The organism is Xylanibacter muris (assembly GCF_013166605.1).
GTDB classification, from domain to species: domain Bacteria; phylum Bacteroidota; class Bacteroidia; order Bacteroidales; family Bacteroidaceae; genus Prevotella; species Prevotella muris.
Genome location: NZ_JABKKF010000009.1, coordinates 1 through 57,671 on the forward strand (window position 1 = coordinate 1; position 57,671 = coordinate 57,671).

Sequence of the window (57,671 nt, forward strand, 5' to 3'; positions counted from 1 at the left end):
CAAAAATCAAGGCTTTCAGGGCTGCTTTAAGAGGGGTGACAGACATTAAGTTCTTTCTTTTCAGACTTACAAGGCTATATGCTTAATCCCCATGGTTTGGCGGGTGAGCCCTCCTTTCTTCTATATGTGTGTCAGAAATGGGAGGCAGGATTAACAGATAAAAAAACGGTCGGAAACAAAATGTTTCCGACCGTTCAGTGGGCCATCTAGGGCTTGAACCTAGGACCTCCAGATTATGAGTCTGTTGCTCTAACCAACTGAGCTAAAAGCCCTGAACATCAACGTTTGATTGATTTCGTGTGCAAAGGTATGGAATATTTGTGAAATATCCAAATATTTTTTGTAAAAAAGAACAAATAAATCCAATATTAGGCTTTGCGTTACGTGTTTTCTATAACTTTAGTGTAACTTTGCAATAAATAGGCATACATTATTTATATGGTATTGGACCAAACATATATGCCTGTTAAGACAGAGTGGTTAACAATAAAGTATATAAATGGGGAAAAAGGGAGATTATAACGGACTTTCTGCAGATCAGGTGGAGGAAAGTCGCGGGAGGTATGGTGAAAACATGCTTACTGCGCAGAAAAAGGCATCCATGTGGAAGCTTTATATCGATAAGTATAATGATCCTATAATTAAGATTCTTCTTGTTGCCGCTGTAATATCTCTGGTTCTTGCCTTTATAGAGAAAGATTTTATCGAGACCATAGGAATCTTTCTTGCCGTATTCTTTGCCACTACGGTAGGCTTTTATTTTGAGCGTGACGCAGCAAAGAAATTCGATGTACTTACAGCTCTTGGCGAGGAATCTCCGGTGAAGGTGATTCGCGAGGGTAGGGTGTGTGAGATTCCGCGCAGGGATGTCGTCGTGGGAGACGTGGTGTTGCTCGCCATAGGCGATGAGGTGCCGGCCGACGGAATACTGTTCAAGGCAATAGACCTTCAGATAGACGAAAGTGCGCTTACCGGTGAGCCTGTGACCTCTAAATCTGTGGATGCGGCTGAAGCCGGTACCGCATATCCGCCGAATGTGGTGCTGCGTTCAACATTGGTGATGAACGGCAGCGGGCGTATGGAGGTTACGGCCGTGGGCGATGCGACTGAGATAGGAAAGGTTGCGAGGCACTCGACTGAGATAACGGCAGTCAAGACACCGCTGAATATGCAGCTCGACCGGCTTGCCGGACTTATAAGCAAGGTTGGCTCTGGCGTGGCAGTGGCCGCGTTTGCCGGTTTCCTTATTCATGATATAATGACAAAACCGGTATGGGAGACGGATAATTATCTGCTTATGGCAGAAATTGTTCTTAAATATTTCATGATGGCTGTTACACTCATTGTTATGGCAGTGCCGGAAGGACTTCCTATGGCCGTCACCCTGGCTCTTGCCCTGAATATGAGGCGTATGCTGAAGAGTAACAATCTTGTAAGGAAGCTGCATGCCTGTGAGACTATGGGTGCGGTGACTGTGATATGTACCGATAAGACGGGAACGCTCACTCAAAATAAAATGCAGGTAAGCGAGATGAGCGTGGAAGGCGACAAAGACTTGCTCATAAAGGCAATCGCAATAAATACCACCGCTGATATAAGCGGTTCAAAAAACATAGGAAATCCTACTGAGGCCGCCATTCTTGTATGGACGGCAGGAGAGGGAGCAGACTATGAGCGCATACGAAGGGAATGCGTCATGGAGCGTCAGCTGCCGTTTTCCACCGAGCATAAGTTCATGGCTTCAATTGCCAGGGTTGACGGCACGAGATATTTGTTTGTAAAGGGAGCTCCGGAGATTGTTATGGGATTCTGTGACATGTCAAAGGAAGAGCGCGTATTGATAAACCGCCGGCTTTACGGCTATCAGAGCAAGGCTATGCGTACTCTGTGTTTCGCCTGCAGGAGATTGACCGATGACGGTATGTATGATATAAGACATCCTGAGAATCTTACATATCAGGGAATTGCAGCCATAACGGACCCTTTGCGTGAAGAAGTGCCGGAGGCTGTCATGCAGTGTCGCAGGGCAGGAATAGACGTGAAGGTGGTTACGGGAGACACTTCTGCCACAGCCGTTGAGATTTCAAGGCATATAGGTGTATGGTCCGACCGTCTTCCGGACGGGGCACAGATAACAGGCATGGATTTCGCGTCGCTTTCCGATGAAGAGGCTTATCAGCGTGCGCCGGTGATAAGGGTTATGAGCCGTGCGCGTCCGGCGGACAAGCAAAGGCTTGTGACGATGTTGCAGAGACGGGGAGAGGTGGTGGCTGTCACCGGTGACGGCACTAATGACGCTCCGGCATTGAACCATGCCCATGTGGGGCTTTCGCTCGGTTCGGGCACAAGCGTTGCAAAGAACGCGAGTGACATGACATTGTTGGACGATTCGTTTGCAAGTATTGTAAAGGCAGTGCAGTGGGGCCGTTCCCTTTATGTGAATATACAAAGATTCATTTTTTTCCAGCTTGTTGTGAATGTCACGGCTCTGCTGCTTGTTCTTGGCGGAGCGTTTATAGGCACGGAACTTCCGCTTACAATCACCCAGATGTTGTGGGTTAACCTGATAATGGATACTTTTGCCGCCATGGCTTTAGCGTCATTGCCGCCGGAAACGGAGGTAATGAAGGAAAAGCCGAGGAGGCAGACTGATTTTATCATTAACCGCAATATGGGGTGGGCTATAGGCTGTGTAGGCCTTTGTCTGTTTGGAATAATGATAGTGATGCTTTATTATTTTGAGCATAATATAAAAGGAATATCAGTTCGCGAGCTTACCGTTTTCTTCACTGTATTTGTGATGCTTCAATGGTGGAATCTGTTTAACGCAAAGTCGTTAGGCTCCAACCGTTCTGCATTTTGCGGCTTCACTTCTGACCGCGGCTTGTTTGCCGTGTTGGTGATGATACTTGCCGGCCAGTGGCTCATAGTGACGTTTGGCGGCAAGATGTTCCGCACGGAACCGTTGGACATGGAAACATGGATGTGGATAATATTGCTGACGTCTCCGGTAATGGTTATCGGTGAACTGATGAGATTTGTGTCACGTATGGTTAATAAGAAAAAAATATATAATGCCTGATGTAAGGGCATGGATATGAGTTTGGTTCTATGAAGACAATAATGTTTGCCGATGATATTGCGGATTTACAGCCTTGTGTCGCTACAATCGGCTTCTTTGACGGAGTCCATCGCGGTCACCGTTTCTTGCTCGGGCATGTGTCGGAAATGGCTCATGAGAAAGGTATTGAATCTACTGTCATAACGTTTGACAGGCATCCGCGTGAGATCTTGAACAGCGATTTTCAACCACGATTGCTGAGTACACTTGAAGAAAAGGTCTTTCTTTTGTCAAAAACCGGCATGGATAATTGTGTGGTGCTTCCGTTTTCAGAAAAGATGGCTGGTTTGTCCGCACGTGACTTTATAAGCGATATTCTTTCCGCACGTATAAATGTCAGAACGCTTATAGTCGGTTATGACAACCGTTTCGGCCACAACCGTTCCGAGGGGTTTGAAGATTATGTGCGTTACGGGCGGGAAACGGATGTAGAGGTGCGGCAGTGGAAACCGTATGTAATGGAGGAGGTGAGTATCAGTTCTTCTGTTGTGCGTTCGTTCCTCATGGAAGGTGAGGTGGAAATGGCGGAGCGATGTCTCGGGTATCCGTATACTATTGTAGGAAGAGTGATACATGGAGAACATGTGGGCACGGAACTCGGTTTTCCTACAGCCAATATCGTGGTGTTGGAACCACGTAAGCTTATACCGTCTCCCGGTGTGTATGCCGTGAGGGTCAGGCTTGATAGTGGAGAATACAGGAACGGGATGATGAATATCGGCATGCGGCCTACGTTTGATGGCAACCGTATGACGCTTGAGGTGCATTTGTTTCGTTTTTGCGGTGATATTTATGGAGAGTGTATGGCAGTGTCGTTTGTCCGGCGTCTCAGGTCGGAGAAGAAGTTCAGAAGTCCGGCAGAGCTTATAGGCCAGTTGCGTAAGGACAAGGAGATGGCGGAAGCCTGTTTCGGGGAATAGTCGGTTATGAATAAGAGTAGTTTTATGAAAACAAATATATATCAGGATATGAAGAATGTTATAGTATATTTGCTTGTGTTTGTAGGTATACAGCTTTGTGTTACTTCCGGCATACAGAAAATATGGCAGCTCATTGCCGGTAATGGTGATATAACGGCGAATATGCTTATTGTTTCGATGAGTGCGGCTGCGGCAATCACACTTGTTGTGTTTATCTTTGCCGGGTGGTGCAAGATAGACAGGAGCTATATGCGCTCTTCTCCATGGGGAGTGTTGTTTTGGTGTTTCATAGCTGCGGCAGGAGCTGTCATTCCTTCCGCGTGGCTACAGGAGCAACTTCCTGAGTTGCCTAATGTAATGCTTCCAGAGTTTACTATGATCATGAGAAGCCCATGGGGATACCTGGCTGTAGGCCTTTTGGCTCCTGTCGTTGAGGAGATTGTTTTCCGTGGAGCGGTGCTTAAGTCTTTATTGAAGGCTTTTCGCGGCCATTGGGCCGCAATAGCGGTTTCTTCTGTTCTGTTTGCCATTGTCCATGGCAATCCGGCCCAAATGCCGCATGCGTTTATTGTAGGCTTGCTTTTAGGATGGATGTATTGGCGTACAGGCAGCATTGTGCCCGGAGTGGCATATCACTGGGTAAATAACACTATAGCATATATATTATGCAATATAATGCCGGATCCGGATATTCCGCTCATTGTTTTGTTCAATGGAAGCAATACGAGAGTAATCCTTGCCGTAGTGTTCAGCCTGTGTCTTCTGCTTCCTGCATTATTCCAGCTTAATATGAGACTGAAAAGGATATAGGAGTATGATTGATATATAAAGAGAGCCGCTTCTGATTAATCTCCAGGAGCGGCTCTCAACGTTAGTATGTTATGAAAAATTTGAGAGAAATGAAACTTCACAGTTTCGTTTTTTTGTTTTACTAAACATGATTTATTATAGAAATAGCATAGAAATTATCTTTTGTCATGGCTTTAACCCACGTTCTCCGAAAGCTTTTATGAGACCGTCCATAAACTCATTGTCTATATTACCGGTCAGATTAACGATGGTAAGCCGGTCTGTTTTCTTGTCTTCATGCAGCATCACAAGCTCGATGATGCTTCCCTTTTTGTTCTTTCTTGTATAGAAAGTGCCGTGGGCATGCTCGCTGTTATAGCTTTGCGAATGTCCGAATCTTTGTCTGTTTCTTTTCAATAGGCTCTCTGCTGTTCTGTAACAGTCGTTGCAGTGGTTATCAGCGGTGATGATTCTTGCGCTTTTGAGCTTGCTTATGACCTGTATTATATGCCCGGTCTCTTCCTTTTTGTTCTGTTCCGTTCTTTTGGCAATCTGTTCCATCATCTTTGGACTGACGGTTATACAGGTCACAAAGGTGCTGTCTTTATATTTCTGCATGAACTTTGATGCAAAGTCAAGGCTGCGTTGTGCTGACAGTCCAAGCGCTATTGTTGCGGCAATTATAAGACAGATACCTTTTTTCATTTATTGATATTAGAAATGTCTTCGGTTATGTTTTGTGTTGCTGTGGTGTCCGATACGTTTGCCATGCTGAATCCTTCCGATACAAGTTCAAGTGCATTATGTACTTTGTCGTACGCGGTGGCAGGATCCTTATAGGTGTCTTTGTAGTCGGAATAGTTTATTTCCTCGTCATTCTGCTCATGTGACGTTGAGAGTTGTGCGGCATTGCCTAATGTCACTATGATGGCCACAACGGCCGCAGCTTTGAATAAGGGCATGAATCGGTTCCGTAGTGTTATTGTACGGGCCTTTACAGGCGTTTCTTTTTCAATGATAGCCATTATTTTTGCATCAAAGTCATCGCCAAGCGGCTTTTCCGTTTTGGCTTTTTGCTCGTAAACAAACAAATCGCGATATCTGAGAAACATGGCAGGAACCTCTTTCTGGCTGAAAAAAGTACGCAGGATTTCTTCTTCCTCGACGGAAGTCTCACACTGCCAATATCGCTCCAAAAGCTGTTCAATATACTTATAGTCCATAATTCTCTGTTTCTATAAACTTTTTCTTTATTGTCTGTCTGGCTCTGAACAGGTTTACTTTTACCTGGTCTTCGCTAATCTCAAGAATTTGAGCTATTTCCTTATAACTCTTCCCCTCGAAATCACGCAGTTGCATGACGCTCCGCTGTTTTTCAGGCAGTTGTCCTATGAGTGTTCTCACAAGTTGCAATCTGTCCTGTTGGACGGTCTGTTCCTCGGGGTTGGATGAATATGAGTTGTCTGCGGGAAAACTGTTGTCGGCATTATTGTCGAGCGACAGATTCTGATTTTCTGTCTTTCTTATCTTGTCGAGCGACAGGTTGCGGCATATTGTAAGACAAAACGCTTCTATTGATTCTATCGTTTCCCAACTGTCGCGCCTGTTCCACACTTTTATCATGGTTTCCTGCACAACATCCTCAGCCTCCGCATCATTGAGAGTTATGCGGAGAGCAAGTTGATAAAGCTCATTCTTCAATGGCAGAATGTCGTTACGGAAATTGTATTTCTTCATCCTCTCTAACCAAATGACGGATATGAAGCGTAAAAGTTACAGGCAAATCCCGTTATTTTGTGATTTTATCATATTTAACATGGCAATGACAATAAAAAATAGGTGTCATTGCCATGTTGAATATTACAAGTATGGCCTTTGTAAGAAGGCGAACGATGTTTTTTTAACGGATTACGGTTCCGTGTTTGCCGTCAATGGCCTTGGCAAGTGTTATTATAACCTCCTTTACACCGCAGTCTATCGCGCTCAGTGCATTTTCTATCTTTGGTATCATTCCTCCGGCCACGGTTCCGTCTTCCACAAACTTATGGAAGTCTTCACGTGTGATTACCGGAATCACGCTGTCTTCGTCATCCGGATTGTACAGAACGCCCTTTTTCTCGAAACAGTAAATAAGGGTTACATCGTAATGCCGGGCAAGGGCTTTTGCCGTTTCCGCGGCTATTGTATCAGCGTTGGTATTTAGAATATTGCCGTTTCCGTCATGTGTGAGGGGAGCTATGACAGGTATGATGCCGGTCTCGACAAGCATGCTTAGTGTTTTCCCGTCGGTGTTTTCCACATCACCTACAAATCCATAGTCTATACCGTCTTTTAGCGGCCGCTTACGGGAGCGGATTATTCCCATGTCTGCTCCGGTCAGTCCCAAGGCATTCATTCCGCATGCCTGGAGGCGTGCCACGACGGTTTTGTTTATAAGGCCTCCATAAACCATCGTTACAACATCAAGCATATCTTTGCCGGTTATTCTGCGTCCGTTGACCATGTTTGTCTCGATGCCGAGCTTTTCCGCGAGCTTTGTCGCTTTGCGTCCGCCTCCGTGTATCAGAACCTTACGGCCTTCTATGGCACTGAAATCTTTCAGGAGGTCTGTCAGTTGCGCGTCATCCTCGACAACGGCTCCACCCACTTTTACAACAGTAATACTGTTCATTGTTTTTTTGTTAGGGATTATTTTATTCAAGATAAGTATATCCGTAAAGTCCCGAACGGTAGTTGGCAAGAAACTCTTTTCCCTCTTCAAGAGATATTTTTCCTTCCTTTACACTTTTCGTTACCCATATTTCAAGTTGTCTTACAAGCTTTTTAGGGTCATATTGCACGTAGTCGAGCACCTCTGCCACGGTTTCACCGTCTATCACCTGGTCTATGTGATACTTGTTGTCCTTCATGCTGATATGTACGGCAGTCGTGTCGCCGAACAGGTTGTGCATGTCACCGAGAATCTCCTGATAGGCTCCCACAAGAAATACTCCGAGATAATAGGGCTCGTGTTTGTGCAGGGGATGCACCGGAAGGATATGTGAGTTAAGGCGGTTGGTAACGAAATTTGTTATTTTTCCGTCGCTGTCGCATGTAATATCCTGTATTGTCGCACTGCGTGTGGGACGTTCGTTGAGGCGCTGTATCGGCACAATTGGGAATATCTGGTCTATTGCCCATGAGTCGGGGAGGGACTGGAACAACGAAAAGTTGCAGAAGTACTTGTCTGCAAGTAGCTTGTCGAGATTCATCAGTTCCTCCGGTGTGTGTTTGAGATGTTTTGCCAGAATGTTTATCTCCTGGCATACGCTCCAATACATCTTTTCTATTTCGGCCCTGTTCTTCAGGTCGAGCAGTCCGTGGCTGAATGATTCCAGAGCCAGCTGCCGTATGTCTTCCGCATCGTGCCAGTCTTCAAGCATTGTACGCGGATTGAGGTTGTCCCAGATGTCATACAGGTCTTTCACAAGGTGATGGCTGTCATTGTCCGGTTCAAATTCTTCCGGCATTTTGGGTAGTGACGCTGTTTCAAGCACGTCGATTACGAGTATTGAGTGATGGGCTGTCAGCGAGCGTCCGCTTTCTGTGATGATGTTCGGATGGGGAAGCCCGTTCTTGTCGGCTGCGTCAACGAATGTATAGATACAGTCGTTAACATACTCCTGTATAGAATAGTTAACGGAACTTTCGCTGTTGGGCGAGCGTGTGCCGTCATAGTCTACTCCCAATCCTCCTCCGCAGTCAACAAAGTCGACATTGTATCCCATTTTGTGGAGCTGGATGTAAAACATTGATGCCTCTCTTAGGGCTGTCTGTATGCGGCGTATTTTCGTTATCTGGCTTCCTATATGGAAATGTATCAGTCTGAGGCAGTCTTTCATGCCTTTTTTCTCGAGAAGTTCGAGGGCGTCCAATAGTTCTGCGCTTGTAAGTCCGAACTTGCTTGCATCCCCTCCGCTGTCTTCCCATTTGCCGCTTCCAGAGGATGCAAGTTTTATACGTATGCCGAGATTCGGTCTTACGTTAAGTTTTTTTGCCTCTTTTGCTATTATTTCAAGTTCGTTAAGCTTTTCTATGACGATAAATATCCTTTTGCCCATTTTCTGTGCGAGCAAGGCAAGTTCTATATAGCTCTGGTCTTTATATCCGTTGCATATTATCAGAGAGTCGCTTTGACACTGGACGGCTATAACGGCATGAAGCTCAGGCTTTGATCCGGCTTCAAGTCCCAGATTGAATTTCTTTCCGTGGCTAATGACCTCTTCCACCACGGGTTGCATCTGGTTTACTTTTATGGGATAGATTATGAAGTTCTCGCCTTTGAATTTATATTCTTCAGCCGCTTTTTTAAAGCAACTTGTAGTTTTTTCAATCCTGTTGTCCAGAATGTCCGGGAAACGCAGCAGGACAGGTGATGTGATATCACGTAAGGCAAGGTCGTCCATTACCTCCCTTAGGTCTACCTGGGCATCGTTTTTACATGGAGTTACATAAACGTTGCCTTTATCGTTGACACCGAAATAAGAAGTGCCCCAGCCGGAGATGTTGTAGAGTTCCTTGGAATCTTCAATAGTCCATTTTTTCATTTCAATAATTGTTAAGCTAAATACCGTAAATAGTTATTCGTATTAAATGTCTAATAGTTCTCTCAGTTTTTTTACCGTTATTTTAATTTTCTCATAATCATCCATGAGGTTCACGTCAAGCGAATATTTTGCTTTTGAGTAGAACGTTTCTCTTTTGCCGAGCTGCTCGGTGATGAATGTTATGAGTTCCTCTTCTGTCTTTCCCTTCAATAGGGGTCTTTCTGTCTTTCCCATTTTCAGGTGTTTGTGCAGTACTTCCGGCGACGCTTTCAAGTAAACGACCTTTCCTTGGCCGTTCATATATTCCATGTTGTCGTAGAAGCATGGGGTGCCTCCTCCGCAGCTGATTATCACGTCCTCAAATTCAGCTACTTCATGCAGCATATTGTGCTCAATCTTTCTGAACCCTTCTTCTCCGCGTTCTGCGAATATCTGCGATACCTTCTTTCTCATGCGGCTTTCTATATACCAGTCGAGGTCATAGAATGTAAGTCCGGTTTCTTTGGCAAGTGCCTTGCCCACTGTGGTTTTTCCGGCTCCCATATAGCCGATGATGATTATTCTTGTCATTTATTGATGTTGCCTGTTTCGGGAGAGATTCCGTGTTTCTATAAAAACGTTTATAGCTGCAGAGGTATGGTTGTCTTCCCATACTTCTGCAGCCGTTATTCTTGCAATTGTTTCCTGATAATATGGAATGTCCGTATGTCCAATGGCTTATTGTTTGTTTTCTTTTTTTGCCATACCGGTGTTCACTATCTCCATACATTCACTGTAGGAGAGCTTGTCCGCTCTGTCGTGCATGTCTTTCGGCAGACGGTAGTTTTTCCCGTTATATGCCAGATAGGGGCCGTATCTTCCTTTTAGCACTTCCAGGTCTGCGTCTTCACTGAATATCTTTATGTGTTTTGCCTTATCCTGGTTTCTTTTCTCTTTTATCAGCTCTATTGCCGTATCGAGATTCACTGTGAGAGGATCTTCGCTTTTAGGCAGTGATACATATTTCTTGTTATGTAGTACGTAAGGCCCGAAGCGTCCCGCACCGATAATTACTTTCTCGCCTTCAAACTCTCCGATCTCTCTTGGCAGCTTGAACAGTTCCAATGCCTCGTCAAGAGTTATTGTCTCCATGCCTTTGTCGGCCGGCAGTTGTGCGAATTTCGGCTTCTCCTTGTCATCGGCCGCACCTATCTGTATCACGGGCCCGAAACGTCCGATTTTCACATATACCGGCTTGCCTGTCGCCGGGTCTGTTCCGAGTTCTCTTTCACCGACCTTATGTTCCGAGCGCGAATTCATGGTCTCTTCTACGGTGGGCTCGAAGTCGCGGTAAAAGTCTTTCATCATGTCTGTCCATGTTTCGTTACCCTCGGCAATCTCGTCAAACTTCCGTTCCACTTTGGCAGTGAAGTTGTAGTCCATGATATTCGGGAAGAATTTCATAAGGAAATCATTGACTACGATACCAATGTCGGTCGGCAGAAGCTTGCCTTTCTCATTGCCGGCCGTTTCCTTACGTGTCTTTTGGGTTATTACCAGTCCTTTCAGGCTGTCGGTCCTGTATTGCCGTTCTTCACCTTTTTTGTCGCCTTTGTGAACATATTCACGTTGTTGTATGGTACTTATGGTAGGCGCGTATGTAGAAGGACGTCCGATGCCGAGTTCCTCGAGTTTGTGTACGAGGCTTGCCTCGGTATATCTTGACGGTCCCTGGCTGAATCTCTCTGTTGCCAGGATTTCACGTCTTTGCAGCTTTTGTCCTTTCTCCATCTGCGGCAGGATGTTGGTGTTGTCATTTTCCTGCTCGTCATCGTCATACGATTCGCGGTATACTTTCAGGAAGCCGTCAAACTTCACCACCTCTCCGTTTGCAATGAACACTTCATCGGTCCCGCTGACATTTATATTTACTGTTGTCTTTTCTATTTCCGCGTCAGCCATCTGGCATGCTACAGTACGCTTCCATATAAGGTCATAAAGACGTCTTTCCTGTGCGGTGCCTTCAATGGTTGAGGCCGTCATGTCTGTGGGGCGTATCGCTTCATGAGCCTCCTGCGCTCCTTTTGACGAAGTATGGTATTTTCTTGTTTTGCTGTATTTGTCTCCCCATAGTCTGCTGATTTCGTTTTTACTGTCGTTGACGCATAATGACGATAGGTTTACGCTGTCGGTACGCATATATGTGATCCGTCCGTTTTCATACAGATGTTGTGCCACCATCATTGTCTGCGATACCGTGAAGCCGAGTTTTCTTGCGGCTTCCTGCTGCAGCGTCGATGTTGTGAATGGTGGAGCGGGAGTGCGCTTCAGCGGTTTTTGCGTTACGCTGTTTATTATGAATTCCGCGTTCTTGCATTTTTCAAGGAATACCGTCACTTCCTCATGGGTTTTAAACCTCGTACCGAGTTCTGCACGTACCTCACTTGCGGAGCCGTCGGTGTTTATAATCGCGAATATTCCGTTAACGCGGTAATATACTTCCTGTTTGAATGCCTGTATCTCCCTTTCACGTTCGACAATAAGTCTTACAGCGACGCTTTGCACGCGTCCGGCAGACAGTGCCGGTTTCACTTTACGCCACAATACCGGTGAGAGCTTGAATCCTACCAGTCGGTCAAGTACGCGTCTTGCCTGCTGTGCGTTTACGAGATTCATATCCAGACGCCTCGGATTCTGGATTGCATTAAGAATCGCCGGTTTTGTGATTTCATGGAAGACTATACGGTTTGTTTTTTCCTCATCAAGTCCGAGTACCTCGCATAAATGCCATGAAATGGCTTCTCCCTCGCGGTCCTCATCGGATGCGAGCCATACTTTCTTTGCTTTTTTTGCATTTGTTTTCAACTCTTTTACAAGTTTTTCCTTCTCTTCCGGAATCTCGTAATCGGGTTGCAGGGTATCGGTGTTTATGCTTAGTTCCTTCTTCTTCAGGTCTCTGATATGACCATAGCTTGACATGACCTTATAATCGTTACCGAGAAATTTCTCAATGGTCTTGGCCTTAGCAGGAGATTCGACTATAACCAGATTCTTTTGCATATTATGATTTATAATCTTTTTATTCAGGCTGCAAAAATACGCAAAAAAGTTATCTTACACCTTATATATATTCTTTTTTTTTGTTTTTTTAGAAGAATACATTTCTGCTTGCAATGAATTTCCTTATGGCGCGACTTACGGATTCAAGTCCGAACTGTTCCGGCCGAAGTTCCGTTATTGACACCCATTTGCATGCTTTCGCGTCGTCCCCGGGATGTAATACAGATTCGTCCTTCACCCTGCATCTGAAGAAAATGTCGAGGGTATTGATATCCATATCGGAATAATGATACAGGTTCGGCAGGCTGTACAGGTAGCTTACGCTTTCGATTTCAAGTCCTGTCTCTTCCTTTACTTCACGTTTTATGGCCTCTTCCGCCGTTTCGTTTATATCGGCAAAGCCTCCTGGAAGGTCTAATGTGCCTTTTGCCGGATTCTTTGCACGTTCCTCAACCAGCAGCTCGTTTTTCTCGTTAAGAATGAAGGCCGCTACCGCCGCGCTCGGATTGCCGAATAATTCAAATCCGCAGTTTTCACACTTTTTGCTTTTCTCACTGTTGTTTTCAAAATGTCTGTCTCCGCATACAGGACAATACTCGAATTTTTTTAGTGGATGCATAAGCTCATAGGTTTTTAAGGGTTATTAATGTGAGAAATCATAATGTCTTCATCAGCTTACGGAAGAACAGAATCATTAAAAATCGTTTAACCTTGCTGTGTAGTCTTTTGATTTTGATGCAATATTACAAAAAAATATTTATCTTTGCAAGCAATTGCCTGATAAAAAGTAAAGAAAAAGATAAAAAAGAATGTAATGAAGAAATCTGCTGTTTTATTTGTACTTTGTCTTGTTGCCGTGTTTTCTTATGCGGCGGGTAGTAACGTTATGGAGATGAGCCTGTGGCCTTACGGTCCTCCCCATGGTAAAGGCAAATCCGGTGATACTGCAAAAGTATGGGTTTATCTGCCTAATGCCCTTAAGGCTACCGGCCGTTGTGTCGTGATATGTCCCGGAGGGGCCTATCAGGTTCTTGCATCCGGACATGAGGGTCATGATTGGGTTCCTTTTTTCAATAATATGGGTATTGCCGTTGTGGTATTGAAATACAGGATGCCGAAAGGTGACCCGCGTATTCCTGTCGAGGATGCCGAGGAGGCCATGCGTCTTGTGCGCCGTAATGCGAGGAAATGGAATATAGATCCGGCCAAGGTCGGAATAATGGGCTCGTCGGCCGGCGGTCATCTTGCATCTACTGTTGCCACGCGTTCAAAAGGTGATGCCGCTCCGAATTTCCAGATATTGTTTTATCCGGTGATTACAATGGATCCGAGTTTTACCCATAAAGGTTCGCATGACAATTTCCTTGGCGCGTCGCCAAAGAAAAAGAGAGAGCAGGAATACAGCAGCGATATCCAGGTTACGCGTGTGACTCCGCGTGCTTTTATCGCGTTGAGTGACGACGATCATGTCGTGCTTCCCGTGAATGGAGTGAATTATTATCTGGAGTGCTACCGGCATGATGTCCCGGCTTCATTATACGTATATCCTGCCGGCGGTCACGGATGGGGTTTCATGCCTTCGTTCCGCTATCATATAGAAATGCTTCTCGACCTTAAGGCTTGGCTCAATAGCTTTTAGGGTTGTTCCGACAATATGAAAAACTCCGCCTTCCATGATAAATGAAGGCGGAGTTTTTTGTTCTTAGTCCACACGTTATCAGAAGTCCATGTGGTCGAGAGAGTCATTGAAATCCTTCGGCTCGCGGTTCTCGTCATTGAAACTGTTTGTTTCCTGATTCGGCCGGCGCTCGCCTCGGTCGTGACGCGGTCTGCGGTCGTTATGTTCCTGACGCTGACGGCGCTCGCCTCGATCGGGGCGTTCACGACGTGCGGGACGCTCTACATAGTCGGCAGGCTTTTCAACAAGCACGCGGTGTGAGAGTTTGTATTTTCCGGTCTTCGGGTCGATTTCCATCAGTTTCACGCTGATTTTGTCTCCTTCCTTTATTCCCGCATCCTCTACTGTCTCAAGGCGTTTCCAGTCTATCTCGCTGATGTGAAGCAGTCCGTCTTTGCCGGGCATGATCTCTACGAAGCATCCGTATGGCATTATCGAGCGTACTGTGCCTTCGTATATCTCGCCGACCTCAGGTATGGCCACGATAGCCTTAATCTTTGCAATGGCACTGTCGATGCTTTCCTTGTTGGGGCCGCTGACTTGCACCTTGCCTACACCGTCTGTCTCCTCGATGGTGATTGTAGAGCCGGTGTCCTCCTGCATCTGCTGGATTATCTTGCCGCCGGGGCCGATTACTGCACCGATGAATTCCTTGGGTATCTGTATCTGTACTATACGCGGAACCTGCGGTTTCAGGTCCTCACGCGGTTCTGCGATTGTTTCGGTGAGTTTGCCGAGGATATGCTCGCGTCCCTGTTTTGCCTGCATGAGGGCTTTTTCGAGAATCTCGAAGCTCAGTCCGTCGCACTTTATGTCCATCTGTGTGGCTGTAAGACCGTCTTTCGTACCTGTGGTCTTGAAATCCATGTCACCGAGATGGTCTTCGTCACCGAGAATGTCGCTCAGCACGGCATACTTATCCTCACCGGGGTTCTTGATAAGTCCCATTGCTATACCGGATACGGGTTTCGCGATTGGAACACCGGCATCCATAAGTGCGAGTGTGCCTGCGCATACCGTCGCCATAGACGAGGAACCGTTAGACTCCAATATTTGTGACACAAGACGTACGGTGTACGGGTAGTCCTCGGGAATCATTCCTTTCAGTGCGCGCCATGCCAGATGGCCGTGGCCGATTTCACGGCGTCCCACGCCTCTCGAGGCCTTGGCCTCGCCTGTGCAGAACGGCGGGAAGTTGTAGTGCAGCAGGAAGCGCATGTAGCTCTTGTCCAGCACATCGTCTACCATTTTCTCGTCGAGCTTTGTGCCGAGCGTACATGTTGTTATCGACTGTGTCTCGCCTCGTGTGAAGATAGAGCTTCCGTGGGGCATTGGCAACGGGCTTACCTCACACCATATCGGGCGTATCTCGTCAGTCTTGCGGCCGTCGAGGCGTATGCCTTCATCGAGTATGCAGCGGCGCATTGCGTCACGCATCACATCGTGATAGTAACGGTCCATCATTGCGGCCTTTTCCTCGAGTTCATCTTCAGACATGTCTGCATGAGCTTCTGTGTAAGCTTGCTTGAAGTCTTCCAATATCTTGTCGAAAGCTTCCTGACGGGCATGCTTCTCGAGAGCCTGTTTCGTCACATCGTATGCTTTCTGGTAGAGTTCGTCGTTCATCCTGGTGCGCAGCTCCTCGTCGTTCACCTCGTGGTCGTATTCGCGCTTGACATCCTTGCCGAGTTCCTTCGACAGCTCGTTCTGCAGCTCGCACATGGGCTTGATGGCGTCCATTGCCACTTTCAGCGCACCGATCATATCCTGTTCCGACACTTCTTTCATCTCGCCTTCCACCATCATGATGTTTTCTGCCGAGGCACCTACCATGATGTCCATGTCGGCGTCTTTCATCTGCTCGAAGGTCGGATCGATAACGTATTCACCGTTTACACGGGCCACACGTACTTCGCTGATAGGACATTCGAATGGGATATCTGAACAAGCCAGGGCTGCTGACGCCGCGAATCCTGCAAGTGCGTCAGGCTGGTCTATGCCATCGGCTGATAGAAGCATCACGTTTACATAAACTTCTGCGTGATAGTTTGAGGGGAAAAGCGGACGGAGCACTCTGTCTACGAGACGTGAGGTGAGTATTTCGTTGTCGCTTGCCTTGCCTTCGCGTTTTGTGAATCCGCCGGGGAAACGTCCGGCAGCGGCATACTGTTCTCTGTAGTCTACCTGCAAAGGCATAAAATCTGTTCCGGGAACTGCATCTTTTGCGGCACAAACGGTGGCCAGAAGTACGGTGTTGCCCATACGGAGCACACAAGAACCGTCGCACTGTTTTGCCACTTTCCCGGTCTCAATGCTGATGGTTCTTCCGTCAGGCAATGAAACTGTTTTCGTAATTACGTTCATCTAAAAATTAAAACTTGTTTTCTTTTTACATCTAAAATGTCTTCTAAAGGCACAAAGATAGTGAAAAACAATGATATAAACTATTTATGTCGGTTATTTATCGGGTAATTTCTTTTTTTTTAACCCAAAGTCATCCGGCATGTCTTGTGCACTATTTGTCTTTTGTAAGAAGTTTGCGGTATCTGTCCGGATCGGTAAGCAGTTTTTCCGCTTCTTTTATCTGTTCGTCATGATTCAGGCTTGCCTCGATGCTTCCGCTCTGATAGTAGTATGCCGATATTATATCCTGCTCTATCATCCTGCATATTACTTCCTTATTTCGTTCAAGGTCTTTTGATATGTCATGCTTCAGTTTTGATTTCAATGCCTCGAACTCATCTTTCGCACCTTCGTAATATCCTTCAAACTTCAGCAGCTTTTCCAGTTCTCCGAGCTGTTTCTCGCTCACGGGATCGTATGTGAATCCGCTTTTTATCACTCTTTGTCTGAATTCCTCGAAGTCGGCGTCCGTAAGCTTGAATGCGGATGGAGATGCGATTGTGGGGTGTTTCGTAATGTAGTCCACCACATAGTCGAACATCACTTCCGTGGAGTCGATGTTGCCGAGATATATCGCTATGTTCGGCATGGTGTCCGGCTTTATCTCTATGTCCGGCTTTATTCCGCCTCCGTCTCTGACCTCACGCCCGTTTTTTGTGTAGAACACATGGGTGAGGCTGTCGGCAATGTGTTCTTTATATCCTCCCTGGCTGTGTTTGTAGTTTATGGCCTGTATACACCGGCCGCTCGGGATATAGTATTTGCTTGTGGTTATTTTCATGTTGCTGTTGTATGGGAGCTCCATGGGCAGCTGTACGAGTCCTTTCCCATACGTGCGCGTACCTAATATTATACCTCTGTCGAGGTCTTGCAGCGAGCCTGCCGCAATCTCGCTTGCCGAGGCCGTCTCGTCGTTCACGAGCACGACAATGGGCATCACCGTGTCTATGGGTTCATGTCGTGTGGTGTAGTTCTTGTTGGCCTGTTTCAGCTTGCCTTTTGTTTCCACTAATGTCACATTCTTCGGTATCCACATGTTTATAATGTCTATTGCTTCCGACAGCGAGCCGCCTCCGTTGCCCCTGAGGTCGAGTATCAGGCTTCGTGCGCCCTGTTTCCTCAGGTCTATGTATGCGTTGCGCATATTACGTGCGCTTCCTTCTACAAACTTGTTGAAGCATATATATCCGATATTGTTGTCACGCATGCCGTAGTATGGTATCTCCGGCATTTTTATGTTTTTACGTGTTATCTTGAAGGTCATAACCTTGCCGGTCGACGGGCGTTCCGCTTTCAGTACGAAAGTCGTGCCGGGCTCGCCTCTCAGGTGTTCGCTGACATAACTTACGTTCTTGTCTGTCATTGTGGTGTCGTCGATGCTAAGTATTATGTCGCCCTTTTTGAGCCCCGCTTCTGCTGCCGGCATTCCGGCGTATGGCTCGTTTATTACCACGCGCTTCAGTTTTTGATGATATTTCACAACGGATCCTATTCCTGCATATTTTCCTGTAAGGAACATTTTCAGATCTTTTGTCTTTTCTTCGGGATAATATTCCGTATAAGGGTCGAGTGACCTCAGCATTGCCTTTATTCCGTTGCCTATGACCTCTCCCGGGTTTATTGTGTCAACATACATCAGGTCGAGTGTCCTGTACATATTATTAAATATATCCAGATTCTTTGCCACCTCAAAATTATGGTCTGATTTCTTCTGGGCGTCTGCGGCCAGTATGCAGGCTGTGGCAAGAACTGTAAGGAGTGTTGTTTTTCTTTTCATTATATGATATATTTATAACTGCTGTTTATGGATGCAAAATTACACCTTTAAACGGTAAAAACACCATCCGACAGACAGAATTTGTGTAAAAATAAAGATTTTGCGATTTTTTTTGCTGAAATATTTGGAGGATTAGAAAAAAGTTGATACCTTTGCATCGCAATTAAGAAATATCGCAATTGCAAACATAAAATGCTTCAATAGCTCAGTTGGTTAGAGCACCTGACTGTTAATCAGGGGGTCGTTGGTTCAAGCCCATCTTGAAGCGCACAGAGGAGTAACGTAAGTTACTCCTTTTTTGTTGCTCTGTTTTTGCATTGTTCCATATTACGGCTCACCAGCCAAACCGGAGGTGCGTCCCTACATATTGGATGATTGTAATGAAATCCAATGTTTTCGGTAAATCGGATTAGATGTGTTTAAGGACAATACGTCAAAGTCTCTTCTTTTGTAATAAAAATTCAGAAAACGATTTTGTCTTGTTTTGAGGATTTTTATAAAACCTGTAACATATTGAGATACAAGGCGTTATCATCTGTTGGGAAGTATGCCAAAAATGAATGGCCTGTTCATGCTTGATGAACAGGCCATTCACGGTCGATGAACATGCCATTCATTGAGCATGAATAGCATGTTCATCGGAAGAGAATTTTATATCTATTGGAAATGTAAACATATTTTGAAATTTCCCGGCAATCCGGTCTTTTTGTATAAATTAACAGTCTGGAATGTCTCTCATTTCTCATTTTGTTTATCGGAACATTGTACTTCATTACAATCATCCAACATGTAGGGACGTGCCTTTGGCAGGTGTCAGGCGGCAAACGACCACACACGAATTCATTATATACACCATACACATCGCAAAGCGATGTCCCTATTCGTGGTTGGGCTATACGCTAATGTTTCTCTACACACCCCCTTGTTAGGAGAGGCTTCCCCTTTTGGGGAGGTCAGGAGGGGCTTTTCTTCTTGATTTTCAATCCCGTTTGCGGTTTATTTTATGATGACCTTATGGGTCTCCGTTGTTCCGTCCGGCATGTGTCTTCTGATGATGTTCATTCCTTTCTGCGGATTCGGCAGGCGTGTGCCGCCCGGTGAGTAGTATTCGGCAGGCATATCGTCACTTCTGTCCGTTATGTTTTCAATACCGTCGGCCGCGTTCTCCATACATGCAATGACCTCGGCGGGTGACAGTGCGTGGTTGTATACCCTGAAATCATCTATGTATGCGCATAGCATGGGGTCTGATGTGTATTGGCTGCGTCCTATATAGTTGAGCACCGGCTTGAAATCCGCCGGGCGTATTGTCATGTCAGTGCTTTCAGCCTCCTTCTTTCCGTTGACATAGAGCGCCACGCTTTCTTTTCCTATAACCACGGCTATATGGGTCCAGCTGTTGAGTTCCGGACGGTTGCAGTCGAGAGTCTGTTCGCTGCCTCCGTTCTTCATTGCAAGGCGCATCACGCTGCCGTTATTCGGAGTAAGGAACATATACTGGTCTTCACCATTGCCGAAGTCGAAAATTCTCTGCCATTTGTTTCCGCCGCGCCATTTCACCCATGTCGAGATTGTCATCTCGCCCATGTTGCCCAACTGGTAGGGAAGCTGCACATAGTCTTTTCCACCGTCGAGGTTCAGACAGTAGTCGCCTGTTTTCCCTTCCGCGAACGCGGGGGCTTTGAAATGTGAGCAGTTAAACCTGTTTACAGTGCTGTCGTACATGTTGTTTTCGAAATCAAGGCGTGCTATCATTGTCTTTGTCCCGTCAGTGGTTCCGGCCGTTTCTTCTGAGGCTTCGGAAATGTTGTCTGACTGGTCTATTGCCTTTATCTTATAAAGGTATTGGATGCCTTGCTCCACGGTGTTGTCTATGAATGACGTTCCTTGTATCTTCCGTCCTATGGTGTTCCATTCCGGGGCGTCTGCGTCTCTATTCTCTGCACGCAGCACCATGTATCCCGCCACGTCTTTTTCCGTGTTGGCGTTCCAGCGCAGTTCCACTGATGCCGGGTGCCCGTAAGCCTCGGGTGTGGCCGGTCGTGCCGGAGCGTCGGTCTCACATGCGGCCCATACAGGCAGTATGCGCCATTTCTGTCCTTCCTTTCCGTTTTTCGCGGCCTGTCGTACAACGGCGGATTCAATTTTGCTGTTGTTCACCATTTCCAGACACAGGTTACTGTGGCGGCTTACGATATAGTAGTCTCCTCCTCCGGCATATTCAAAATACCATTGTTCGTTGGAACCGATGTCTCCACCATATAGGATGATGTCCGTGCCGCTTGTCAGCGACCAGTTCTTGACATCGAGCTGTTTCCCGTCGCGGGCACATGATATTGTAAAGTAGCTGAAGTCGCCTCCGATGCGTGAGCTTACCGGTTTTATGTCCCATTGCTGGTAGTCTTTCTGGCTGTACTGGTTTTGGCAGATTGCGGCACCGTCGTTAGTGGCCCCCTTGAGCACGGAGATTACTTTCATGCTGTTCTTGTTCATGATGATGTACCGTCCGTTTATCGGTGCCGGCTGCACGTCTTCGCCCCATGTGATGTTTACCACTCTTTCTGCGTTTGTCTGCCCCTTTTGGTAGCCCGTTCCTCCGGGCAGCTCCATGATGTACTCGCGCTGCGGTCCGTAGCCGTCGAAATACACGTCGCGGTCTTTTGATACGAACCTGTAGCTTGAGTTGTTTGCCTGGCGTTCGGATGTGCCGCCGAAGGCCTGCACCTTTCCTTCCGGAGAGCGGTATACGGATGCTGCGGTCCAGTGCGGGCGGTCTTCGCTGTAAGCCAGGCGCCGGCCGAAGCTGGCTTTGCAGAATTCGCCGCGTGCCAGTCCGTCGAAGCCCCACCATATTCCTGACTGCATGCCGTATTCCACGCCCACCATGGCTTCCATCACATTATGCAGTTCGTCTGCAGTGGCGTATTTGCCTGCATTGCGCACCTGGGTGAAGAAATCGGCATAGTGGTTGAAGTCGCCTGCAAGCTGATGGGTGTTTCCCTCATCTATATAGTCGCCCATATAGTTGAACCATGTCAGCGCCTCGTCGCAGTTCAGCGTATTGCCTCCCGACACGCGGATGTTGTTGAAGAAAGGGCTTTCTTTCAACAGTCTGGCCACATTCCTGAAGTCGTCTTTTGAACCTTGTCCCCATGGTGTATAGTCGGGTTCGTTGAAAGGCGATACGGTGATGACACGATATCCGCGTCTTTGGACATAGTCTGCCGTAGCCCTGATGAGTTTTGCCCATTCTTCGGCTTTGCCCACATAGTTGTCGCGGTTCAGCACCTCGTGGTCGCAGTTCAGCACCACGTCTCTCACTCCCGATAATCCGATGAGGCGCAGGCGTTCGTTCAATGCTTTTGTTTGTGCCTCCGATAATGTGCCGTCGTTGGAAATAAGGTCGCTGGGTTGGAACGAGCCACGTGCGATACTTAGGTTCTCCTTGCCTATGAAGGCAATGCCTCTGAGCATATTGCCTTCATCCGGCCATGCTGTGTCGAGTCCCCATTGTATGGGCAGTCTTAAGCCTTCGTCATCTGTTGAGAATGACAGTGTGCGGTCGGTCACGATGTTGGCCTCCAGGCAATATCCTGTAGCGGGACCGGCGTCTGTAGTCTGGGCGAATGTGCCTGTTGTAGGAAAGCAGGTCAGCATCAGTAGGATGCGTTTGAAATGTTTGTTTCTCATTGCAAATATTGTAAATGTTCTGTAATTCTGAATTCATGAGCCATTGTCAACGGTATAGTCTTGTCGCGTTTTGATCCCGATTTCAGGGGGTATTGCTTCGCAATGTGTAAGATGTGTTATAAATAAGCTGCTGGCCGAATGCGCGGAGGCAAAATTCATTTTGATAATGATGGGGCGAAGCGTTTATTGAAAACACGGTTTAAGATATTTTATGCAAAGATAATGCAATGAAATGTTATAGCCAAGCATTTAATATATATTTGTAGTTTACAATGTGTTGAGTATCACGTTATTGATGTATGTGTGGCATTTGTAGGAGCAGGCATCCGTCATTTTATATCCATTCTTTTGTGTGTATCCTTGTCTTTGGCTTACTTGTCGGTGTGTCATTAGAACGGATATATATATATAATAATGTGTGGTTGAATGCCTGATAAAATGTGTCTTTCGTTTTTCCTCCGTCTCTTATGCAGAGACGGAGATACGATGAAAAATGTTATATAACAGTGTTTTTTGTCTTATAATTAGTTTTTTTGCAAAACAATTGATAATTTATTGTGTGAAAAGTTTTATAATTTAATATAAATAGTTATATTTGCAGCCTAATTCTCCGTCTCTGCATAAGAGACAGAGAGAGAACGGCATGTAAAGTTTGCCATGTCGTATTAGGTGTGATATTGCTCCGTCTCTGCATAAGAGACGTTTTAGAAATTGATAGATATTTAATTGTTTTTGATATTTTTATGAACTAAAGACGATCGGAAATTGAGATATGAAGTTACGAAATTTCTTAATTATTTTATTAGGGTTTTTAGTGCTCTGTCCGGCAATGAAATCCCAAAATGTAGTTGTAAAGACCAATTTGGCTTACGATGCTCTTGCCATTATGAATGCAGGGGTTGAGGTCGGACTGGCTCCAAAGTGGACCCTTGACCTTTCCGGCAACTATATGGGTTGGACGATGTCCCACTCGCGCAAGTGGAAGCACATAATGGTCCAGCCGGAGGCACGCTATTGGTTTTGCGACCGTTTTACGGGTCATTTTGTCGGTATGCATGCCCTTGGAGGAAAGTATAACTTCGGTGGCCTGAAGAACGGCATGTCATTCCTTGGCACGGATTTCTCGAAGCTCTCCGACAGACGCTATCAGGGATGGTTCGGAGGATTAGGGGTGGTATATGGGTATTCATGGATACTGAATAAGTATTGGAATATAGAGGCTGAGATAGGAATGGGGTGGACATATACGCGTTTTGACGTGTACCCGTGCGCCGACTGCGGCACGAAGCTTGAGGAAGACAAGTCGCACAACTATTTCGGCCCCACCAAGGCTGCAGTGAATCTTGTCTATAGTTTTTAACCCCACAAAAGTGAATTGATTATGAAAATGAGAAATATAAGCATCAGGATATTTTCACTGCTGATGGTGCTGGCTGCCTCCGCCACAGCCGGTGCGTGGGGCATGAGCTTCGGAGCGTCCGCCGTTTCAGGCAATGCCGCCGACTCCCTGGCCGGGAATATAAAGGTGTCGAACGTGTCGAAATTGCGTTCGGGAGGAAAGATGTTCATATCAATGGATATGGACTTGTCGCGGGTCAAGGTGAAGAGCAACATGGAGGAGATGGTTACTCCCGTGATAAGCAACGGCATCGACAGCGTGCTGCTACAGTCTGTGGTCGTGGCGGGGCGCAACCGCTACTATCATTTTCTCCGCAAGAACCACAGTCTGCCGGACAGTGCCTCGATGCTCTACCGGGATAATGCGGAGGTGAAGAACATAAGATATAACGTGACGGTGCCGTATGAGCCGTGGATGGCAACGGCCTCGCTCGATGCCAGATGGGAGCGTGGAGGATGCTGCGCCGAGCCGGAAAGGGGAAGGATTAGTATTTGTAATCTTGAACCAAGGAAGTTTGTCCCTAACCTGATATATGTCACACCGAAGGCACAGGAGGTGAAGGAAGACTCCGCCGAGCGCACTGCACATATTATATTTATAGTAGACAAGACGAATATAGACTATACCCGTCCGCAGAATCTCGTTGAACTGGAGAGAATACGCCGCACGATAGACTCGCTGAAGAGCGACAAGGACTATACCGTCACATCGCTCACGGTGAAGGGATATGCATCGCCCGAGAGCCCCTACAGCCACAACACCTATCTGGCCAACGGACGTACGGAGACCCTCAAGAGATATATCGTTGAGCACTGCGGATTCCCTTACGGAATGGTGAGGACGGAGGCCGAGCCTGAAGACTGGGCCGGACTGGAAAAATACGTTGAAGGCTCGTTCCTCGAGAACCGCGACGGCATACTCGCCCTCATACGTGCCGGCATGGATCCCGACAGAAAGGAAGCTCTCATAAAGAAAGCCTATCCGGACGACTACCGCTTCCTGCTTAAGAACGTGTATCCGGGGCTGCGCCGTTCGGAATACAAGGTGAGATACCGCATCAGGAAGTTCACCGACATAGAGGAAATCAAACGCCTGCTGAAAACGGAGCCGCGCAAGCTCAGCCTTAATGAGATGTATCTGGCAGCGCAGGACATGCGTCCCGGCAGCGAGGAGTTCATAAACACGTTCAGAGTCGCTGTGGCTATGTATCCTGGTGACCCTGTGGCAAATATCAATGCGGCAAACGCTGCCATGGCGGCCAGAGACATGAAAGCCGCCGGGCGGTATCTTGAAAAGGCCGGCAACTCTCCCGAGGCGCTGTACGCCAAGGGCATGCATGCGGCAATGACAGACCGCTACGACGAGGCTATAGTCCTGTTCAGGGAGGCAGCCAATGCCGGTATGGCCGGAGCGGAGGAGGCACTCAAACAGGTGGAGGAGTTGAAGGAATACAACAAGGACTTCAATGAATAGGCCGGATGTCCGGTATTTGCCATGCCGGTGCCTGAGGGAGTTCTGCAACATCCTCAGGACGGAAGGGAATATGTAGCCATAAGATGGATATGCATGACCCTGCCCCCCATGCTTTCTATGTTGTCAGCCAACGGAAAAGGCAGTTCCGGCTGGACGGGCAATGTGACAGCCATGTCTTCCTTCATGACAAATGTACCGGGACGTAATATAAATATAAAAAATGATTATAATTCAAATATTCACTAATTAAATTTTAAAGAAAATGAAAAAACATCTGAAAAAACTTTTGGCGGGATGTCTGGTCATGGGCCTTTTCTCCTGCTCAAGTGATGATGATCTGTCTCTTGGCAACGGCGGTGGTGCCGCCGGTGGCGAGGGGGATGTGTACGCCACGCTTACCCTGAAGCTTCCCACAGGCACACGTGCTGGCGAAGGACTGGATGGCAGCAATGCCGGTGACGAGTATGGTAAGGACTATGAGAACAGCGTCGGATCCATCCTTGTCGTTCTGGCAGAGAAAACTGAAGACGGCAAATACAAGTATCTGACAAGCAGCCTCAGCGACGGACAGCTGAATGGCGGAACCGGTGTGAGTCCTGTAAATCCAAAGTATACTCTTGTATTCCAGAATGCCACTCTTGCGGCAAAGGCCGGATCGAAGGTAAGCGTGTTCGCATACGCCAACCCGACAAGTTCGTTGCGCGGGGCTATAGATGCTCTTGAGGATCCTGAAGTGGAGGACAAAAGCTTTACAGACCTTGTGGCCGATTTCGATGCTGAGATCTGGGCCAATAACCGTTTCCTGATGACAAGCGTAGAAACTGTCTCCGCAGATATCCCCGATGCTACAGCGCTTGCTTCGGAATATAACAAGCCGGAGAAAGCGTTCGACCTCGGTACAGTACCTGTAGTGCGTGCAGCCGCACGTTTCGACTACAAGCAGGTTAAAGGAAACAAGTATGAGATTAAGACAAAAGTGCTTGGTGAGAATAACTTAGAGGAAGATGTTATTGTAGGTGAGGTAGAGCTTACCCACATGGCACTTTTCAACCTTGCCACAAAGTATTATTATCTGCCGCGTACTTCCGCAAACGGCCTTAACGCGAATATCACACTATGCCCCGGCAAGGGCGGTATGGACTATCAGTGGGTTGTAGGTCCAATGGCTGACAAATTCCAGAATTATGTCTCTACCAATAATAATACCGAAACCGGTATTGGCAGCTATTTCCAATATGCATTGAGGGGCGGTGACCGCGAATGGACAGAGTTCTCAAAGCTCACCATTGACGACAATCACTCGACAACTTGGGATAACGAAAAGGCCCCAGCCAATGAAGGCTATAAGATCTGGCGCTATGCGACGGAGAATACCATTCCCGCTGATAAACAGGGCGGTTATTCCGCCCAGAAGAAAGGTATCACGACCGGTGTTGTATTCAAGGGTAAGATAAATCTCGTTGCAGGTTCTCTGTTGGCTAAAAATGTAAATGACAACGAGGATATCTATATGTTCAACGGTGTGATGTATGGCGGTATCAAAGCAGTTTACAAGGCAGTGAAGGCCGCTCCCGTATCAACTCTTGCCGAAGCTTTCAACAACTGTTTCACTGCAGAGGAAACTACAACCGGTGAGGGCGATGACGCTGTTACAACTGTTACGATAACACCTAAGACAGGCGAAGGTTCGGATGTTAAAGAGAACGGCTTCACCGTATACAAGTATGATACTGTTGCAGGCTGCTATCCTGTCTACTACCACTACTACAACCGTCATGACGACAACGGCAACAATGACGTGATGGGTGAGATGGAGTTCGGCGTTGTACGCAACAATGTATACAAGCTCTCTGTAACTAACATCAACCAGTTCGGCTCACCGACAGACGATGACAATCCTGATGATCCGGACGAGGAGGCCGAGACATACTTCCAGGTTTCCGTAGAGGTTCTCCCGTGGGTTGTACGCATAAACAACATCGAGTTTTAATTGCCTTGGGCTTGGAAAAAGACAACTGATTTAAGAATAAAACATGAAAGGTAGAAAACATAATATGATTTCACGGTTCGTAAGCGCGGTGATTGCCGCCGTGCTTACGGCAGCCTTCACATCCTCGTGCGACAACATCTTCGAGGATTTGGAGCCGTGTCCTCACGGAGTGTCGTTACGGTTTGTGTATGAATACAACATGGAGTATGCGAACTCATTTCCGAAAAAGGTGGACTGCCTCACGCTCATCATCTACGACAATGAGGGCAACTATATCGGCACACGCACCGTTACGGGCCCCGAGCTTCGGGACGAGTCATACAGGATGACCCTCGACCTTGAGCCGGGCACCTACCGGTTCGTAGCCTACGGCGGCATGGAATGCCGCGAAAGCTCGTTCTCGTTCATAGAAGGCACCCGTGCCGGCGAGGAGGACGTGGCTCTTGGCAATCTTCTCGTTAAGCTGAACGAGGAGTGCCTTTATGTTCCTGGCAAGAAGAAGCTTCACGACATGTACTGGGGCACTCTTACCCTTGAGACCTCCGACCTCTATTCCGAGGGCACCGTGGAGATGATGAAGAATACGAACAACATACGCATCGTGCTGCAGCAGGAAGAGGGCGGCCCCCTCGACCCTTCAGACTTCGAGTTCGAGATAACCGACGACAACACCGTGCTGAAGGCCATTGACGATGATATCGTTCCTGCCGGTTCGGTGACATACACCCCTTGGACGACAGGTCAGTCGCAGACAGGCGTCATAGTAAACGGTGACGGTGTGGAGCCCACGCCTGTTGTAGTGGCATACGCTGAGATCATGACCTCGCGCCTTATGACCGGGATTGAGGATAAGGAAGGTCCTAAGCTCACCATACGCAACAGCAGCAAGGCTCCGGAGAACGCCGGTGAGGAGGTGCTCAGCATCCCTCTTAACAAATATCTGCTGCTGACCCGCAGCGACCACTACCGTGACATGCGCGACCAGGAGTACCTCGACCGCGAGAGCGACTGGACACTGTTCTTCTTCCTGCGCAACGGCACATGGATGGATGCTCATATCGTGGTAAACGATTGGGTGGTTAGAATCAACGATGCTGAGTTCTGACGCGACATAAACAATTGAATTGAATCAAATTAAAAGATAAGGTATAACCGTCATAGAGAAATTTCCTCATGAGAAAAGGCAGTAATATAATCAGCTTTCTTGTTGCATGCATGTCCTTGCTTGCCCTTGCGGCATGTGAGGATGAGCCGCTGATTATGTCCGGTGCCGGTGACGGGAATACCAAGGTAAACCTGTGCATAAGCGTCAATACGGCCGACGTACACTGGCCGGTGACCCGTTCGGAGGCTGTCTATCCCGAAGACCCGGTGAATGCCAATGAGAAGATGCATACTCTGCGCATCATAGTGGTGCGTCCCGACGGCACTGTCGAGGCAAACCATCCTGTGATGCTCGCCTCTCCGAACACATATTACGGATATGAGAAGATAGAGGTGGAGCCTAATGAAAGGAAAAAGGTATACCTCTTTGTCAACGAACAGACGAAGAGAGAAAACACGGACGGGCGGCTTATGGGCCGTATGCTCGGTGAGATACGTGTCGGGACGCAGTTCCCGAAAGAAGAGATGGAAAGCATTATGCTCACGCTCGGCGACGGTGAGCAGATTGCCGGTCCTCTGCCGATGACGGAGTGTCATGAGGTGGAGGTGAAAGACGAGGATGTGGCGACAACTCTCTTCGTGACAAGAGCCGCTGTGAAGGTTTCGTTCCATATAACGAACAACAGCCCGGCGGAATATAATATAACAGGACTGAAGATCCATAAGATGGCCGACAGGATGTATTACCTGCCGAGAAACGCTGTGTATGAAGACAGGGTGTCTGACGATGGGGTGAGCTTTAAGGACATCCGGTCATTCGACACTCCTGACAACGTGACATACGCCACATACGACATATATAGAAAGGCGGGACTGGACGGAAATACCGGGCAGGACGCCAATAAACTGAATGCCGGAGGAGGCAGGGTCGACATCGCTCCGGTGTATCTGCTTGAGGGGAAATATACGGATGCTGACAGCGACGGGAAAAACTATTCGCTGACACTGAGCCTCGACGGAACGGATTTCCACGGATATCTTCCCAACCTGCCGCAGCTTCCGAGAAACACTCATGCGGACATATATATAACAATAGACAACGACAGGCAGATAACAATCATGCCGTTGCGTAATGTGAGTCTGGAGATGGATTTCGGATTCGATGATTTGTTTCCCAAAGACCATAAGTAAGCGCCTCCTGACCTTCCCAAAGTAGAGGAGGGGAAGTGTATGGCACAGATGCAATATTATCATATATTTTCTGAGCAATGAAATCATATCTGTTAAGATTATTGCCTTTTATGGCGGTTTTGTATTCTTTGGCCGGATGCACCGACGACCTCATGATCAATGAGGGCGGTTTTGACGGCAGGCCGGCACAGGTGGAATGTACTATAGACTTTAATCCCCTTCAGGCCTCCACGCTTGGCCGTACCCGTTCCGCTGCCGATGCCAACAAGTATATGCGCAACATATTTGTGGTTGTATATAAAGGTTCCGAACCGGAGGAGGGTGCGGACCTTCCTTTATATGTATATGATTATGACGACTTGAAGGAAACCCTGCGTAGGGAAGAACAGAGCGGGATGCCCGGTGACGCCACAGACAACGGCAACCTGCAGTCGGGCAATCCCGCCGAATCTGTCACCCACCGTTACAGTATGAGGTTTCCTGATTTCTTTGATGCCGGCACATACCGCATCTATGCCGCTCTGAACATCGACAATGACGATGTCGGCGGACAGGACGTGAAGGAATATCTCAAGACCCTCGGAGCCAAGGAACTGCGTCGTCTCACCATGACGTGGCAACCGATGAAGCTCGACAGCGAGGCGGAGACAGGCGAGCAGAAGCCGAGTGAGAAAGATTATGGGAACGCGAAAGACGGCTTCGAGAATGACGGTAGGGGAATCAACGATCAGATGTTCGGCTACTTTACCGCAGACAACGACCGTATGAGCCGTCCGCTCACTGCCGGACAGTATGCCGTGGACAATCCCTCACAGGTTAAGGGCGGAGAGTACACCGCCCCGGAGGTCAGCATCGGTGGCGGTGGCACAGTGAAGCTGCATGCATGGGTGCGCCGTCTGGCGTCTAAGGTGACGCTGGTGTTCAATTCCTCCGGGCTTCATGAGCGTGTCTTCGTATATGTGCATAAGGCAACCATCAAGGACATTCCACGCACATGCCAGTTAGGTGTGGAGAACAGCGTGAAGGTGAAGTCGGCCTCAGCCACAGACCGTAATCTTCTGCTCCGTCCCGAGGGTGAGTCATTCTATTATTATACCGGAACGGCGGAGGGGGCAGAGGATAATGTCAATGATACCCACACTCATAGCCGGGATTTGTATCCTGACGACTATACAAAATGGATGCGTCTGTCAAAAGGCTCGTCCCAGCACGGTGCCGTAGGCAAGGATGCCAATGGCAACGAGGTAACGCACGGTGAGGATATGGCAGGCCTGTATTTCTATGAGAACCTGCAGGGAAAATATAATGTTGACCAGGCGGTCATCGACGGTAAGGATAAGCCTGACGGTCCCAAGCCTGACGGCACCGAGTATTATAAGGGACAGTTGGGCAACCAAATAAATGACGACCAGTCCGAAGGCAAGCCCGGTTTCAAGGATAATGTGTTCGGAGGTACATACATAGAGGTGGAGGGGTTCTATGTATCCCAGAACCCTGCCAACCAGTCTTCCGGTTCGATCAAGTTCCGATGCATGTTGGGACAGAACATGACGTCCGACTACAACTGTTTCCGCAGCTGCCACTATAAGCTGACGCTCAATTTCAAGGGATACGGCAATCAGGCCGACTGGCACATTGAGTATATGGAGGAGGATCCGGGAGTGTTCCCTCCCTTACACTATAACGTGTCCTATCTCTATGGAATGGAATCGGAATATCCTATACGTATCACGGGAAATGTCGACAAGGTGGTGGTTCAGATTGTGGAGAACAACTGGGCTCCGTTCGATTCTACAAATGTAGATTCGATACCAAAGCAGGAGCCTGAGATAGTAGGTGACCCTTCAGGAATCTTGCCGTTTAGGTGGGCAAGAGATATCTATGTGAATGAGATAGAGAAGAATAAAAATAAAGTTGATTACTATTATGGGCTGCATGACCAAAAATGGTATACTGGTGGAAAAGACAATGGGCCCAAAGATATGTTTAAGTTACGTGATTTTAGCTATTACGAATACACATATAATGAAAATTCATTGCAGAAGAATGGCAAGGTGACACCAATATGGGCAGGATTCCTCGCGCTGAAGGCTCCTACCGGTTATACGGACAGGAATACAGTCTTGCCCGTGGGAATATTTGATACGCCTGATAAAGACTGGTATCTGAATGATGGAACGGGTAGTGACAAAGGTTCTGTTGAGGCTATGCGTGACTATTATTTGGGAGTGGTAGGAAAACAGGCAGGCCATGCAGGTACGACTATAAATAGCATTCCCCAGCATGAGGCAGTATATGATGTGACTCTTACCGATGAACAGAAAGAAAAGACGGTTGGCAATGACCGTAACTCGTATCGTGTGGTAAGAAACGGTGACGGCACCAAGACATTGTATATCCCAGTCTTTACTCGTCCGAAGTCCATTATCTATATATCCGGCTTTTCCGGCAACAACCCGTATGAGACTTATAAGCGTAAGGCCGTGCTACGTGTTTCAGGACATTATATACTTTCCGATGGATCTGATGATTGGAAAGAAACTTATTCTCCTGTGTTTCAGGTTCGACGTATTACGAATCCCAAGGCGGTGTGGCGCAGTTATGATAATAAAGATGACTTTCATGTTACACTGTACCGTCTGGAGACGGCCATATCAACCAATTTCGTTCCTTTGATATCCAACGGGGAATGGCGTGCTTTCCTGGCAGCAGGAGGGGATAATGGTTATTTTACTTTGGATGACGGAAAAGATACCGTAAGGGGTTCGACAGGTGATCCTATAAAGTTTAAAATAGGTTTTAAGGGTTGTGGCAAGACGGAATCAAAATGTGCGCTTGTGAGGGTTGAATATGACGGCTATACGTGCTTTCATCCCATCTACCTGCGTCAGGGGGTAAATGCGGCTCTTGCTATAGATGATGGTAAAGATGCAGCATTGTGGAGCAGCTACTCTGTGTATAAATTCAATACAACTGCAACCACTGTGCCATATCCCGATGGAACAGTTGAGGCAGAGCTTACTCAATCTCCTCTTGCCTTGGGGACGATGTTCAAGCGTGGAAACTTGAAGCAGGGCATTCTTATTTCAAATAATAAAACGTGGGGACCTTCGGAGGCAACGAACGGCATAACTACCATTTATAACGCGGAATTGGAACTTTCTGACGGCACCAAGACTACTGCATGGAAAGATATAAAGGGATATGCGAGGACCAATGCGGAAAACGGTGTGACGACATCCATGGTGGATTCCTGGAAATGGCCGGACATAAAGGCGACTGTAGTAGGTGAGTCACGTGAGTATTCGCTTCCCACTTATGCACAGTACGAAAAATTGCGATCGCATCGTGTGGCCTTGGGAGTCTGCTATTATGATGGAGCCACGGAGCCTGCCACTAATACGGCCGATGCTTTCATGTACTTGGACCCGGAAAATGTCTCACGTAGTAGCAATGTGGGTATGCGTGGAGCAATCATTTACAACAGTAATAACTTCAACCAGGTGTTCTTCCCCGTTGGTGCGTATGGAATGGGCCGTCGTACGGTTCAGGGAACATTGGTAAATAATTCAGGCAAGGAACCTGATATTCCTGGTGTGTTGCGTTATGGGGCACAGCCGAAAGAACTGTCGTATGACAACGGACATCATAATCAGTACCGTCCCATTACGTATAATATTGCATCGAATCCCGGTGCTTTGTATTGGCTTAAAGACAACAGTGGTTCCAATGTGGGTTGGGATATAAATTATTTCGACTTTACGTTCGGTCCTTACGATGCCTTGATATATAAATGGAATGACAATACGCCTAAAGACGGTGATGCCGTTCCAATCAAGCTTGTGAGGAAAAAATAACGGGAAACATTTAAAGTCGGATTGATATGGTATGTCTATATGAGGCTTGCTGAAATCATACTTATATTTTCCTCAATGTTCCTGCAGCCTGTTGCTGCAAGATGCGGAGAGGCTTTGGGAGAGTCAGCCACGGCAGTGTCCGGCACTGCCGTGGCTGACTCTTCCTTTTCCGTTGATGAGCTTCCCCTTCCTTCCGTCCCTTCTTCCCTTACCGTCCCTTCCGCGCGTGCCGCCTATATTGTGGAGCATTTCTGGGACGGCCTTGACTTCCGCGACACCCTTCGCAGCCGCAGCCGTGTGTTCATGGAAAGGAGTTTCTCCACCTACGCGTCTCTCTTTCCCCATGCCCGTGCGGAGGCGTTGCCTCCGGCTATATCCGGGCTTATGATGCGTGCCTCAGCTGACAAGGCTGCTTACAGGCTGCTGTGCGTTGTGGCGGAGAAATATCTTTATGAGAAAGGCTCTCCCGTATACAATGAGGAATGCTTCATGATGTTTCTTGAAGAGATGTCGAATCTTCCCGCAGGCGGGGAGGCGGTGATGTCACGCGCCTCATTCCTCCTTGAGGCTGCCAGGAAGAACCGCAGGGGGACCGTTGCCGCCGATTTCGCATATACTACCCGCAACGGAGGCCGCCATACCTTTCACGCCACGCCTGGCGACACCCTTCTCCTCATGTTCTATGATCCCGACTGCCGTCATTGCATGGAAACAGTGGGCAGGCTTGACGGCAGTGTCGTCTTCTGCAATGCCGTTGCCACCGGCCGTCTGACTGTGCTTGCCGTATGTGTTGACACCTCTGACAGCCGGTGGCGGAGCACCGTTGACTCGATGCCCGACGGGTGGATTGTGGCAAATGATGCCTCCGGCATACCGTCGACGGGGCTTTACGATCTTCCTTCCATGCCTGTGATGTATCTTATTGGAAAGGAAAAGAGAGTGATAGCAAAAGAGATCTCGGCAAAGGAGATAATCGAGTTCCTGGAGTGATTGACAAAATTCCGTGATTCTCGTTTCATAGTACTTTCATGACGATACCTGTTCCACGTGCCAGGCGGGAAAACATCCTCCGATAAAATAAAGGAAAGCCTTATCCCCGAGTAGGGACATCGCTTTGCGATGTGTACAGTGTTCATAATGAAATAGTTTTGTGGTTGTTTGTCGCCTGACACGTGCCAAAGGCACGTCCCTACACGTTGTATGAAATCTCTCCTGACATCCACAAAGAAAGATGAAGTCCCTCCAACTCCCCAAAGGGGAGAGAAAGGGAGTGTGTATGGAAACATCAGCGTATAGCCCAACCCCGAGTTGGATGGAATATATAATGTGCTTGATAATACTTATATGACAATAACCATTTCACTAACCCAAGGCGACCCTTATTGGAAGATGATATTGGAGTTCTTGTTTCCGGTGATTCACATAAAAAGACATGCAATTGTGATAAAAGTTTTAATTTAGTTGTTTTTTGTTTCATTGTTGCTGATATGTAATGAAACCATGTATCTTTGCAATAGGATAAGTTACACCCCAGCAATATAAAGCAAGTTTTATTGCGTCAGGTTTGTATTATCTTGTATACATTTTATTTATTACTAAAATATTGATTATGAAAGACTTGAAAGGAACAAAAACAGAGAAGAACCTGCTTGAGGCATTCGCAGGTGAGTCAATGGCACGTAACAAATATACTTATTTTGCCTCAAAGGCAAAGAAAGAGGGCTTTGTGCAGATAGCCAACCTGTTTGAAGAGACTGCGGCCAATGAGAAGGAGCATGCCGAGCTGTGGTATAAATATCTGCATGGCGGTAAGGTAGGTAATACCGAGCAGAATCTTGAGGATGCGGCCAACGGTGAGAACTATGAGTGGACCGACATGTATGAGCGTATGGCAAGAGAGGCCCGTGAGGAGGGTTTTGACGAGATAGCGGAAAAGTTTGAGGGCGTGGCTTCCGTTGAGAAGCAGCATGAGGCACGTTATCTCCGTCTGCTTAAGAACGTACGCGACAAGAAAGTGTTCTCTAAGGACGGTGAGGCAGTATGGCAGTGTACCAATTGCGGACACATCGTCATCGGCAAGTCGGCTCCTGAGGTATGCCCTGTGTGCGACCATGCAAAGGCATATTTCCAGATTAAGCCGGAGAACTATTAATAAGGGGCCCTTTGACTCCCTAAAGTGGAAGGAAGAGACTCTTTTGGGGAGTCGGAGTGACTTAAGTAACGAAGAGTGAATAATATGCTCTTCGTTTTTTTGTTTCTCACTTTTTTGTTGTAATTTTGCATTCCGGAATACAATAATTTATCATATAAGACTATGGCAAAGAAAGCTTTACTGATGATTCTCGATGGATGGGGCATCGGAAAACACGGTGCGGGTGACGTTATTTTCAGAACTCCCACACCTTATCTTGATTATCTTACAGCCGTAAGCGCGCATTCAGAGCTTCAGGCTTCAGGTGAGAATGTAGGTCTGCCCGACGGACAGATGGGTAACTCCGAGGTGGGACACCTTAATATCGGTGCAGGGCGCGTGGTGTATCAGGACCTTGTTAAAATAAACCGAGCATGCAAGGACGGCTCTATCATGCAGAATCCCGGTATAGTGGCTGCATATTCATACGCACGTGACAACGGCAAGAAGCTTCACCTGATGGGACTCACATCAAACGGTGGCGTGCATTCTTCACTCGATCATCTCTACAAGCTTGTTGAGATTGGCCGTGAGTATGGTCTTACAAAGACGTTCGTACACTGTTTCATGGACGGACGCGATACCGATCCGAAAAGCGGTATTGGGTTCATCAAGGAGCTTACTGAGGTTTGTGCGGCCAACGGTGCGGCCATTGCCGGTATCGTGGGACGGTTCTATGCCATGGACCGTGACAAACGATGGAACCGTGTGAAGGAGGCTTACGATCTCATGGTGGAAGGCAAGGGCAAGCAGGCCTCCGATATGGTGAAAGCCATGGAGGAGAGCTATGCGGAAGGTGTCACCGACGAGTTTATCAAGCCTATTGTAAACAGTAATGTTGACGGACGCATAGAGGAAGGCGATGTTGTCATCTTCTTTAACTTCCGCAACGACCGTGCCAAGGAACTTACACAGGTGCTTACACAGCAGGATATGCCTGAGGATGGCATGCACACTATAAAGAACCTTCAGTATTACTGTATGACTCCGTATGACGCTTCGTTCACAGGTGTGGACGTGCTGTTCCCGAAAGAGAATGTGATGAATACTCTTGGCGAGTATCTGAGCAAGCAGGGCAAGGCACAGCTCCATACGGCGGAGACTGAGAAATACGCTCATGTGACGTTCTTCTTCAACGGTGGCCGTGAGACTCCGTATGATGGTGAGGACCGTATACTTGTGCCGTCTCCAAAGGTTGCCACATACGACCTTAAGCCTGAGATGAGCGCATACGAGGTGAAGGACAAGCTGGTTGAGGCTATAGGCACACAGAAGTATGACTTTATAGTGGTGAACTTCGCCAATGGCGACATGGTAGGACATACCGGTGTTTACAATGCGATAGCGAAGGCCGTGCATGCCGTTGACAATTGCGTGAAGGATGTTATCGAGGCGGCAAAAGCCAATGACTACGAGGCGATAATAATCGCCGACCATGGAAATGCCGACAATGCGGTGAATGAGGACGGCTCACCGAATACAGCCCATTCGCTTAATCCAGTGCCTTTCATTTATGTAACAGACAACAACAGTGCGACGGTGAAAGACGGCCGCCTGGCAGACGTGGCTCCTTCAATCCTGCATATAATGGGTCTGGAGCAGCCGGAGGACATGACGGGCGAGAACCTTATCTGCGACAATAAGTAAACATGTATGCGGTGTCCGGCCGCAATAGGAAAAGCGGGCCTGCATCCGCAATATGTGGTGCAGGCCCGCTTTATTTGTGGCTCAATGGTATAGGTTGGAATTATATATTGTTATGAATATAGTATATGCTGTCATTCTGTTTCTGCTGATACTTCCGGTGCCGGCCGTTTACGGCAGCGGAAATACCTTATGGTGGCAGGGCGGCTGGATATCACATCCCTCGGCCCGTGACGGAGAGCAGATACTGTTCAGCAGGATGTATACGGGATTGGAAGAGGTGTCCCGGGCCACGGTGTCCGTGGCGGCAAACGGCCGTTATCAGTTGTTTGTAAACGGATATAATGTCACTACCGCCGTGATGGAATACGGTGATGATGTGGTGTCGCAGGCCTGTGGCGGTCCGAATGCCGTCGGGGTAGTGGTCTACGAGGTTGGCCGTTTTCTTGATGCCGATACCAACGTCGTTGCCTTGTGGTGTTCGCCCGACAATACCGGCCGGTGCTTTGCCTCCGTTGTTTTTTGCGGTTATGACGGCTTCAGGCCTCTGTTCTCGTATTCGTCAGACAGTTTGTGGATGTGCGGGATATCCGGAGCGGCAACATCGTTTGCCGGTGATTATGATATGAGTGGCACGGTATATGAAAGCGAGCGTCATGACAGTCGGCTGTATAACCCGGGTTGGAGCGGCTATGAATACGAAACATGGCGTTGGATGGGAGCGGAGACATCGGATATCGCTTCCGTCAGGGAATGTGTGCCGGCCTTCAGGTATGTGCCACGGCCTGTGATGGGAACCTGCAGAGCCGTTGAGCATATACACGACGGGGTGTTTTCTCGTGAAGGAAGAAACTCTTTCCTGTTCAGTTTCGATGAATATTTCAGTGGTTGGGTGCGTGTGACCCTCAGGAATATGCACCGTGGTGACACCGTTTCGGTTAACGGTCTCGGATATATATGCAGCGGAGAGACCGACGAGCAGCTCTGCCGCCGTTTCACTGAATCCGGCCAGCGTGTTGCCTTCGTTGAGGGCGAACGGTTGACAAAGGCCAACATAACCAATGTCGAAGGTATATGTGTCGGCAGCCGTAACGCCTCGGCATGGGGGTATTAGGCCTGCCGGCGGTCATTTCCTCATGTGTTCAAGCAGGAATTTCTCTGCCACCGGAAGAAACAGGTCGTGTCCGCGTGCGTTCAGATGCGCGGTGTCTTTTCCGTCTTTACCCTGAAAGAATCTTGTTCGGAACTGCACGTTGTCGGCTTTTATATTACTCTTTCGCGCGGCATCGAACACAGGAAAGCCATATCCGGCGCATACCTTTTTCATTATGTCTGTTACCTTCTCCCTGTCGCTGCCTTCGAAACCGCTGCATTTCCATGGGGTGAAGAATATTATTCCCGCTTCAGGATATTTCGTCCTGAGTCCGCGGCATAGGGTATCAAGACGTTCGCTGAACAGTTTCGTGCCGATGGAGTCGAGCCTTGAGGCATCGTTGTGTCCGGCTATCACTATCACATAGTCCAGCGAGTCTTTCATTGTCTTATATCTCTTGTACATGCCCTCTCCCCATTGTTTGAGGTCTATGGATATACAGTTGCCGTTTCGTCCGTAGTTGAAATACTCCATACCGTGTTTTACGGCAAATTTGTAATGCCATGTGTTTTCAATCTTGTCGCGGTGGTTGCGTACGTAGCTGTCGCCGATAACTCCGATCTGCTTGCCGCTAAGGCCTGTGGTCTGTGCCGTGGCGGCCGCAGTCAGGCCTGTAAGGCATGCCAATAGCAGTCTTTTAATTCCGTTTATTCTCATTGTTGTTGTATTGTTTGTCTGTAAAGATAGTGCAAACCGGACAAAATGCAAGCGTTTCATACACAAAAAATGAACGAACATGAGAAATTCACTTCATTTCTTTATACTTCACGGTCATTTTTTTTCCTGGTTCTATTTTCAGACGGTACTGTCCGTCGCCTTCGTGTACCGGTGTTCCGTATGAGGATTTAGGGCGTGTTCTTGACTTGAAAGACAGAGTCCCGCCTCCGCATCCCTCGGCATATATGGTAATCATCTGCCTGGTCATTTCAATATGGATGTTTCCATTCGGTGCGGGCACATCACCACGCATCCATTTAAGATCTCCAAGGCACGGTGCGGCCTCCCACGCTTCATACCCCGGCTTTGTAGGTTTGATGCCGAGATAATACTTTCCAAGGAGATAGACAGGCGACGCTCCCCATGCATGACACAAGCTTTTGCCGTAAGGATGCCCGTACATGGCAAGCCGTTGCGGATATTTTTCTTTCGGGTCGTAAGTTTCCCAGAATGATGTCGCGCCCTCGCTTAGCATTCCTCCCCAGTAGCCGCGCATTTCTTTTAGTACATGCGTATGTTTTCCAAGCGCGCAAAGCGATTCCAGCTCATAGAAGCGCATATAAGGTGTGGTTATAGGCATGATGGAATCGTTCGTCAGCACGTTGTTGAGTATGTTGTTCTTCCGCTTTTCGTCAACGAGGTCGTGGAGTACGGCAAACATATTTGCATATTTTGTCACATAATTGTTTTGTATGCCTTTTTCCACGTTGTGTATGAATGCCTTTCTGCTGTCGTTCCAAAACATCGGTATGAGTTGTGCTTTCAGCTTTTCCGCGCGTTTATGGTATTCGGTGCTGTCGGATTTGTTGCCCGCTACTCCTGCGCAGAGGCTCATTGCCTCCAGGCTTCGCAGGTAGACAATCTGTTCGAATGACAGTTGTCCGCCTTTGGGCATCTTCTCCGGTGACCAGTCTATAAACACCCAATCCTCTTTTTTGCCTTGAACCATTCCGCGGCTGTCGAGCCGTCCTTCGACAAAGTGCATAAGCGACTGCATGCGCGGATATATACGTTGCACGAATTCCCTGTCACCGGTATACATATAGTAGTCGTATACAGAGTTGAACCAGTAGAATGTGTAGTCGAGGATGGTATTTATATGCTGTTTTACAGGGTCTTTGCCGCGTAACGCCCAGATGGTGCGTCGCACTACGGGTGCGTCCATGAACACATAATAGTTCATGAGATAGCTCTGTATCGCGTCCCCGCTCCACATCCACCTGTCACGTTTGATGCCTTCAATCATCACCTCACGGTCGGTAAGGTGGAGAGTGTATGCGCTGACATCCCAAATGCGGTTTATCAGTGTGTCGTTGCAGGTGAATGAGCCACGGTACTTTTTCCCGAGGTCTTTCATCTCCGACATCAGTGTGACACCGGAGAGGCTGACATTGCCGGTGCATTCAATGAGGGCATAGCGCATGGCCCTGCTGTGCGGCAGGCGGTAGTCACGGTCTGCAGTGCGGTGTGTTACTGTCATTGTCATCATGTCGGTTATGCTGTCTGCTGTAAAGACAATCTTATCCCTGAGATAGGCTCTGCGTTTGTTGTGTGCCTCATCGGGACTTTCACCGTAGAAAACGTTCACATGGCCGTTGCCTTTCACCCCGTTGAGCATCAGATATCCCATAGACTCCCTTGCGAAGTCAACGAAAATCTCTCGGCCGTGTGTTTCTTTTTTAGCCGGAGCGACGGCTGTCACCGGCAGTCTGTATCCGGACGGGCGTCTGTCTATCCGGTCGAACATCGGCTTGCCGTCTATGCCGAGCCATGTGTCGGAGCGTTCGGCTGTGGCATAGTCGCTTACCGTCCACGTATCGTCGCTCTTTATCGTGGGTCCGTTGACCCATATAGCCGGAGGCGATACGATGTTGTTGACGGCAATCTTTATTGTGTGTTTTCCTTTCGGAATACCGACTTTCCCAGGCATTCCGAACTGATACCGTTTGTCTATCTTCACGCTGTACCGTCCTTCCGCGGCAATCTCCACCTCCTCAGCTTCCGCCAGTTCCACAGTCTTGGAAAACTCCACGGTCTGGCAATGTCCGTCAGTGCGCCAGAATACGGGGAAGAACCCTCCGTCTTCGGTCCGCAGGTTGTTGATGCGGTTGCCTGTCCATATATCCATGTCTCCCGGATACCATATCCATGTCTGTGCCATGACAGCATTGGAAAAGGCCATGAAAGCCATAAATGCAATCTTTTTCATAATAAGTCGTTTTGTCATTTTATGATTCTGATACCTTTCGGTGCCTTTATCTTTGATTTCACATTTCCGTTTACGTCTTTCTCATGGCGTATGCTTACTGTGCCGAGCGGGGTGGGGAATGTGCCTTCGGCCCATTTGAGGTCGCCGAGATGTGGCGTTATGCGCAGAGTCCTGCATCCCGCCTCCTCCACGCCTACTCCGAGCACGTGTTGCGTGAGCCATGCCGTAGGGCCGGATGCCCATCCGTGGCACAGGCTGTGGCGGTAGCTTAGATAGCAGTAGTCACCGTAGTCACGGTGTATGTCGCGTTTTCCTTCCGCGGCGAACTCGTCTATGCGTGCCGCGTCTTTTGTCCATTCGAGATTGAAGTCTTCCCAAAATGTTGTGGCTCCGAGGTCGAGCATAGCTCCCCAGTACCGTCGTATGATGTCCATTGCCTCCTGGTATTCTCCGGCCATTGCCATAGCCTGTAGCATGTAATAGCCGTAGAAAGTGGAGAAGTTTTTGGCTCCGCCAACGGAAATAACCTCGTCGCATGCCTTTTCCGGTGCCATTATTCCGGCGATGGACATCAGCGCGGCCGCCTGTTTCAGGTTGTTGTGATGTCTGATCTGTTTAGCCAGGCGTTCGGTCACAGTGCGGCATTTTTCCGCCCGCGCGTCATCTTTCAACTTCTTGCACAGTTTCTCCGCATCCGTCATTGCCCATGCGATAAGTGCCCGGTAGCCGGCCTCCACTCCTTTTTCGTTTGGCGACGACGGCCAGTCGAGAAACCTTCTTAGCTGGCTTTTGGTGTCTTTTTCCAGATGTTCAGTCCCGTCTTCGTCCACTAAAGGATATATCTTGTCTATCAGGCCTGTGATATATCCTCGGTGTTTTTCAAGAAAATCCTTGTCGCCTCCGCGCATATACCAGTCATGCTGTATGATGAGATACCAGAGAGAGTATGAGCTTATGCCGTTGATCCACTGAGGCAACGGATACAGGCGGCAGGCATAGTCGAGAGTCTTTGGCACCACTTTGTTCTGTCCGAACACGCTCATTATCGTGGAGACCTCGGGATGCATGTCGCCAAGCCACACGGCACGGTCGCGCTTTATGCCGTCCCATAGGTATTCCTGCATGTTGAGGTGTACGGTGTATGCGCCTGTGTTCCATATCTCGTTCAGGCGGCTGTCGCTGCATCTGAACGAGCCTGTATATGGAATGTCGCGGTAGCGTAGGATGGCTGAAGCCTCCTTAAGCTGTATCGTGCGGTTGGGGCTCAGGAAGTCTATCCTGACAAACCGGAAGCCGGTGTTTCCTGTCTCGAGCATTCCGTATCGCGGTATGACAGTCACGAAGTCGCGAATGGCATGGTCGTTTGACGAGAATCCCATACGGTTTTTTCCTCCGTCGTTGTCACTGCAAACCTCGCCTGCGGACTCGCCGAAGCGTATACGTATCTGTGCAGGATTGCCGGAATTGCAGTGTCCCAACACCAGCTTCAGTCCTCCGTGGAGCTCACGTCCGTAATCGAGAATGATCGACACCGTGTCTTTCCCGGTCTGTATTGCGCAGTATGGCTCACGTGCCATGTCGGGCTGTCCGGTTCTTAGTGTTGTAAGCACTCCGGTGTTTTTAATCTTAAGGCTGTCGCTTACCCACATCACCCGTTTAGGTGCGATGTATGCCTGTGTCATCACCTCGGCGCGTACGTCTGCGCTGTCGGCCTGCAGTGTCGGAGGCAGGTTCTTCTGTGCCATTGAGGCCTGCATGCAGGAGAATGTGATGAAGAGAATGTATGTTATGTAATGTTTCATAAAGTGTCGCATTGTCATGATATATTAGTTATTGTTTGTCAAACAGTATGTACGTGCTCTCGCCTTCGGCACGTGTCATACGCATTGTCATGGATGTGTGGAAAAACGCTGTACACATCGCAAAGCGATGTCCCTACTTGGGCAGTGTTCGGCATATCCACCTGATGCTTCCACATTCTATCCTTTTTCCTCCCCTTCGGGGAGGTCAGGAGGGGCTTGGATGTCGCTTGTCTTTTGCAAAGATATGATTTTTGTTGGTTATGTTTCGTTTCGTGGCGTTGTTATATGATGTCATAAATGTTGTTATAGCCTTTGAAAGGCCGTTTTTCAACATTTGTGTCCTTTTTCGTCAACATTCGTGTCCTTTTCTCTGTTGTATCCGGTTTGTCTTTCCGCTCAGCAAAACATTTGCTATATGGGATGTAAACGAGGAAAGGCGGTTACAGTGCTATTATGTTTCCGTAATATCCGCATCATTCAATGTCTGGTTTAAATAAAGAACCGGTATATTTGCTTTAGTGATGGAATTTGCTTAATTTTGCACTTATTGTAACAGTTAATCTACATTTCACGGTGAGAAAGGTCGTCAGTCTTATATATATTGTTTTCTGTATCTCCACACTTCCTGTTTTCGCACAGGAGCCGTTTCTTTTGCTTAATATCCATGACGGGCTTGCCGAAAGCCGTGTGCGGTGTATGGCCGAGCTGCCTGACGGGCGCATGGCCGTGGCCACTACTGCCACGGTGGATATTTTCGACGGCACCGCATTCCGTTCGTTTGCTGTCAGTCCGCAAAAGGCATACGCCCTTGACGACTATCATGCCTACAGGCGTATGGCCGTTGACGATGCGGGCCGCCTGTGGCTCCACAATAAGGGTTCTCTGCATGTCATAATGCCTGATGGCGGAGGTGCGGTGAATGTCGACAGTGTGTTTGCCGCCATGGGTTGGCATGGCGGAAGGATAACCGCTTTTTTTATAGACAACGGTCATGGTGTGCGTGCCGGGGCCACGCGGTATTGGGCCGCGACGGCTGACGGAGCCCTTTATTTCCGTGAAGGCGGACAATTCCGCCGTGTGGCCAATCTGAAGGCATTGAAGTGCGGTGTTCCGGAAAAGATCATTTCCGTGTCGAACCGTATATTCCTTTGTTTCTCAACCGGCCGTGTGTGTGAGTTGAACAGAGACGGGGATGGGGCTCGTATGGTGTTCAGTGGTATGGCTGTGGCCGATAGTCTTTCGTCACAGCTGCGTCACGGCATCAGCGCGAGAATAATAAACGGAAGCCTTTGGCTTGCCTTGAACCACAAGGATGAGCATCATGCTTTTCTGACGCGTCTCGACCTGGCGAACCACGAATGGCTGCCTGTGATAGGATTGAGGACACGTACCTCGCACATGGAAATGGCGGCCGACAGTATGGTATATATAGTTGGAAACAGAGGAATATACATAATAACTCCCGATGGCCGCAAGAAGGATAAGATACGCGGGCTGCCTGTAGAAGACGGCAACAGGACGTTTTCCGTGAGTGACGACATGAGCAGTATTGTGTTTGACCGTTACGGAGGGATATGGGTAGGCGCAACGGAAAGCGGTCTGCTCTACCGCAACCACAGGCGCGGCATGCTGATACATACGGATTCAGTGGCATATCCCCACCGTTCAAAAGAAAAGTATTGTTCGCAGCGTGCCAAGGAGTATGCCGAAAGAATAGCCCCCGGACTTACCAACTGCACTGCTGAGACTCCTGACGGCCTCCTGTATATAGGCACCCGCACGGGGCTGGTCGTTGTCGATGCCTTGGGCAATGTGGCGGCACGTATGGGTGAGTGCGACGGTTTCAAGCCTGCCAATATACAGTCATTGCTTGTCGTAAACGATGATGTGTGGGTTGCCACTCCTATGTGCATAAGTTGTGTGACACCTGTAGGGGCAGGAGGTTTTGAACTCAGGCACTACGGGCGTCTTGACGGCCTGTGTCTTGGAGGTCGTGAGCTTCTGGCAGGAAAAATGTTCCGCGAAGATTCTACAGGCATTGTGCGTGCGGGTTTTGGCGGCGGCATGTGCTCGTTCTGTCCAGACAGTCTGAAGAAGTCTTTGCGTTATGTATACCGTCATGAAAAGGATGATACTGTCCGCCGCGAATCTTATGCGGCATTCTTTTTTGCGGGCATGGCAATCCTGCTCGTTGCCGTCTTGCTGTTTGTCTGTGCGCGTTATAGAAAGGGCCGGAGGGCGGCTTCTCACGATGATTTTCCGGAAAGAACCGGTGCCTCTGATGTTGAGGCCGTGACAGGAAAGCCATTTACTGTGCCTACGGAAGGGAAAGTTCGGGAGATACTGGATACCGGCAACGGTTACGATGACGTCAATGCCGATGAACTGTTTCTCGTCAGGCTCCGTGAAACGGTGGAGGCTCATCTTTCCGACGAGTGTTTTTCCGTGCAGAGCCTTGCCTCCGAGATGGCAATGGACCGTACAGGTTTGTTCAGGCGTGTTCAGGCGCTTACCGGACAGTCGCCATCAGCATATATACGCACAATCCGCATGAATGTGGCCGCACGGCTGTTGGGAGAAAGCAATATGTCCGTTGCAGACATTGCATCCCGCACAGGATTCTCTTCCGCAAAATATTTCTCACGCATTTTCAAGGATACATATGGAATGCTGCCGAAAGACTACAGGCGGGATAAGACAGGAAAATAATCTACGTACATGCTGATATAATAGGTGTTATTTTCGGAAAACCGATACCTGTAAACCGTAAGGATATTTTTCGTTTTTGATAAAAATACTACAACTCTAAAAAGGATGGCAAATGTTAAAAGTGTACATAGGCTACATACACTGTGTATTCAGCCTACGTACACTGTGTATGTAGGCTACATACACTTTATGAATGGCAAACACGCTTTTTAAGCCAATGCCGAAATCTTTATTCTTTTTAATTACTAAAATGAATTCTTCAATAGGGGCATGGATGAAGCCCCTCCTAACCTCCCCAAAGGGGAGGGAAAAGGGATAGAATGTGGAAGCATCGGATGTGTATGCCGAACACCTCAACATGTTTGGACATCGCTTTGCGATATAAGAATTCCCTTCCGGATGCTGATACTTTTTATTGATTTTCATTGCAGGTATAAAAAATCTCCGTATATTTGCAACATATCAGGTCTGCCTGTCGTCTTAAGAGCAGAAAATAAACCAAGAAACAGTTATAGGTATGAAAACAAAAAGAATCGCAGGTAGTATGATAATGGCCTTTGCCGGCCTTACATTGTGTGTGTCGACAATTATGGCGCAGAAGAATTCGCGGCGCATTGCCAGGAATGTTCCAGATACGGTTGTAATCACTAAGACAGACACCGTATTTGTCACCGCTCCCGCGGCCAATCAGCTGCCTGAGGGGAAAAATGCGGACATAGCCTACATCACCAACTCCTATCAGCTGGAGGCCTACAAGCAGAAACTTGCATTTGAGAAAGAGGAAGCCCGGCAGAAAGCCGCAGAACGTATGGCCCAGAGAGACATGGACAGAGAGTATGACAGGCAAAGAAATGCATTCAATATGATTTCGAAATATTCCTCGCTGGTGGCAATATGGCTCGTTCCGCTTGCTGTGATATTCCTGTATGTATATCATCAGCGCCGCCGTCGCGAGCAGGTAGAAATGGTTTTCGATATGCTGCGTTCAGGCATTGAGGTCTCTCCGGAGATACTTGCCGCCCTTGGCATAGGTAGCGGTACTGTATGGCAGCAGATGGCGAACGGCATGAATGCCATGATGAACGGTGCCGGCATTACGGATATCAGCACAGCCTCATATTGCCTGAAGCGTGTTGTTTGGGGCATACTGATTATTGTAGTGTCTTTTTTTCTGGCCTGCATCTTTAATAACGGAGCGGTGTTTTACATCGGAGCTGTAATTGCGTCTGTTATGTTTGCCCAGGCTTTCATACGTCACCGCCTGCAGCGTACATTCATTCAGGGACAGCGTAAGAACAGTGCCGTTAAAGACATGACAGGAGGAAATCCGGATGCAGATGTTTGACACCCTTGAAGAACAGGCGTGGATAGCACGTTGGCGTCTTTGGGGTGATGAGCGGGCATTTGCCAGGCTGGTGGACAGATATAAGGACGGTGTGCTGCGGTTCTTTCTCATGCAGACCGGGGGACGGCAGGATGTCAGTGACGACCTTGCACAGCAGACTTTCATCCGCGTATGGCAGCGGATGTCGTCCCTTAACGAGGCGCGGTGTTTCCGGACGTGGCTTTTCCGTATTGCCTACAATATATGGATAGACCATTGCCGCACGTCGCGTTTCAGGAAGTCGCCGCTGTCGGCCGTGGCGTATGACGTTTCACCGGAGACTGCCGACAGTCATCTTGAACAGACCGAGCGGCAAGCTTTGCTGGCAGCCGCCCTTGGCAGCCTTAATGAGGCGGAGCGCGCCACGGTGGTGCTGTTCTATCTGAATGACATGAGCGTGCGTGAGATAGCGTCTGTCACCCGTATCTGCGAAAGCACTGTTCGCAGCCACCTGCACCGCGGCAGACAGAAACTGAAAAAAGTACTGACCCGAAATGATTGAGTTGATTATGAAAAGAAAAAATAAGGATAAAGAGCAGCTAAGCTTTCTTTTCCGGCAAACCTGTCCGGAACCGAAGCATGCAGATGATTTCACCGGCCGTGTGATGAGGCATATAGCCAAGGAACGCAGGCGGCAGGAGGAGGCCGTGGAGTATTGGCGGATGGTGTCGGGGCATTCCTATGGCACGTCATGGCGCGGCAGGCTGATAGATGCCTTGTTGTCACCGGTTCTTATTATTGTCGTGGCAGTGGCGGTATGTGTCTCGGTCATGGCGTTATACAGTAAGGAGGTGACAGCGGCATTGGCATCCCTGTTCATGCATATAGAAGGCATTGTGGGGCCTGTGCCGTATATATTGCCTGCTGTCTTGTGTCTGTCCATGACGCTGTTGTTGTGCCTTGCCATTGCCATGATACATAATGAGGAATGAAAAAATATATAAAACTTCAACCGGATATAATATGGTTGAAGTTTTTTCTTTAAATTTATTCTAAAGAAAAATGATTTCTTTATTATGCCGGTGTAAAAACTCATGCTTTTTATATACCTTTGTATCATAAATATTAATGTGTTTAAGCCGATGAAGAAAAGTGTTCTCCTCCCGTTGCTTGCCATTGTCGCATTGGCAGGGCATGCAAAGGTATGGAAAAGAATAAAGTATCCTGTGGCGATGGCGTGTGTGAATGTCTATTACGGTGAGTTGCAGGCCAGTGAGGTCATTCTTAGTGACACGGCCACAACCGTACGTTTCACCATGAAGTATGAAAAGAAAAAAAACTTCCGCTTTGCAAAAGGCAGTTACTTGACGGACGAAGACGGCCGGCGTTATGCGCTGCGTTCTGCTGAGGGCATTGCCCTTGGCAAGTGGGTGCGCTCACCGGAAAGCGGAATCACTGGTTTCACCATGCACTTCGAGCCTATGCCAAAGCATACGAAGGTGTTTGATTTCATTGAAGGCGACGGCAGCGGAGCATTTATGCTTTTGGGAATTCACGATAACAAATACAAGATAAAGGCTCCGTCGATGAAACAGCTGTCGGATGCCAATCCGTACGAGATTCCGCAAGACTGGTTCAAGACAGACACAGTGACAGTCAGAGGACGTATAGAGGGATATGATGAGAAACGGTTCGGATTCTCAAGCATGGAGTACTTTACGGATGATGTATTCAGGAAAGACAACGGTACGGTGGTGATGGACATAGAGCCGGATGGAAAGTTTGAGAAGAAGTTTTGCGTAAGCTATCCGGTTTACAGTTCGTTCATAACAAGAAGCTCAAAGGTGGGACTTGAAGAGATACCTTTCTTTGCCCGTCCCGGAGAGACTGTTGACATAACCGTTTCCCGTAACGGAGACGGACGTTATGAATGCCGGTACAACAGCGGAAGCAGCAAGGATGCGGAACGCCTGTTGCGTTCAGGGCTTAATACGATAGACCTTTGCTATCCGTTGATAAAGAGAGATCCGGAAAGAAAAATCAGCGATGCCATGGCATTGGCCGAAGATATATGGCGGAATCTTCTCTATCACGTGAAGGCAAAGGGCAGGATTCACCGTTTCACTCCTATGGAGATGCAGCTGGCGCTGGCCGGTATGCAGCTGAATTTCGCATATTCATGGATGGACTATATCATGTATCATGAGGATGACGTGGCGAAGTGGAAGAAAGTTGACGGCAAATATACGAAGGAAATAACAGACAGCGCGGAATGGCTTGCACTTGGAGATGCCGCAACATATACACCGTTGAAACGCATAGAATTGGATAATCCGCTGCTGCTTACAAATTCTTATTATGATACTTTCGTAAACCGTATCCAGTATTCCGACTTTGTGAGGATAAGACCGTTTGGCGGAGAGACAGGCTATGTGGTGAATGCGGTCAACTGCATGGAAAAACCCGGACACATCATGGATGCCATACGTGAAATGACGGCAACGGAGCATAACAGCCTGTTGGCGCAAATATGTATCTACAATGATATGCTTGACAATTTCAACTTATGGAGAAATATGGAGCAACGTATACCGGTCATTATGGCCGATACGACCAAGACAGATGCGGAACGTAAGGAGCTCGTTGCCGGACTTGCATTGCCTGGCAATGTCTTTCCAGCCTATCTTAATATGTTTTCTAATCCGTATGTCAGGGAGAAGGCGGAGAAATTCTATGCCGGAAAGATGGCCCAGACGGAACTTACGGCACCCCTGCCGGAAGGCAGTGCCTCTGCTGACTTTGTCCGTTCCATAGCAGCACGCTATCCTGGACGCTTCCTGTTCATCGACTTTTGGGGAATGGGATGCGGTCCCTGCCGTTCGGCCATTCAGAGCAGCAGGGAGATGCGCAGGAAAATAGCCTCACGCGATGACGTGAAGCTCGTGTTCATTGCCGATGAGCGCGATGCGAACGGCAGCGATGCCTATAGGAAATATATTTCGGAATGGCTTGACGGCGAAGAGGCAATATGCGTAAGCAATACGGATTTTGCCAGGCTGAGAGAGCTTTTCCAGTTCAACGGCATACCGCACTATGAGACTATATCCCCGGACTGCAGGCGCGTGCGTGACGATATGCGTATAAGCGGTTTCTATCACTTTGAGCAGGAACTGGACGGATTGATAAAGAGGCTGGATAGAAGATAAGTGTTTTTGAGCGTTCAAAAGAGTTTGGGTCCTTACTATAAATGCTGATTAGGAAAACCATGATGTTAAAGAAACAGATTTTAAATACCGATTTCAGAAAAGCTCAGGACGTGCTTGCCAATGCCGATTTCATAGAGGATGATATAATCCTTTTTGATAAGATGGATGCGACGATTGCCGCACGTGAACCGCGGAGGATGACCTTTATCCTTGTGGCTCTGTGTATGAAAGGGCATGCGGAATTTGCAGTAGACACACAGATGCGTGAAGTCGGGGAGAACGATGTGATTGTTATTTCCGAGCGTCATGTGGTGGATAACTTCAAGGCATCGGAGGATTTGGAATGTCTGTGTATGATAATATCCACGCGCTTTTTCTATGACATAGTGAAGAATGTGAGCGACATGTCCACGTTGTTTCTGTTTTCGAGGAATCATCCGGTGACGGAACTGTCTGTATCGGAGGTAGACCTGTTCAGAAAATACTTCTTCCTGCTTAAGGAGAAAACGGCTGAGCGGGAGAACCGTTTCAGACGCGATGTGGTGAAGACCCTTGTGCTTGCAATGTTCTATGATTTGAGCAATATAATATACCGCATAAATGTCTGCTCGGAGAGAAAGCAAAGTCGGGCCGATGTAATATTCACCGATTTCATACGTCTTGTGGAGGGTAATTTCAAGGAACAGCGCAGAGTGGGATGGTATGCAGGGCAGATGAGCATAACCCCGAAATATCTGTCGGAGGCGGTAAAGCAGATAAGCAGGCGCACGCCTAACGAATGGATAGACAGCTATGTCACTCTGGAACTGCGGGTACAGCTCAAGAACTCGGCAAAGAGCATAAAGGAGATAGCGATGGATATGCACTTTCCCAACCAGTCGTTTCTCGGAAAGTATTTCAAGGAACATGTCGGGATGTCGCCTTCAGAATACAGGCAGTCATGACAGTGTTCTGAAGGCGACATCCCGACATGATGATATCAGTCTTTTATATAGCCCTGTGCCTTCAGTTCGGCGGCTATGGTCTCAAGTTCTTCATACCATTCGTTGCCGAAGCGTCTTATGAGAGGCGTTCTGAGGAACTTATATAGTGGTGTGGATGTTTCCCTTCCTTTTTTTACCGCATCCCTGCATACGTCCCAACGATGATAGTTGAGACCGATGCGTCCGTCGGAGAACCGTATCTCGCGTATGGGATACAGCGCGCAACTGACGGGCTTGCAGAAGCCGGACCGGCCTTCGCGGAAGGCCTTTTCCAATGTACATAGGCAGAATTCTCCGTCGTGGCATGTGAACACGCAGTCCTTGCCGCCTACAATGCTTGTGACAAGCTCACCGTCGCGGTCAGCGTATGCCACGCCCTGACGGTCGAGAACGGTCTGTGCCTGGGCCGACAGGTCGGACCATACGGTGTCCAACATGTTTTCTATCTCGCTTATTTCATCCATGGTTACAGGTGCTCCGGCATCTCCTTCCACACAGCAGATGCCTTTGCATGCGTCGAGGTCGCAGCAGAATTTTTCTGTGAATATGTCAGATGAGACAAGTACGTCTCCTATTTCGATTATCATGTGAGTCTTTTATTGTTTTTAAGGGAAACCGGCAATGGCTGTCGAGTCTTGTGTATGGCGTGCATGTGCCTGAATCATAATCCAGACAGAGGCATTGGTGCGTATATGTATACTACCAGTTTATGGGTGTTGCCCCGTGTTCGGCAAGATAGGCGTTCGCACGTGAGAAATGATGGTTGCCGAACCATCCGCCGCGGTTGGCCGACAGCGGTGACGGGTGTACGGACTGGAGGATAAGGTGCCTTGAACTGTCGATAAGTTGTGCCTTCGACCGTGCATAGCCTCCCCATAGAATGAATACCAGGTTGTTTCTTTGTGCGTTCAGTGTGCTTATTACCGCATCTGTAAACTGTTCCCATCCCTTGCGTTGGTGTGATGCGGCCTGACGTGCACGTACGGTGAGGGTGGCATTGAGCAACAGGACGCCTTGCTCAGCCCATCGTGTGAGATTGCCGCTTTGCGGCATCGGAGAGCCTAAGTCGGCCTCTATTTCCTTGAAGATGTTGATAAGTGACGGTGGAAACTGTACTCCGTCACATACAGAGAAACTCAATCCGTGGGCCTGTCCCGGTTCGTGATACGGGTCTTGTCCGATGATGACTACCTTCACTTTGTCGAAAGGACAAAGGTTGAAGGCATTGAAAATGAGGTTGCCGGGAGGATAGCAAGTGTATCGGCTGTATTCGGAACGCACGAAACTTGTGAGGTCGGCGAAGTACTGCTTGTTGAACTCATCGTGTAAAAGCTCTTTCCATGACTGTTCTATTTTTACATCCATCTTTTTTATGCCGTTTTTTATGATGTTATGGAAAACAAACCCCTGTATGTCGCGGTCTGTAAGGAAAACAGGCGGACCATAAATGCTTTTATATGGTACCGCCTGTGATATTTATTATTGTAATTATGCGTCGATGTTCGCGTATGTGGCGTTCTTCTCGATAAAGTCGCGTCTTGGCTCCACATCATCGCCCATGAGCATTGAGAAAATCTCATCGGCTGCGGCTGCATTCTCGATGGTGACCTGTTTCAGAAGACGCGTTTCCGGGTTCATGGTTGTCTCCCAAAGCTGTTCGGGATTCATCTCACCAAGACCTTTATAACGCTGTGTGTGGATGTTTTTGTCGTCTTCGGCACCCTCACCCCATTTGTCGATAAAGGCCTGTCGCTGCTGCTCTGTATAGCAATACTCCTTGGCTTTGTTCTTGTAGGTGCAGAGATAGAGCGGGGGCGTGGCAATGTAAAGATGTCCTTCCTGGATTATTCTCGGCATGAAACGGTAGAAGAGGGTCATTATAAGTGTGTCGATATGTGAGCCGTCGACATCGGCGTCGGTCATGATTATAATCTTGTCGTAACGTAACTTGTCGATATTTGCTTCCTTGTCGCCTTCGCCTTCCACTCCGAAGCGTACTCCGATACTCTGTATTATATTCATTACGGACTCGCTTTCGAACACCTTGTGCCACATCACTTTCTCTACGTTGAGAATCTTTCCGCGCAAAGGAAGTATGGCCTGTGTATAGCGGTCGCGACCCTGTTTGGCAGAGCCTCCTGCCGAGTCTCCCTCGACAAGGAATATCTCACATTCTTTTGGATCTTTGTTCGAGCAGTCTGCAAGTTTGCCGGGAAGCCCTCCTCCGGTCATGGGGTTCTTGCGCTGCACGCTCTCACGCGCCTTGCGTGCCGCGATGCGTGCGGTGGCTGCAAGGATGACTTTGTCGCAAATCTGCTTTGCTTCCTTAGGATGTTCCTCAAGATAATAGGAAAGCGCTTCGCCCACAGCCTGCTGTACGGCTCCGGCAACTTCGCTGTTGCCAAGCTTGGTCTTCGTCTGTCCTTCAAATTGCGGTTCCGCCACTTTGATGGATATTACTGCGGTAAGTCCCTCGCGGAAGTCCTCTCCTGTAATTTCTATCTTTGCCTTTTCTATCTGTTTGGATATTGTGGGCTCGTTGTCAGCATATTTTTTCAGTGTGCGTGTAAGTGCCATCCTGAAACCTACAAGGTGGGTTCCTCCCTCGATTGTGTTGATGTTGTTTACGTAAGAGTGGATGTTCTCGCTGTAGTCGGTGTTGTACATTACTGCCACTTCGATAGGAATGCCTTGTTTTTCCGTCTTCAGATAGATAACGTCGTCAAACAAGTGTGTACGGTGACGGTCTATATATCTGACAAACTCCTTCAGTCCTTCGCGGGCGTGGAAAACTTCTTGTCTGGTGTTGCCTTCCTCATCGGGACGCATATCGGTGAGTGTAATCGTTATGCCTGCATTCAGGTATGCCAACTCACGCATGCGCTTTGCTATGATGTCGTATTTATATTCGGTTGTGGTGAATACCGTGGGATCCGGCCAAAACTGTTGGCGTGTACCCTGGAGCTGGGTCTCACCCGTAATCTTTACCGGATACAGAGGTTTGCCCTGTTCGTATTCCTGTTGATAAATCTTGCCGTCGCGGAAGACCTGTGACAGCATGTGCGTGGAAAGTGCATTTACACAACTGACACCCACACCATGAAGTCCACCGCTGACCTTATATGAGCCTTTGTCGAACTTTCCTCCGGCATGGAGTACGGTCATTACGACTTCGAGGGCTGACTTATGGAGTTTCTTGTGCTCGTCAACGGGTATGCCTCGCCCGTTGTCCTGAACAGTAATTGAATTATCTTCATTGATTGTAACTTCAATATGGGTGCAATAGCCGGCCATTGCCTCGTCTATGGAGTTGTCTACAGTCTCGTTTACCAAATGGTGTAAACCTTTTTCACTGATGTCTCCTATATACATTGCCGGACGCTTGCGTACGGCCTCAAGGCCTTCAAGTACCTGGATGTTACTTGCGGAATAATTACTTTCCTTGGTGATGTCTTCTGCCATGTTTATATAAAGTATTATTGAAGTGCAAAGATACTAAATATTTGCGATATTAAATAATAAAAGATGTGTAAAATAACAATAAAAACAGATGCCGTGAACATACGTTATGTTCACGGCATCTGTTTTTATTGTCGCTATTGGAAATTATCCGAGTTTGTTGATATGCTTTGCAAGGCTTGACTTCAAGTTCGCTGCCTTGTTCTTATGGATAATGTTTGTTTTTGTCAGTTTGTCAAGCATCTTCTGAACTGAAGGATACATCTTAACTGCTTCTTCTTTGTCTGTCAGTGCGCGCAATTTACGTACTGCGTTGCGCATTGTCTTTGCATAATACTTGTTGTGCAGAGCTCTTTTCTTGGTCTGACGAATCCTTTTGATGGATGATTTGTGGTTTGCCATTTTTTAATTAAATGTTTTTTGTTGTTATTAGTTGAGGTCTTATGCCTTTATGGCTGCCTTTTGAATTTTCGTATACTTATATATACGAAAATCTCCGACATCTATCCGCTTGGCTTCAGTTTGAGCCTCGCTGGCGCATCACTGCGCGGATGTCGGATTAAATGTAGTCCCTAGGAGAGTCGAACTCCTCTTTAGAGAATGAAAATCTCTCGTCCTAACCGATAGACGAAGGGACCGTCTTTGTCTTTTGCGCTGCAAAGGTACGCCTTTTATTTTTATCTGCAAAATATTTCATTAAAAAAATGATTGTTTACAGGCTTTTTTTATGAAACAGCGCTTTGTATTTGCTTTTACGGTATTAATTTGACGGTGTATTGAAGTTTTTGCATCATGGCTTATATCGTGAAAAGGATATGTTGTATTGAGAGTATATGTATTGAGGTTAAAAAAGCGAAAAGCTGCACAGGTAAGTTTCTTTTGCATTATATTTGCATGTTTTTTATATGAAGATTAAAACTCAGGCCATAATAATACGTACAGTGAAGTTTGGTGAATCCAAGCTTATTGTGGATGCTTTCACGGATGTCGAAGGCAGAATGTCGTTTATCATTCCTTTGCCAAAGTCGGCGAAGGCAAAGTTGAGAAGACAGTTCTTTCAGCCTCTGATGCTTTTGGAGCTTGACTGTGATATCCGTGAGCGTGCGCGGTTGCAGAAAATAACGGATGCGAGGATATGTTTCCCGTTCGTGTCACTGCCCTTGCAGCCTGTGAAGATGTCGTTGGCGATGTTTATATCTGAGTTCCTGTGTTATGCCTTACGTGGAGAGCAGGCGAACAATCCGTTGTTCGCGTATGTTTCTGATAGTATAAAATGGCTTGACAGTGCGGTTGACGGATATGCGAATTTCCATTTGGCGTTTCTCATGCGGCTGTCGCGATTCCTTGGCTTTTACCCTAATCTGGAAGATTATTGTGAAGGTTGCTGTTTTGATCTTCGTGCCGCGGGCTTCTGCCTGGTTGAGCCTTCACATCATGATTTCCTGTCTCCGTCAGAGGCAGGTAAGATTATTGTTATGATGAGAATGGATTTTGGAACGATGCATCTTTATAAAATGTCACGTGCGGAGCGAAACCGTATGGTGGATATAATCATATCCTATTATAGGATTCATATTCCTGATTTTCCTGAGCTTAAATCTTTGGATGTGTTAAGGGAACTGTTCGTGTGACAGGCAATAAAAATCCTGCAATACTTCATGTACAGGATTGTCTGCGGATGAAATATTGCAGGATATGTGCATAGGTATGCCGGCTGCTTATGCAAGCAGTCGCTTTACAATGTCGGAGATGGTCTTGCCGTCGGCTTTTCCGGCCAGTTGCTTGCTTGCAAGTCCCATAACTTTTCCCATGTCTTTCATGCTGTTCGCGCCTGTAAAGGCGATGATTTCTTTTACGGCAACTTCGATTTCTTCCGTGCTCATTTGTTTTGGAAGATATTCTTCAATAACCTTTACCTGTATAAGTTCCTGGTCTGCGAGGTCCTGACGGTTTTGGCTGATATAAAGATCGGCAGAGTCGTGTCCCTGTTTGGCCAGTTTCTGAAGTATTTTCATTGCTGCGGAGTCGTCAAGTGTATCGTTGGCTCCGGGAGCGGTTTTTGCTTCTATGAATACTTTTTTGATATTTCTCAGTGTTTCAAGTCTTTCCTTGTCCTTGGCTTTCATCGCCGCAATGATGTCTTTGCTTATTTGATCAAATAATGCCATGATATTGTTTTGTTTTATTTTTGTTAAGAGAAAAATTTGATTGTTCCCTGTTCCGGTTCTTTGGGAGTGTCGTTTATATCCTGCGCCACATCGTCACCGAAAGCTTGGTTATGTATCTTCTCCAAGTCCTCACGTGAGCGTTTGTATGTAGGATTTGACTCTACTGCGGATATGATGTTGTCGTTGTCGAGATCTTCCGGGCGGAACAGATATACGTTGGAGCGTTTTTTATATTTTTTATTGTTGTCTTTGTCGCGGTAATAACATTCGCGGCGGCTCTGACGTTCTGCGTTTTTCTCCTGTTCTTCGGCAAGCCTGTTTACCTCTTCTTGTGTGTGACGCTTAAGGTGGTTGTTCATTCCGTCTACGCGCTCTATCCCAAATCCTGTGGCAAGTATCGTCACCTTAACCTTTTTGCCCAGTTCAGGATCGGTTGCGAGTCCCCACTTGATTTCGAAATCGCCTTCGAATCTTGCCATGAAATCATTCACGTCATTCATCTCTTCCATCATAAGGCTGTCTTTTCCGTCATTCTGACCGCAGAAAGATATGCTGAGAAGAATCTTCTTTGAATTGAACACATCGTTGTCGTTGAGCAAGGGAGAGTTAAGCGCATCGTCGATAGCTTTTTTCACACGGCCTTCTCCTTCTCCGTACCCTGTGCTCATAATGGCCACGCCACCGTCTTTCAATACGGTTTTGACATCGTTGAAATCGAGGTTTATAAGGCCGTGAACAGTGATTATTTCCGCAATGCTCTTGGCTGCGACGCTAAGAGTGTCGTCGGCTTTTCCGAAAGCGTCGAGTACGGTGAGGTCAGGATATATCTCACGCAGGCGTTCATTGTTGATTACCAGAAGGGCATCGACGTGCTTTGACATTTCCTCGACACCGTCAAGAGCCTGGTCGATCTTCCTGTCGCCTTCGAATCGGAAAGGTATTGTAACTATACCTACCGTCAGTATTCCCATCTCTTTTGAAACTCGGGCTATGACCGGAGCGGCTCCGGTTCCGGTTCCTCCTCCCATTCCTGCGGTGATGAATGCCATTCTGGTGCCGTCGTTAAGCATGTTTTTTATATCCTCAAGA

The 57,671-nt window shown here is 47.9% G+C and carries 41 protein-coding genes and 3 tRNA genes (1 of these 44 running past the window's edge); 22 read left to right on the plus strand and 22 right to left on the minus strand.

Going from position 1 to position 57,671, the window contains the following annotated elements; translation table 11 throughout:
- Positions 1–198: 198 nt before the first annotated feature.
- A tRNA-Ile gene (locus HPS56_RS09270) sits at positions 199–272 on the minus strand.
- A 227-nt stretch (positions 273–499) separates the two neighbouring features.
- Between HPS56_RS09270 and HPS56_RS09275 the strand changes: the two genes are divergently transcribed.
- The 3 genes from HPS56_RS09275 to HPS56_RS09285 are packed head-to-tail and all read left to right on the plus strand — an operon-like array spanning position 500 to position 4,851.
- A complete protein-coding gene (locus HPS56_RS09275) occupies positions 500–3,082 on the plus strand; it encodes a calcium-translocating P-type ATPase, PMCA-type (RefSeq protein WP_172275865.1) in 2,583 nt (860 codons plus the stop codon).
- Between the two features lie 29 nt (positions 3,083–3,111).
- Complete coding sequence (locus HPS56_RS09280) at positions 3,112–4,041, plus strand: bifunctional riboflavin kinase/FAD synthetase (protein WP_172275866.1); 930 nt, start codon at positions 3,112–3,114, stop codon at positions 4,039–4,041.
- Positions 4,042–4,065: 24 nt separating this feature from the next.
- A complete protein-coding gene (locus tag HPS56_RS09285; RefSeq protein WP_172275867.1) occupies positions 4,066–4,851 on the plus strand; it encodes a CPBP family intramembrane glutamic endopeptidase in 786 nt (261 codons plus the stop codon).
- Positions 4,852–5,016: 165 nt separating this feature from the next.
- On the opposite strand, the gene HPS56_RS09290 is transcribed toward HPS56_RS09285, so the two are convergent.
- The 8 genes from HPS56_RS09290 to HPS56_RS09325 all read right to left on the minus strand — a co-directional run bounded on the left by HPS56_RS09290 (position 5,017) and on the right by HPS56_RS09325 (position 13,074).
- Positions 5,017–5,535, minus strand: a complete 519-nt coding sequence (locus tag HPS56_RS09290) for a DUF4252 domain-containing protein (protein ID WP_172275868.1) — start codon at positions 5,533–5,535, stop codon at positions 5,017–5,019.
- The gene (locus HPS56_RS09295; protein ID WP_172275869.1) at positions 5,532–6,053 is read right to left on the minus strand and encodes a PG0215 family putative anti-sigma factor; all 522 of its coding nucleotides are present in this window, start codon (positions 6,051–6,053) and stop codon (positions 5,532–5,534) included. Before HPS56_RS09295 ends, HPS56_RS09290 begins: the two co-directional genes overlap by 4 nt.
- Positions 6,043–6,567, minus strand: coding sequence for a GFO_1088 family ECF-type sigma factor (locus HPS56_RS09300; protein ID WP_172275870.1), 525 nt, complete (start codon positions 6,565–6,567; stop codon positions 6,043–6,045). Before HPS56_RS09300 ends, HPS56_RS09295 begins: the two co-directional genes overlap by 11 nt.
- A gap of 163 nt (positions 6,568–6,730) precedes the next feature.
- Positions 6,731–7,501 carry an acetylglutamate kinase gene (gene argB, locus HPS56_RS09305; protein ID WP_172275871.1) on the minus strand — a complete coding sequence of 257 codons (771 nt, stop codon included), beginning with the start codon at positions 7,499–7,501 and terminating at the stop codon, positions 6,731–6,733.
- A 22-nt stretch (positions 7,502–7,523) separates the two neighbouring features.
- Entirely contained in the window at positions 7,524–9,416 is a 1,893-nt protein-coding gene (gene speA, locus HPS56_RS09310) for a biosynthetic arginine decarboxylase (protein ID WP_172275872.1), read from the minus strand.
- 42 nt (positions 9,417–9,458) lie between these two features.
- Positions 9,459–9,986: a shikimate kinase gene (locus HPS56_RS09315; RefSeq protein ID WP_172275873.1), complete on the minus strand. Its 528-nt coding sequence runs from the start codon at positions 9,984–9,986 to the stop codon at positions 9,459–9,461.
- Positions 9,987–10,133: 147 nt separating this feature from the next.
- Complete coding sequence (gene topA / locus HPS56_RS09320) at positions 10,134–12,455, minus strand: type I DNA topoisomerase (RefSeq protein ID WP_172275874.1); 2,322 nt, start codon at positions 12,453–12,455, stop codon at positions 10,134–10,136.
- An 88-nt stretch (positions 12,456–12,543) separates the two neighbouring features.
- On the minus strand, positions 12,544–13,074 hold the full coding sequence (locus HPS56_RS09325) for an NUDIX hydrolase (RefSeq protein WP_172275875.1): 531 nt from the start codon (positions 13,072–13,074) through the stop codon (positions 12,544–12,546).
- 195 nt (positions 13,075–13,269) lie between these two features.
- Here HPS56_RS09325 and HPS56_RS09330 point away from each other — a divergent pair, with 195 nt between their 5' ends.
- Positions 13,270–14,094: an alpha/beta hydrolase gene (locus HPS56_RS09330; protein ID WP_172275876.1), complete on the plus strand. Its 825-nt coding sequence runs from the start codon at positions 13,270–13,272 to the stop codon at positions 14,092–14,094.
- 78 nt (positions 14,095–14,172) lie between these two features.
- Here HPS56_RS09330 and pnp read toward each other — a convergent pair whose 3' ends face one another.
- A complete protein-coding gene (gene pnp, locus HPS56_RS09335) occupies positions 14,173–16,497 on the minus strand; it encodes a polyribonucleotide nucleotidyltransferase (protein ID WP_172275877.1) in 2,325 nt (774 codons plus the stop codon).
- A gap of 151 nt (positions 16,498–16,648) precedes the next feature.
- Positions 16,649–18,313: a S41 family peptidase gene (locus HPS56_RS09340; RefSeq protein ID WP_172275878.1), complete on the minus strand. Its 1,665-nt coding sequence runs from the start codon at positions 18,311–18,313 to the stop codon at positions 16,649–16,651.
- Between the two features lie 194 nt (positions 18,314–18,507).
- Here HPS56_RS09340 and HPS56_RS09345 point away from each other — a divergent pair.
- Positions 18,508–18,581 (plus strand) — tRNA-Asn (locus tag HPS56_RS09345).
- A 728-nt stretch (positions 18,582–19,309) separates the two neighbouring features.
- On the opposite strand, the gene HPS56_RS09350 is transcribed toward HPS56_RS09345, so the two are convergent.
- The gene (locus tag HPS56_RS09350) at positions 19,310–22,003 is read right to left on the minus strand and encodes a LamG-like jellyroll fold domain-containing protein (protein ID WP_172275879.1); all 2,694 of its coding nucleotides are present in this window, start codon (positions 22,001–22,003) and stop codon (positions 19,310–19,312) included.
- Positions 22,004–22,775: 772 nt separating this feature from the next.
- Between HPS56_RS09350 and HPS56_RS09355 the strand changes: the two genes are divergently transcribed.
- From HPS56_RS09355 to HPS56_RS09400, 10 genes are all read left to right on the plus strand, one after another.
- Positions 22,776–23,363 (plus strand): DUF3575 domain-containing protein, encoded by a 588-nt coding sequence (locus HPS56_RS09355; RefSeq protein WP_172275880.1) that lies wholly within the window; start codon positions 22,776–22,778, stop codon positions 23,361–23,363.
- A gap of 21 nt (positions 23,364–23,384) precedes the next feature.
- Positions 23,385–24,875: a DUF3868 domain-containing protein gene (locus HPS56_RS09360; RefSeq protein WP_253952438.1), complete on the plus strand. Its 1,491-nt coding sequence runs from the start codon at positions 23,385–23,387 to the stop codon at positions 24,873–24,875.
- A 262-nt stretch (positions 24,876–25,137) separates the two neighbouring features.
- A complete protein-coding gene (locus HPS56_RS09365) occupies positions 25,138–26,865 on the plus strand; it encodes an Mfa1 family fimbria major subunit (protein WP_172275881.1) in 1,728 nt (575 codons plus the stop codon).
- A gap of 43 nt (positions 26,866–26,908) precedes the next feature.
- On the plus strand, positions 26,909–27,970 hold the full coding sequence (locus HPS56_RS09370) for a FimB/Mfa2 family fimbrial subunit (protein ID WP_172275882.1): 1,062 nt from the start codon (positions 26,909–26,911) through the stop codon (positions 27,968–27,970).
- Positions 27,971–28,038: 68 nt separating this feature from the next.
- A complete protein-coding gene (locus HPS56_RS09375) occupies positions 28,039–29,160 on the plus strand; it encodes a hypothetical protein (RefSeq protein ID WP_172275883.1) in 1,122 nt (373 codons plus the stop codon).
- Between the two features lie 110 nt (positions 29,161–29,270).
- A complete protein-coding gene (locus HPS56_RS09380; RefSeq protein WP_172275884.1) occupies positions 29,271–33,017 on the plus strand; it encodes a DUF4906 domain-containing protein in 3,747 nt (1,248 codons plus the stop codon).
- A 39-nt stretch (positions 33,018–33,056) separates the two neighbouring features.
- Positions 33,057–34,007, plus strand: coding sequence for a DUF5106 domain-containing protein (locus HPS56_RS09385; protein WP_172275885.1), 951 nt, complete (start codon positions 33,057–33,059; stop codon positions 34,005–34,007).
- 619 nt (positions 34,008–34,626) lie between these two features.
- Positions 34,627–35,169: a rubrerythrin gene (gene rbr, locus HPS56_RS09390; RefSeq protein WP_172275886.1), complete on the plus strand. Its 543-nt coding sequence runs from the start codon at positions 34,627–34,629 to the stop codon at positions 35,167–35,169.
- Between the two features lie 162 nt (positions 35,170–35,331).
- A complete protein-coding gene (gpmI, locus tag HPS56_RS09395) occupies positions 35,332–36,855 on the plus strand; it encodes a 2,3-bisphosphoglycerate-independent phosphoglycerate mutase (RefSeq protein ID WP_172275887.1) in 1,524 nt (507 codons plus the stop codon).
- Between the two features lie 112 nt (positions 36,856–36,967).
- Positions 36,968–37,966 carry a hypothetical protein gene (locus HPS56_RS09400; protein WP_172275888.1) on the plus strand — a complete coding sequence of 333 codons (999 nt, stop codon included), beginning with the start codon at positions 36,968–36,970 and terminating at the stop codon, positions 37,964–37,966.
- Between the two features lie 12 nt (positions 37,967–37,978).
- Here the strand turns inward: HPS56_RS09400 and HPS56_RS09405 are convergent, their stop codons facing one another.
- From HPS56_RS09405 to HPS56_RS09415, 3 genes are all read right to left on the minus strand, one after another.
- The gene (locus tag HPS56_RS09405) at positions 37,979–38,662 is read right to left on the minus strand and encodes an SGNH/GDSL hydrolase family protein (RefSeq protein ID WP_172275889.1); all 684 of its coding nucleotides are present in this window, start codon (positions 38,660–38,662) and stop codon (positions 37,979–37,981) included.
- Between the two features lie 88 nt (positions 38,663–38,750).
- Positions 38,751–40,931: an alpha-L-rhamnosidase-related protein gene (locus HPS56_RS09410; protein ID WP_172275890.1), complete on the minus strand. Its 2,181-nt coding sequence runs from the start codon at positions 40,929–40,931 to the stop codon at positions 38,751–38,753.
- 14 nt (positions 40,932–40,945) lie between these two features.
- Positions 40,946–42,733: an alpha-L-rhamnosidase-related protein gene (locus HPS56_RS09415; RefSeq protein ID WP_172275891.1), complete on the minus strand. Its 1,788-nt coding sequence runs from the start codon at positions 42,731–42,733 to the stop codon at positions 40,946–40,948.
- A gap of 528 nt (positions 42,734–43,261) precedes the next feature.
- Between HPS56_RS09415 and HPS56_RS09420 the strand changes: the two genes are divergently transcribed.
- The 6 genes from HPS56_RS09420 (at position 43,262) to HPS56_RS09445 (ending at position 50,916) form a co-directional block, all read left to right on the plus strand.
- The gene (locus HPS56_RS09420) at positions 43,262–45,442 is read left to right on the plus strand and encodes a helix-turn-helix domain-containing protein (RefSeq protein WP_172275892.1); all 2,181 of its coding nucleotides are present in this window, start codon (positions 43,262–43,264) and stop codon (positions 45,440–45,442) included.
- 517 nt (positions 45,443–45,959) lie between these two features.
- Entirely contained in the window at positions 45,960–46,787 is an 828-nt protein-coding gene (locus HPS56_RS09425; protein WP_172275893.1) for a hypothetical protein, read from the plus strand.
- Positions 46,774–47,328 (plus strand): RNA polymerase sigma factor, encoded by a 555-nt coding sequence (locus HPS56_RS09430; protein WP_172275894.1) that lies wholly within the window; start codon positions 46,774–46,776, stop codon positions 47,326–47,328. Before HPS56_RS09425 ends, HPS56_RS09430 begins: the two co-directional genes overlap by 14 nt.
- A gap of 7 nt (positions 47,329–47,335) precedes the next feature.
- The gene (locus HPS56_RS09435) at positions 47,336–47,758 is read left to right on the plus strand and encodes a hypothetical protein (RefSeq protein ID WP_172275895.1); all 423 of its coding nucleotides are present in this window, start codon (positions 47,336–47,338) and stop codon (positions 47,756–47,758) included.
- A gap of 150 nt (positions 47,759–47,908) precedes the next feature.
- Positions 47,909–49,972 (plus strand): hypothetical protein, encoded by a 2,064-nt coding sequence (locus tag HPS56_RS09440; RefSeq protein ID WP_172275896.1) that lies wholly within the window; start codon positions 47,909–47,911, stop codon positions 49,970–49,972.
- A gap of 59 nt (positions 49,973–50,031) precedes the next feature.
- Positions 50,032–50,916, plus strand: a complete 885-nt coding sequence (locus HPS56_RS09445; RefSeq protein WP_349665788.1) for a helix-turn-helix domain-containing protein — start codon at positions 50,032–50,034, stop codon at positions 50,914–50,916.
- A 35-nt stretch (positions 50,917–50,951) separates the two neighbouring features.
- Here HPS56_RS09445 and HPS56_RS09450 read toward each other — a convergent pair whose 3' ends face one another.
- The 5 genes from HPS56_RS09450 to HPS56_RS09470 form a co-directional block, all read right to left on the minus strand.
- Entirely contained in the window at positions 50,952–51,542 is a 591-nt protein-coding gene (locus HPS56_RS09450) for a DUF3109 family protein (RefSeq protein WP_172275897.1), read from the minus strand.
- Positions 51,543–51,654: 112 nt separating this feature from the next.
- A complete protein-coding gene (ung, locus tag HPS56_RS09455; RefSeq protein ID WP_172275898.1) occupies positions 51,655–52,320 on the minus strand; it encodes a uracil-DNA glycosylase in 666 nt (221 codons plus the stop codon).
- Positions 52,321–52,443: 123 nt separating this feature from the next.
- Positions 52,444–54,417: a DNA topoisomerase (ATP-hydrolyzing) subunit B gene (gene gyrB, locus HPS56_RS09460; protein ID WP_172275899.1), complete on the minus strand. Its 1,974-nt coding sequence runs from the start codon at positions 54,415–54,417 to the stop codon at positions 52,444–52,446.
- 144 nt (positions 54,418–54,561) lie between these two features.
- On the minus strand, positions 54,562–54,816 hold the full coding sequence (gene rpsT / locus HPS56_RS09465) for a 30S ribosomal protein S20 (protein WP_172275900.1): 255 nt from the start codon (positions 54,814–54,816) through the stop codon (positions 54,562–54,564).
- 164 nt (positions 54,817–54,980) lie between these two features.
- Positions 54,981–55,052: transfer RNA gene (locus HPS56_RS09470), tRNA-Glu, on the minus strand.
- A 267-nt stretch (positions 55,053–55,319) separates the two neighbouring features.
- Here HPS56_RS09470 and recO point away from each other — a divergent pair.
- Complete coding sequence (recO, locus tag HPS56_RS09475; RefSeq protein ID WP_172275901.1) at positions 55,320–56,045, plus strand: DNA repair protein RecO; 726 nt, start codon at positions 55,320–55,322, stop codon at positions 56,043–56,045.
- An 87-nt stretch (positions 56,046–56,132) separates the two neighbouring features.
- On the opposite strand, the gene HPS56_RS09480 is transcribed toward recO, so the two are convergent.
- On the minus strand, positions 56,133–56,582 hold the full coding sequence (locus HPS56_RS09480) for a GatB/YqeY domain-containing protein (protein ID WP_172275902.1): 450 nt from the start codon (positions 56,580–56,582) through the stop codon (positions 56,133–56,135).
- 23 nt (positions 56,583–56,605) lie between these two features.
- Positions 56,606–57,671 carry the 3' portion of a cell division protein FtsZ gene (gene ftsZ / locus HPS56_RS09485; protein ID WP_172275903.1) on the minus strand. Its footprint extends 269 nt past the window's final position, so only the last 1,066 of its 1,335 coding nucleotides appear in the window; its start codon lies off the right edge, out of view; the stop codon is at positions 56,606–56,608.

Bases quoted from the DNA above. Each gene is read 5' to 3' on its own strand.
- HPS56_RS09275 (WP_172275865.1), top strand. From the start codon at position 500: ATGGGGAAAAAGGGAGATTATAACGGACTTTCTGCAGATCAGGTGGAG.
- HPS56_RS09280 (WP_172275866.1), top strand. From the start codon at position 3,112: ATGAAGACAATAATGTTTGCCGATGATATTGCGGATTTACAGCCTTGT.
- HPS56_RS09285 (WP_172275867.1), top strand. From the start codon at position 4,066: ATGAAAACAAATATATATCAGGATATGAAGAATGTTATAGTATATTTG.
- HPS56_RS09290 (WP_172275868.1), bottom strand. From the start codon at position 5,535: ATGAAAAAAGGTATCTGTCTTATAATTGCCGCAACAATAGCGCTTGGA.
- HPS56_RS09295 (WP_172275869.1), bottom strand. From the start codon at position 6,053: ATGGACTATAAGTATATTGAACAGCTTTTGGAGCGATATTGGCAGTGT.
- HPS56_RS09300 (WP_172275870.1), bottom strand. From the start codon at position 6,567: ATGAAGAAATACAATTTCCGTAACGACATTCTGCCATTGAAGAATGAG.
- argB (WP_172275871.1), bottom strand. From the start codon at position 7,501: ATGAACAGTATTACTGTTGTAAAAGTGGGTGGAGCCGTTGTCGAGGAT.
- speA (WP_172275872.1), bottom strand. From the start codon at position 9,416: ATGAAAAAATGGACTATTGAAGATTCCAAGGAACTCTACAACATCTCC.
- HPS56_RS09315 (WP_172275873.1), bottom strand. From the start codon at position 9,986: ATGACAAGAATAATCATCATCGGCTATATGGGAGCCGGAAAAACCACA.
- topA (WP_172275874.1), bottom strand. From the start codon at position 12,455: ATGCAAAAGAATCTGGTTATAGTCGAATCTCCTGCTAAGGCCAAGACC.
- HPS56_RS09325 (WP_172275875.1), bottom strand. From the start codon at position 13,074: ATGCATCCACTAAAAAAATTCGAGTATTGTCCTGTATGCGGAGACAGA.
- HPS56_RS09330 (WP_172275876.1), top strand. From the start codon at position 13,270: ATGAAGAAATCTGCTGTTTTATTTGTACTTTGTCTTGTTGCCGTGTTT.
- pnp (WP_172275877.1), bottom strand. From the start codon at position 16,497: ATGAACGTAATTACGAAAACAGTTTCATTGCCTGACGGAAGAACCATC.
- HPS56_RS09340 (WP_172275878.1), bottom strand. From the start codon at position 18,313: ATGAAAAGAAAAACAACACTCCTTACAGTTCTTGCCACAGCCTGCATA.
- HPS56_RS09350 (WP_172275879.1), bottom strand. From the start codon at position 22,003: ATGAGAAACAAACATTTCAAACGCATCCTACTGATGCTGACCTGCTTT.
- HPS56_RS09355 (WP_172275880.1), top strand. From the start codon at position 22,776: ATGAAGTTACGAAATTTCTTAATTATTTTATTAGGGTTTTTAGTGCTC.
- HPS56_RS09360 (WP_253952438.1), top strand. From the start codon at position 23,385: ATGAAAATGAGAAATATAAGCATCAGGATATTTTCACTGCTGATGGTG.
- HPS56_RS09365 (WP_172275881.1), top strand. From the start codon at position 25,138: ATGAAAAAACATCTGAAAAAACTTTTGGCGGGATGTCTGGTCATGGGC.
- HPS56_RS09370 (WP_172275882.1), top strand. From the start codon at position 26,909: ATGAAAGGTAGAAAACATAATATGATTTCACGGTTCGTAAGCGCGGTG.
- HPS56_RS09375 (WP_172275883.1), top strand. From the start codon at position 28,039: ATGAGAAAAGGCAGTAATATAATCAGCTTTCTTGTTGCATGCATGTCC.
- HPS56_RS09380 (WP_172275884.1), top strand. From the start codon at position 29,271: ATGGCGGTTTTGTATTCTTTGGCCGGATGCACCGACGACCTCATGATC.
- HPS56_RS09385 (WP_172275885.1), top strand. From the start codon at position 33,057: ATGAGGCTTGCTGAAATCATACTTATATTTTCCTCAATGTTCCTGCAG.
- rbr (WP_172275886.1), top strand. From the start codon at position 34,627: ATGAAAGACTTGAAAGGAACAAAAACAGAGAAGAACCTGCTTGAGGCA.
- gpmI (WP_172275887.1), top strand. From the start codon at position 35,332: ATGGCAAAGAAAGCTTTACTGATGATTCTCGATGGATGGGGCATCGGA.
- HPS56_RS09400 (WP_172275888.1), top strand. From the start codon at position 36,968: ATGAATATAGTATATGCTGTCATTCTGTTTCTGCTGATACTTCCGGTG.
- HPS56_RS09405 (WP_172275889.1), bottom strand. From the start codon at position 38,662: ATGAGAATAAACGGAATTAAAAGACTGCTATTGGCATGCCTTACAGGC.
- HPS56_RS09410 (WP_172275890.1), bottom strand. From the start codon at position 40,931: ATGAAAAAGATTGCATTTATGGCTTTCATGGCCTTTTCCAATGCTGTC.
- HPS56_RS09415 (WP_172275891.1), bottom strand. From the start codon at position 42,733: ATGAAACATTACATAACATACATTCTCTTCATCACATTCTCCTGCATG.
- HPS56_RS09425 (WP_172275893.1), top strand. From the start codon at position 45,960: ATGAAAACAAAAAGAATCGCAGGTAGTATGATAATGGCCTTTGCCGGC.
- HPS56_RS09430 (WP_172275894.1), top strand. From the start codon at position 46,774: ATGCAGATGTTTGACACCCTTGAAGAACAGGCGTGGATAGCACGTTGG.
- HPS56_RS09435 (WP_172275895.1), top strand. From the start codon at position 47,336: ATGAAAAGAAAAAATAAGGATAAAGAGCAGCTAAGCTTTCTTTTCCGG.
- HPS56_RS09440 (WP_172275896.1), top strand. From the start codon at position 47,909: ATGAAGAAAAGTGTTCTCCTCCCGTTGCTTGCCATTGTCGCATTGGCA.
- HPS56_RS09445 (WP_349665788.1), top strand. From the start codon at position 50,032: ATGATGTTAAAGAAACAGATTTTAAATACCGATTTCAGAAAAGCTCAG.
- HPS56_RS09450 (WP_172275897.1), bottom strand. From the start codon at position 51,542: ATGATAATCGAAATAGGAGACGTACTTGTCTCATCTGACATATTCACA.
- ung (WP_172275898.1), bottom strand. From the start codon at position 52,320: ATGGATGTAAAAATAGAACAGTCATGGAAAGAGCTTTTACACGATGAG.
- gyrB (WP_172275899.1), bottom strand. From the start codon at position 54,417: ATGGCAGAAGACATCACCAAGGAAAGTAATTATTCCGCAAGTAACATC.
- rpsT (WP_172275900.1), bottom strand. From the start codon at position 54,816: ATGGCAAACCACAAATCATCCATCAAAAGGATTCGTCAGACCAAGAAA.
- recO (WP_172275901.1), top strand. From the start codon at position 55,320: ATGAAGATTAAAACTCAGGCCATAATAATACGTACAGTGAAGTTTGGT.
- HPS56_RS09480 (WP_172275902.1), bottom strand. From the start codon at position 56,582: ATGGCATTATTTGATCAAATAAGCAAAGACATCATTGCGGCGATGAAA.